We start from the raw sequence: 57,671 nt of genomic DNA, 5'->3' as shown, positions 1-57,671 counted from the left end.
CAATGCCTACATACCTGTAGATGAGAAGGGGAGCTCATTGAAGTTGATGAGTTACATCCAATCTCACATTGTTTATATGTTGCAAGTTTTCTCTTCTTTCTGAGTTTAGATAGCGTGATATCAAGGATCCCTTTTGCTTCGTTCCAAGGCGTTACCACAACGTGACAATAGCTGAGAAATTTTTCCAAACTCAGTTCGCTCTGATATGGGTGCTCTTGGTGATGCAAACACACATAATGATCATAGAACCATACTTGATTACTGATACTTTCAAAGCTTTCAATTTCATGCGCAAATCCGCATACTAAATCGAACTGACTTTCTCGTAAAGCAACCTCTGGCAGCCTTTCTTCAAGATTAAGAAATTCAATTTTTATGTTTGGATAATCATGACTGAGTTTTGCGATAAAATAGCGCATGCACCAACTGGTGTAGTCAGTAACTGCTATCCTAAATGTCTGCTCGGAATTTGGGTCGAAGGCCGAAGAGAAGGTAATTTTAAAACATTTGGCAAATCCGGCTTTAGAAAAAGACTGTGAGTGATTTGAGTGGTCAGTACTCGATTGGAATCAGCCTGCTATCGATTTCTATCGCTCTGTTGGTGCGAAACCTCAAGATGAATGGATAAAATATCGACTCAGTGGAGAGAGCCTAAAAGAGTTTGCACTAAGTTAGGATCATTGACTTGTTAGCCCAAGCGCTTTTTCATTTGCTTGGGCTATTTTGCAGCTGAGCCTCTAACCATTGAATAAAGGCGGCGTTTTTGGGCCTATTTTGCTGTCCATTTAGACAGATCAAATCATAACTTAGCTCAGCGTTAACTTGGTTAAAAGGTGTGACTAATTCTCCTTTTTCCAAACTGGACTTGATGAGAGATAACCGTCCCATACCCACCCCCATTCCATTCTTTGCCGCTATCATTGCCATGTCTGCATGGTTAAATAAGTAGGTTTTTTCCTTTGTATTGATTGAGCAGAGGCTTTCATCATTTTGATTTTTCAGCCAGAGATCCCATTCTTGGCTGTAGTCTCCTGTCTCTATGGATTCATTGCAGTGTATAAAAGTGATGTTAGAGAGCTGACTGAATACGCTATTTTCATTTGAAAAGTGGGTTTTGAAGTAATCAGGACTGCACACAGGAATAAGCTTCTCATCGAATAGCTTTTGGTGATAAAAACCAGGATGTTCTCCTGAACTGTAGTAAATCGCGATATCAACAGGTTCATGCTGAAAGTTGAGCCGGCTGGCTTTGACTCTGAGTTTAACGCTCAGGTTGGGGTACAAACGCTGAAATTCGGGTAGTCTTGGTAGTAACCAACTTTGAGCAAAGGTAGGAGCAGCACCAATATAGAGTTCACCACGTAATTCATTGAATTTAATGTCTTCTAGTTCAGAAAATATCACTTCGAACGACTGATTTAACGCCTGTAGAAGCCGTTCTCCTTCCTTAGTCAGCTCTAGACGTCGAGTCATGCGCACAAATAGGTTAAACCCAAGCTGCGCTTCTAGTGATTTAATGCGCTGGCTGACTGCTCCTTGAGTAATAAATAGTTCCTCTGCGGTTTTAGTGAAACTGAGGCATTTCCCAGCCACAGAGAAAGTGTACATATTTGATAGCATCTGCTGCTTTTGCGCCATTACTCATCCCTATGAATTAGTCTTGCTAATTCATGTTACGGGTTTTTTGGTTTGTTTTGTAGGTTTTGATGTTTTTAAATTAACAATACTTATCCACTGGCGGGAAATTTGCTGATGAAAGAACATCTCAAGATCACAATTATTGGTGCTGGCTCAAGTTATACACCAGAGCTTATTGAAGGGCTCATAAAACGGCATCATGAACTGCCCATTGGAGAGCTTTGGCTGGTGGATATTAAAGATGGTGAAAATAAGGTAAGCATTATAGGTAGCCTTACACGTCGTATGCTTGAGAAAAACAACTTGTCTCATATTGCGGTACATGTGACTTTTGATCGCAGACAAGCACTTAAAGATGCCGATTTTGTCTGTTCCCAATTCAGAGCTGGTTGCCTCGAAGGGCGGATCCGTGATGAACGTATTTCATTGAAATATGGCATGATAGGTCAAGAGACTAATGGCCTTGGGGGATTTGCTAATGCATGCAGAACTATTCCTGTTGCACTGGAAATTTGTCGGGAAATGGAAGCCTTATGCCCTGATGCATGGCTGCTTAATTTCACTAATCCTTCCGGTATGGTAACAGAAGCAATTCTAAAACATACCAAGGTTAAAGTCGTCGGTCTGTGCAATGTCCCTGTGATTATGCAAAAGGGGATTGCTAGTATTCTAGATGCCGATGAACAAGATTTTGTCCTGCAAGTTGCTGGACTCAATCACTTTATTTGGGCACGTCAAATACTTCATGAAGGACGTGACAAAATGCAGGATGTCATGGATGAAATTCTTGCTGGTAATGATCCACTGGTACCCAGCAATATTCCTCCATTTGAGTGGCCCGCAGAGTTGTTGTGCAACATGAGGATGATCCCTTGTGCTTATTTACGTTATTACTACACCAGTGAAGATATTATGAAGCAGGAGATCAAAGAAGCCAGTGATGAGGGTACGCGTGGGGAAGTGGTTAAAGCCATGGAACAGCGCTTGTTTGAGATCTATCGAAATCCTAATCTAAGTGAGAAGCCGAAAGAGCTGGAAAAACGCGGCGGGCAATATTACTCAGAAGCAGCGTGTGAACTAATGAGCTCCATTTATAATGACAAACGCACTATTATGCATATTAATACTCGCAACAATGGGGCGATTAATGGATTACCAGATGACTGCGCTGTTGAAGTGAGTTGTATGATCACCAAGGCTGGGCCAGTGCCGCTTAATGTCGCACCCTTTCCAGACGATACTTTAAGGCTTATCCAGTTGATTAAAGAATTTGAGTCACTGACGGTCGAAGCCGCTGTTAATGGCGATCGTCACGCTGCTCATCGCGCACTGATCCTAAACCCGTTGGTGACTACGGGCACAGTTTTGGAAAAAGCCTTAGATGAAACTATTGAAGCAAATCGAGACCACATGCCTCAGTTTCGCTAGATACGCATTATGAGAAAGGTCCTTTAATCAAGGACCTTTAACGCTTGTTATCACTGATTTCCGAGATATCGCTTGGCTTTTACTAAGGCACTTTGGGGTAAGAAAAAACACTATTCTTGTTTTTTGATTTTCCGGTTTGGGTTTCTACTACATCCCAGTGTTCGACAATCAGGCCATCATGATTAAAACGGAATATGTCAATATAGCCCGTACCGAAATCGCCTTTTTTATTTAAGTCTATCTGTTTTGAATGGACCAAGACCATATCGCCCATGGCAATGGTTTTGGCTATTTGCGTACTATATTTAGCGTCATTTTTATGTAGGTAATCAAGATAGTCAAGTAAGGCGTCTTTCCCGTCAGGTACCTCTGGGTTATGCTGAATGTAGGTTTCATCGGAGACATATTTTTTCACAGCAATTTTATTGGCGGGATTATCAAAGCTTTTAATGATTGAAATCGCTCTTTTCCTGTTACGCTCGATATCTTGAGTGCTATCGTAAATATTCACCTCAGGACCTTGATACATGGTGTTCTTGTTGGCTGATAAAGCAGGGACTTTTTGATAGTGGTCCCAGTGCTCGACCAATTTACCATTTTCTTCTCGCCAAATATCTACATATACGTATTGGCTTTTGTCAGAAGCTGTCCAAACTGAGTGTATTGCCACATAAGGGCCTTCAGCGATGGTACGATAGATGTCAATGTTTACGTTGGGATCAGACGTTAATTCTCCCGCAATCGCCTTCATTAACTCAACAGGGCCATCCCCATATGCTGGGGCATGTTGGATGTAAGTATCACCTATATATTTTTCAAAGTTATTGAGGTTACGGTACATCAGAACATCTTGGTAAAAACCTTCTGCGAGCTTTATCGCGTTACTCGTTTGTTTGTCAATAGTGCTAAGGTCAGCAAAGCTCGGTGCAGCGAGTAGACACATAGCGAATCCGATAGCAGCAGATTTAATAGACATAACTTTTCCTCTAAGTACTTCTTATTGAGAATCTAAATGCTATCGGGCGAAATTCATCGGACATACAGGAAGTTAACCATAGGTGATATGAACAAACTCGATGAGTTAGTCAATATTATTAATCATGCTGCATTAAGTTTTTAAACCAAGTGTGACGTTGTGACTTTTTATTTCTACAATGCCAAATTTTAACGATATTAAACGGATCAAGATCGAAAGGCAGAGGGACATAGTCAAAGTCACGAAAGATTGTTTTGGATAAGCGAGAAGGCATGCTGACAATAATATTGGTGTCTCTTATCAAAGCGGCAACGGCAGCGAAACTGTACGCACTGGTGACGATTTTTCTTTTCATCCCTCGTTCGTGAAGTAGGCTATCAATTTCAGTGTGGTGCACATGCTCATAGGCCATGATTGCATGAGGTTTGGCGCAATATTGTTCAAGAGTTTTCGGCGCTGTTTGCTTTTTTGGGTTGAAAAAGCAAACATCTTGGTCTGTCAATATTTTGGTTTGAATCAAATCGGACTCGTTACTGGTGAGCTCTGGAGTCAAAACTAAATCAACATCTCCCGCTCTTAGTAACGAAGCCCATTTTTTTTGGGTACGAGCTGGTGCAATATGTAAGTGGCTCAGAGGTGCTTGTGTCTGAAATTTTTCGAACTTTGGTTTTACAATAGTTTCTATTTCATAGTCATTGGCGGCGATCACAAAGCCTTTTTCATCACGGGAAGGTCTATAATCTTTTGGGCATGAAAATTCTTGCATTGCAAGGATAATTGCCCTTGCTTGACCTACTAGATCACTTGCTTTTGGTGTCGGTGCGATACTGCGTCCACAGGCAACAAACAGCTCATCGTCAACGATCTTACGTAATTGATTGAGCCCATGACTCACCGTCGATTGAGTTACTCCCATACTAGCCGCTGCCTTAGTGACGGATTGGTGCTCGTAAACGCAAATAAACATACGAAGCAGGCGTCCATCCAGTGAAGAGTAATCGAAATTATTCATAGGTCTTATTGAACTGATACGGTGTATTGTTTTTTTTATTTATAACATGCTTTATTTAAACGTTACAACACCCCACTGTGCTTAGGACTATTCAAACCATAACCATGCAGTATCTATGACACTCGATGAGCATGGAGATAGTCAGCATAACATCGGGTATGTGCACTATGTTACAGCGTTGATAATTTTTTAATGAATGATTTATAGAGGTAACAAATGTATTAATAGTTATCTGTCCAATTATAAAGTTTAACAACTTAGATATTTTTCAATCGGTATCTTATTCACCGTAGAACAGTTGCTCATTATCCCAGACGAAATAGGCTTGTGTATCCAATTAGTCATATATGCTCTTTTCTCCACTTTAAATGAGTGGAAATGTAAATATCTGTCATTTAATGAAATAATACAGGAATATAAAATGTTAAAAAAAACATCATTATCAATAAGCGTGGCGCTCTCCCTTTCTTCTGGTGCCGCACTCGCTCAAGCCTCCACTTTTTTTTCGGAATCAATGCAAGGCCTCATTTGGAGTGATGGTATTCATTCTGAAAATGGTATCTATTCAGGTGGCGAGTTTCCAGAATCTGCAAGACTAACGTTTGCTGAGGATGCTTTTGGTCCAACGATTAATTTTGATTTTGAAAGCTCGTGCGGCTCAGTTTCAGGTACCATACTTACATCACCCAGTTCTTATCCATCAAGTGCAAAAATCGCCATGAAACTAGATAGTGAACCTAAATATACGCGAGTATGTAGCGAAGCTGAGAAAAAATCTTTTAACACCTTTCTAAAAGCCGATCATGCTCGTTTAGTTCGACCTTTTGTTGGTGGCCCTGGGGCTCTTCATTTATCCTCAACTGATACAGGTGACAGACTTTATTTTGAAGATCAAACTTCAGATATTCAATCAGAAAATGCTTATCGTTCTGTTTACAACACGTATTGGGTGAGAGAATCAGTTCTTGGCTCTCCTGGTAGACTATCTATGAGTAACTACCTTCAAGAATTTAAGTCTCTTACACCTGAAATTCTGAGAGAATATGGTTTTTCACCTTTATCTAAAGATGCTGGATCCATGAGAATTACCCGATCTACCAATACCAAGTTTGGGCAGGTAGCAGAAATGCAACTTAGTGATGATCCCTCATCCTATAAATTTTCGAGCGATGAAGAGTTAACAGAACCTCAATTTAAATTTGATGATTTACCACAAAACAGTTATTCGCAAGGTACTATTAACTTTGGAAAATTTAGCGAGCAAAGTAGACATCCCGATGAATTTGATGGCTCATGGGCCAATGACCTGCTGAAGATGAATGTATTTCAGTATGATAATGATAGAGGAGGGATAGGTTTTTCCTATAAAGCTGTTGAGGGCGCTGATGCTTTGGATGCTCCAGCTGCAGATCACGTAACATACTGGTTTAAGCGATTTGCTAAAGAAGCAACTATTGCCGATTTAAAAAATACCAAATGGATAGGTAGAATTAATGGTGATTTTCTTGCTGTTAGTTTTTCACATTATTCATTAAATGACATCCTTATGACTATGAGTTATGTAGATCACCTACCACATAATGACACTAATGTTATAAGAGACTTGGCAGTAAAATTCAGCACTAATAACGATAGAACGGGTAGATTGGCATATGCCAGTGGTGTTGATGATGTAAATATGCTAATACGACCATCAAGATTTATAAACTCCTTTACTAACTTTAAAGCAATCGTGTTGGACTATTCATATCCTAGTAGCCGCGGTCTTCATATTGTGACAGAGAATGAAACGTTTAGCTTCTTAGAATACGATTTATACGCTGAACCGAAGCAATCACTCTTTGTTGACTAACTCATTGTAAGAGACAGCAGGCTCGATTTGGAAGGATCGAGCCTAGTTAATAAATTGTGAATATGGCGTTACATCGTAAGTTTCTCATGTGGCTGTTTCGATGGGTATTGAATGCCAAAAGTGTATTGCCGTTGATGATGCAGATATTGGTATCAAAGCTGCTGTGCTGCTGGAATGAAGGCTTGCTATTACAACATTGATGGCCAAGTACATGACGAAAAGAACGTCATTTCGATTTCACACATGCCAGAGTTGTTTAAATTTCTTTCGTAGTTCAGAAAACCCTAGAGATAAGTTAGTAATATTTTTATTTTTCACTATTTAATACGATTTTACTTACGAATTTTGACGACCAAGACAATGTAACAATTTATTGCTGAAATCGCAGAAACCGCTCTTGTCAAGTTTAAGATAAAGTGGTGGTTTATGACCTTATTGCCCAAATGACTATGGTCAATTCGTTAGTGGCACATTATCTTTTTCATATCGATTTGCATAAATATCGCAATAATCTCGTAGCCTAAACAATATATTATTTCGTCCGAAAACTCAGGGCGAACATAGGCTTAAGTCAAATTTATCAATTCTAAACAAGCCATTCATTTTACCTACATCGAGATTATTAAAAGTTATTCGAAGCTAGCACATTTATTCCAAAAAAGGGCAAAAACCTTTGGTTAGAGCATGTCTTTTCGAGCCTTTATAAAGAGACTTAAAAGTGTTTAAAGGCCTACTTAAGTGGTTGTAATCATTGATTATCTATTGTTTTATTGTTGAGCGCGCAATCATCATCAGATCCGACTCATCTTCCTTGTTAAAGGTCGAAGAATATTCTTATTTTTCGGCATTTAGATTATGAGGTAAGTGAGGCTTTTATTCATTAGAAACGTTACTATAGGAAAAATGATAATGAAGATTACCCCTTTATCAATGGTTATTGCACTTTCGTTTTCTTCAGGAGCTGCGCTGGCACAAAGCCCATCTTTTGCAGAGTCAATGGAAGGAAGAATATGGACGAGCGGTGAAGTGGTTGATGGACAATATCGTGAGACCATGCGGTTGATGTTCGATGATAAGGCCAACCCTCAGTCCGTTCGATTTATATTAGACCACACTTGTGGCTCTCTTTCAGGAACCATGAATGTCGCTGAAAACTTTGACTTCGGGACTGGTGGGCTCAGCATGGTCATTGATCGTCATAACCAGAGAATGGCTGGCTCATGCAGTGACACTGAAATGGCAAATCTGAATACGTTCAAACAGGCAGATAATGTTTTAAAAATCACCAATAATACAGATAATTTATATTTGCAATCGAAAGAAACAGGTGGAAAAGTTTCGTTGCAAGACAACACAAATAGCCTGAAATCTGCTCAGGCTCAACGCTCAGTATACGATTCGTATTGGATACACCAAGACGGAAAGAATACGGCGGTATCAGCTAAGCCTTACCTTAAACGCATTCAGGAGTCGAGTTCGGGTGATGTTGATTTCTATGGTTTTCAGCCATTGGTGGTACATAAACATGGTTTGAGAATTACCAGATCAAGTAAAACCCACTTTAGATTAGTGGCTGAGACAAAAGATAATAGTAACCCTATATCAACATGGACTCCTAATTCACAGCTACCGGATGATGAACGACCTCAAACTCGCTTCGAGTTTACTAACGTGTTTCAACATGGTTACACACAAGGCTCCATCGATTTTGGAAGCTTTGAGGAGAAAGATGATGAGCCACTTCAATGGGCGAAGACTTTAACGCGAATGACGACATTTGAATATGATAATGACGCCGGAAAGCTGACCTTTTTGCCTAAGCCAGCAGAAAATGCTGTTCTAGTCGCGCCGCCCCTTAAGTCAGATGACGGCGATTCATCTACTTCTTTTGATGATCCTGCATATTTTGTTGCATCTAACGTCTCGCAAGAACCCGTGACCTTTAAGCGTTTGGTGAAAGAAGCGACGATTACTGATCTCAAAGACACAGAGTGGACAGGTAATATTGCTGGCGAACATGTAACCGCTAATTTCAAGTACTATTCATTAAACGATATCTATATGAGGGTAAACAATTCTGGAGAGATCGGAATCGTTAAATTTACCAAAACAAATCAAGAAACAATAGGCAAGGCGAGAGTGCTTTATGCGCCCGCGAGTCAGAAGGCTTCAGCCTTGCTGAGCACAACACTTCCTGAGTTAAAGTCAGTAGTACTGGAGTATTCAGGCGACACCCGTAAACTGCATATGGTTACCGCGAGTGATATTGCTACGCTGACAGAGGACTAGCAGTTCTCGATAGTATTTTCCTCAGTAACATAATCAATACTGTGTCAACTAAGCCCAGTTCTGTGTAACTGGGTTTTTTATGATAAATGGTTACTTGATGTCTCGAGCTCTACATTGATGGATATTCTTATAAATAAAAATTCGAATAAGTAGGTGATTACTCACGTTTACTCTTAGTGAATAAATGATGATATTGCTGCTTCCAGAGAAAACAATATAATCTTTTTATTTCATGGAGATAACTCTAATGTTGTCGAATCAGGTTGACTATTTGGTGAGAAAGCTAGATCTCAAACCTCATCCAGAAGGAGGGTATTTCAGTGAATCTTATCGCTCTAATGAAATTATAAAATGCCAACCCGAGAGGTTTATGGGTGAACATGTCTATACCACCTCGATATATTATCTTTTGCAGCAAAACAATGTGTCTATGTTTCACCGACTTAAACAAGATGAGCTTTGGCATCACTACGTAGGAAGTAGTGTCGTAATACATATTTTGCACCCAGAAGAGGGGTATCAGAGACGAACTCTCGGCTGTACTTTTGAAGACGAGTTAGCTGATTATCAAGTAGTAGTTCCGCAAAACACATGGTTTGCTGCAGAGGTGAAAGATAAAACGCACTTTTCTCTGGTCGGGTGTACGACAGCACCTGGTTTTGACTTTTCCGACTGGGAGCTGGCCAATCCAGAAGAATTGACTCAGCAATATCCACAACATCGCAGTTTAATAGAAAGAATCATGATCACTCATGAATGTTCCCTTGCGTAATAGAAAAAACCCGCACAATGGGCAGACTGTACGGGTAAATAAGGGCAACAATTTTTATTTGATTTTGTTCGTTTGGAGGTTGTTGGCTAAATATCCATATTCAAACTGTTATAAAGTATTCGTGACTCTTTGGAATAACTTCATACCAGTGTAACCAACGTTAACTAAAGTAACACTTCTGTTACTTTTGGTTAAATGATAAATATGAAATTATAAATTTCATTTGTGAAAGCAATATTTGGTAGACAGCTCTCTAGGCACAGTCTAATTTCCTGGCCTTACGTCAGTTTACCTAAAACCGCGTTTACAACTTTTTTTGAATAACCGAGAACAAGGGCGATGATTGGTACTGGATTGGGTCTGGTTCGCCTTTTTCCTGCGCTTTCCAGTAATCCCAACCTACAGCCTTTGTTGCGCCTAGCTCATAATTCATGCCATCCCACTCATCTTCACGAAAGGAGTAAAATGCCCAGTGTAGGTTATTTTTGTCCAAAGCCTTGATGACATCAACCAAGTAAGTTGCGCAATTGTTGAGTTTTCTTACGCACCCAAATTCACCTGCTAACAGCCTGTTCGTCGGAATTCCATGCGCTTTTGCCCAGCTGACAGGGCTATGTAAATATTCGCTTACCTTATCTGCGTTCCACATTACTTTGGACTGATTAGCAAACGGTACTAGCCCCGGATATTGATATGGTTTTTTTCTCCTGAGGTTATACGAGCTCGTTGCTTGGTAAGGTTCGTACATATGGAAACTGTATAAAACCTTGTCATCACTGAGCGCTTTATTCCAATAGGTAAAACTGTCTGCGGCAGCGTACCAGCCTGCATCCACCATAATGGGCGTGGCGGGGTCGACCTTTCTTATTGCCTCGATAACTTTTTCGTAGAAAAGAGGTAAATCACGACTTCCTCCTTGATTTATCTTGTACCAAGTGTGCATTTCTTGATGAGATGCATGTTCTTGTAATCCAGCATTTTTCTCTGGGGCAGGCTCGTTAACGATATTGTAAGCGGCGATGTAAGGGTTATCTTTTAGCTTTGAAGCAAGATCGACCCAAAACTCTATCGCCTTATTCCAATTATTTTGGTGTTCGAATAAGCGACCATCATAGCGACGTCCATTATTTTGTGACCAACGCATGAAAGGCAATGATAAAGGTGTAATAACGACTTTGAGTCCTGCTTTCCCGGCTTTGTTTACCTCGTTTATCAATACATTGAGATCTTGCGGGACTAAGCCCTGATAATCGTCTGCATCACCGATCAGGAAATCACGGTGGTCTGATTCCCATTTGTCATACGCAAGACGAACCCAAGTCGCATTATATGCTTTAAGGTCTGGATACAATTTTTCGGTTGCCGGCATTCGATTGAACACATTGGCACCGTGTTGTGGGGTGTCCCAAAAACTTATCAAATCCGCCGCTGTAGCGGGTTGAACCGAGAGGCAGCTTAGTGATAGTGCCATAGACTTAATTACATTTTTTAACATACATAAACCATAGTGAGTGGTAGGAACAAGCCCAATATTAGAGAGTTAGTGGCAGGCTTTGTCCCCTATAGGCGCTTTGTTCTAACAATTGATGGGAGCTGTGTGTGCTTAAGTAGACTTTACTGTTTTCTGTGAGTTGGGCCAATCTTTGGTGATCAGAGACTAGCCTCCATACAACTTGTTGAGTTTCTTCTGTTAAGTGTTCAAATTGATCACGCAGCATTTCAACGGTCAGCCCTAAGCTGGTAATCGGTGTACGAAGTTCATGAGTGAGTAGCTGCAAAATAAAGCGTTTCTCTCGGTTTTGCTGTCTTTTAAAATACACGCCTCTCGCAAATATAAACAATAATATGACTGAAATACTGACGATTATAAAACGTTGTAGCAACAGGTTATTGCTTTGCTGACTGATGCAGAGGTTACTATATCTAAGCTCACAACTTGGACCTGTAAATTTGATATTTAATTCATGGGCAATAGGGCGCCATGTACTGCTTGAAATGGCTTTCCAACCTTGTTCTGCACTTAACCATAATGTGTCGTTTTCCATCCAGGCTCGATATCCATTAAACAATGTTTCCCTTCCTTCAATGGAGAGGGTTGAGAGAGGCTTATGTAAGGGATGTCTTGGGTCATAAAGGGTTAAATATTGCAGTAGATTATCACTTGGCGTGAACTTTGACTTCGTAGACAGGTAACGCTCTAAAAAGCTGCCTCCAGCAGGATGTATAGGGTCATGTGTGAAGAACCATGTGTCATCGATAGGTTGGCTGTTACAAAGAGCAAGCTCAAACTCGGTTGCCGCTAACAGATGTGTTTGAACAGGGCTGAAAGTTTGACAAGTTTTTGAAACGTCGTACAAAAACTGAATATCTTCCCAAGTGTAACGCGCAAAATTAGGATAACGGGCGTCTGCTCTGAGCAGTTTTGGCGAAAAAAGATTGAATTGCTCAGCAGTGACTATCAATGAACCAGTTTGCCAATTACGTTGATAAAAAGATTGCCACTGCTCTTGTATATTTGCAGCTAAACAAACACAAGGAAACAAAGCCGAGAACAAAATTTTCAGATGAAAAGCACGCATCCCTATACTCGATTGAGGAGAAGACACCAGATTTTATAGAATAAAAAATAAAAATTGTAACTTATGTGTCAACAATGTTTTCTGGATTCTTTTTATACCAAGGGAGCTAAGTGGTTGTGAGACACGTCATAATCGATCGTTAGGCACTAAAACAGCTACCGACATAGGTATCGGTAGCTGTGAAGAGCTTCAACACTTACACGCCAAGCAATTTATGCATGGTGATTATTACTCAGTTGATTATTGATACTGGCTCTTAATTTTATCTAACTCACCAGATTGTGAGATTTGATCAAGGCCTTTTTGTAGCTTATTGATGTACTCATCTGGTGTATCTGAACTCAGGCTGTAATAGAGCTGTCCTTCACTGAGAGTGTAAGCGACGTTAAATTTACTCGGATCAACGTTTGCAGCCTTCATTAGGTGAGTCGCTACGCTTTGTTCATAGGCCAACATGTCAATTCGACCTGCGGCAAGTTGTTTTATTAGCAGATCGGCACCCGGTGATACTTTCATTGCAGAAGCGGGAACGCCAGCTTTTTTCAAAAGCGCTTCTCCTACATCGTCTCTAACCACGCCGATTTTGTATTTGCCGAGTTCTGATGGGTCGCTCACGGTGACATTTTTATTGGAAAAAACCACCACTTTTGTCGCGATAATCGGGCCTACCCATTTAAATTTCGACTCTCTCTCTTCAGTTCGGGTTGTCGCGAAAAGTGCGACCTTTGGACCTTTCAGCGCAGCGTCATAACCCCGAGCCCAAGGCTGAAGTTTTATTTTACTGCGTGATACAGGCTCGCCTACTGCTTTAGTCGCCGCCTCTAAAACATCGATAGAAAGACCTTTTAACTCTTTGTTTTCATTGTAATTAAAAGGAGGGTAGGATTCAGTGATATAGTTAAGATCATTTAGGTTATTTGCAAAGATTGATGCAGAAAAAAACATACAAATAAACAGCAAAACTCTCATGGTTGAACCTCATTAAATGGTTAGTACACAATGCAGTATAGTTGTTTTTTACAAAACCAAGTGCGGCGCTTAGGTATCTGAGGAAGATTTAAAAGAATTGAGCGGTATTGTTTCAATGTTTACTCAGAGTGTGGTGTCCATTTGTTGCTACTTAAAAGATTAATAGCCTTATTTCGGAAAAAATATCTGTGGCCCCACCCTGATAATTTTCTCAAATCGAGCTGACTTACCCCAGACTCCGACTTGGTTGTTTGCTTGATACCTTATTTTAGAATTGGAAAAGTAGGAGAGTGATGTGTAACAGGAGCCAATTGCGCGTTGGTAGGGCCCTTATTTTAAGAAGAGTATTTTAAGTTAATTTAGTTTCTTAAAAACAATGACTTAAATATTTAACTATGATGGGGAAAATAAGGTAGGTCCTTAAATCAGCATGTGTTATTACTGTCACTGGCACAGTATCAACCACTAATTTGGGCTAATTACAAAGACTTGGTTCATAATTATAGAGTTTTTGACATAAATAGGTCTGAGAGTGAGACGTTGGAGAATTTGGCTGGTAGTTTATGCTCCAGCACTAGCATGGGCAGGTTTGTCACTTCTTGAGTCTACTTGGTGGGTAGAGAATATTGTTTCCTATCCAGGATTATTTTTGGTGATTTACTCCCTACTTACGCTGTTAATGATGTTAGGTCAAAGGTGGGCACCAAGTGCAATATGTATTGTTTTGGCTGGTGCATTTGGATTAATGTCTCCCAAGCCACACGAGAACTTGGTTGGGCAATGTACAAATTCCGTTTCTATTATTCAGTACAATCTTTACTACGAAAATCCAAGCATCAATTCTTTCATTAACTATTTATTGACTAAGCCTGCTGATTTAGTGGTGATGCAAGAAGTTGCTCCGGAAGTTGGGGAAAAATTGAAGTTATTAGATGATATTTATCCTTATTCCTATGGAGGGCAGGAAGGTGTAGGCTATCCTTCGAGTCAAATGATTCTTAGTGTGTCACCGCTAAAAAATATGTCAGTGTTCAAGACACCCGACGCTCAGAGCATTATTCGCGGTACTTGGCACCCTAATCGCCAGGTTCCCATTTCTCTCATCGTTGCTCACCCTCCTTCACCTAGAACCGAGGAGTTATGGTATCGGCGTAATGCTCTGATAAAAACCATTGAGTCCCTGCTTTCAGTATATCCAAGTGATGAAGCTATTGTGGTTGGTGATTTCAACTTGTCGGCGACAAGCTTACGGTTTGCGAGGATGTTTCCAACTTTTCAGAAAGCGCCAGTGGCGAGTTGGCCGAATTGGATTGCATCATTTCGAGCACCGACGGCTTCCATGATAGCTATTGATCACCTATGGCTGCAGTCGGTTAATGCTGGAAGAAAAATATGCAAACGATACAGCTTACCTATGCCAACTGGGTCTGATCACTTACTGGTGAAGACAGAGGTTGGCTATTGACATGCCCATCCATGGTTTGCGTGGTTTATCCTTGGTCCATCTGAGAGTTGGCTTTTGAAAAAACTCAACTGCTAAAGCCGTGTAATATTCAAAAGCCATAATAAATCGATATTTGTTACTCTGCCACACCACCTTGCGTGAGTTTACTTGGATCAAGTAAGCGCTCAAGCGTTGCTCTGTCGAGCTCGGTTTCTTGCTCCGCAACATCAATGATTGCTTGTCCATTCTTATATGCTTTTTTAGCGATCTCTGCTGCTTTTAGGTAGCCTATCACTGGATTTAATGCGGTCACAAGGATAGGGTTTTTTGCTAAAGCAACTTGTAAATTGTTCTCACGCACAGTGAAAGAAGAAATGGCTTTGTCTGCCAATGCTAAAGCGCCGTTAGCAAGTAACTGTATACTCTCTAATATATTATGTGCAATGACAGGTAGCATTACATTTAGTTGAAAATTGCCGGACTGACCAGCGATGGTAATAGTTGAGTCATTACCTATTACCTGCGCCGCAGACATTGCGACGGCTTCTGGGATAACGGGGTTTACCTTGCCGGGCATAATGGAAGATCCTGGCTGAAGGCCTTGGAGTTCTATCTCACCTAAACCCGCTAGTGGGCCAGAATTCATCCAGCGAAGATCATTGGAAATTTTCATCATCGATACTGCAGCGGTTTTAAGCTGTCCTGAAAGTGCGACTATCGCGTCCTGACTGCTGAGATTGTAAAAAAAGTTTTCACTGGATGTGAAATGTAATCGAGTGGCCTGTGATAGGTTATCGGCGAATGCAGACGCAAACCTTGGGTCAGCGTTAATTCCTGTACCAACAGCGGTACCACCTTGCGCGAGAGCCTTTACATTAACAAGGCTTTGCTCAATACCAACCTTTGCTTGCTCAAGTTGGTATTGCCAGCCCCCAAGCTCTTGATCAAAAGTGACCGGCATTGCGTCCATTAGGTGAGTTCGGCCAGTTTTTGCGAGATGACCGATTTCATTACGCTTGCTTTTTAAAACGGAAATGAGGTGATTTAACGCTGGCATAAGCTGATTTTCAACAGACAGTGTGCTGCTGAGTTGAATGGCGGTGGGGATAACATCATTACTGCTTTGTCCCATATTAACATGATCGTTTGGATTCACGTCCCCGCCAAGTGCTTTACTTGCTAGAGTTGCAATCACCTCATTAGCGTTCATGTTGGAACTGGTTCCTGAACCAGTTTGAAATACATCAATAGGAAACTGATCGTGATACTGACCATCAATGATATGTTGAGCAGCGTCTGCAATTGCATTTGCAATATCGCCCTCCATTAAGCCAAGTTGTGCGTTAGTCAGAGCCGCAGACTGTTTGATATAGGCTAGTGACTGGATAAAAGTGTTTGGCATGGTGTGATTACTGAAATGAAAATTGTCCACAGCTCGCTGTGTTTGTGCTTGATAAAGTGCATCAGCGGGTACTTTGACTTCACCCATACTGTCTTGTTCGACGCGAAATTCTGGTTGAGAAGGAGTTTGTGTCATGAGAGATCCTATAAATTTAGTCAAGCGGCATGCGAATACGCTGCAAGTTTTGTTGTAGTTGTAGAAACTTTTTATCGCCGTTTTCCAATTGATGGTAGTAACGTTTTAAACATAAAAGAGGGGTATGGATTGCATCTAGGCAAACTCGACGGAAGATTTTGCCCCTGCATGGATCTTGAATAGCATCAATCAGGTGGAAATAGACTTGGCGCAGATAAAATTCACAGAGCAAAGCATTTTCGTATTCAGTATCTCGCTCATACAAGGATGATAAAGCCATTGCTGAATGTATATACTCATGAACGATATCGGGCTCAAACCCATATGGGGTGTAGCTATCTAAAAATCTGTCTTGAGCTTTAAAGAATGCATTGTAAAGCGGTGTTTGGGAATCCATACTGACCTCGATTTTTGTAATGATAATTATTATCGTTTTCATGGTTGTAATCAACCTTGTTTGTTATATCTATACCATAAGAGTGTGACTGAGCGCATTTAACCAATACATAACTCTCTAATAAATCAGGACTTACTATACACTTTGAGAACTACTTATAGACGTTATTATTGGTATCTAGGTTTGTTTTGGGTCATTGAAAAATCGAATTTTTGTCATGATTTATGGTAAGTGGGGATTAACCGCTCTGAAATGCTATCAATGGCAATCGGTTAGATTAACTATGAATAGGTTAAACTATAAGATAGCTTAGAGCAGTGAATTGGATGTGTTAGAAGCTCGCTTTTTAAGCAAAGATTTGTATGAGTATTAGTAAATGAATGGGGTAAGGCTTTGCTTACGAATAAAAAACTGACATTTGCGACAGCTAATCTTTATAATTTTATTGAGCCACCTGGTGCGTTTTATGATTTTGAGAATATTTATACAGCGCAAGAGTGGGAAAACAAATGCCGCTGGACAATGGAGTCCATCAAAGCCTTAGATGCCGATATTATCGCCGTTCAAGAAGTGTTTAGTATAGACTGTGTCAGAGACATCTTGTTTAAGCTGGGGTTTAACCACTTTGTGAGTGTTGATGAGGCGCACGTTGAAAGTGAATACATCTATAGTCATCCAGTCGTTGCTTTGGCTTCAAAATACCCAATTACACAATATCATGCCGTGACTGTTCCACGTAGCCTGCTTGAAGGGTACGGTATTCGAGACTTGGCGTTTAGCCGCCAGCCAGTTTGTGCAGTTATTGATGTTCCGGGCATTGGAGAGGTGGCAGTATACGTTTGTCACCTAAAATCACAGCGAGAAACACAGGCAAAACCAGACGCAGAAACTCATGCTATTTTGGGGCAATGGCTGTCGAGTCAACAGCGCGGTTGGGAGGCTTTGATGATTAGAATTGCTATGGAACAGGCATATAGTAAAAAGCCTATGCCAACAGTGCTTATGGGAGATCTAAATCAGTCCATAAATAGTGAGATGGTGGGTTTACTGACTAAACCAATAGAACATGAAAGCCATCATTTAATATTGCGAGACAGTTGGGACATTATCAACCCTGACCTTTCTAGTGCTGCTCGCCCAGCCACACACTATCATTTTTCTACTGGTAAGGTACTAGATTACGTACTGCTTTCTCAAGAATTTCAGACAAGTTCACACTGTTCAATGGCCGATCTCATCCAATATCGAACTCTAGATTCACACCTTATTAGCCCTTGTTTTGAGAAAGACAATCAAGCCAGTGACCACGCATTTGTTTCAGTTACTGCACGGTTTGTGTTGTGAGGACACTTTAAAGTTATGTAGGCAGAAAAAATTGTATCCCCTGCCTTTATAGTACTCAGTTAGTGAATTCAGTCTCCAATTCTTGCTCTGCTAATGCGAGCATCTCAAACTCTTCTTCTGCGGTTGAAGCAACAAGATTGTGCCTGCTATAAAGCAAGTAATAAGCTATGCCAATGATATATAGGCCTAGTGTCATGAAAAAAGCTGGCGGGGAAAAGGCATAGACACCCGTCATTGCGACCAAAGATAAAAACAGAGTAATACTTGGTGTCACTACGCCTCCTGGGGTTTTATATGGACGTACTAGATTTGGTTGCTTGTAACGCAGGAGTATATGACTTAATGACATGAGGGCATATGATACGGTTGCTCCGACTACGGCCATCGCGAGGATAAGATCGCCTTCACCTGAAAGTGAGACGGCAAGTCCCAAAATACCCGGTAGTACCAATGCTTGTGCAGGCACTTTGTTTTTATTGGTCAAGGATAAGCCTTTGGGGAGGTAACCTGCCCTAGATAGGGCAAAGACTAAGCGGCTATAACCGTAGATAATAGAGAAGAAAGAAGCGATAAGTCCAGCAAGGCCGAGTAAGTTGACTAAGGTGGCAATAGATGAATACCCACTTATATTTAGCGCATCGACTAAAGGAACTGGACTGTCACCTATCACTTTGGCACCGACTGCACCGGCAAGTAAAAACACAACGAGTGTTGCTGTGAAAAGCAAAAACACCATGGCGCCTATGATTCCCTTGGGAACATCCTTTGCTGGATTCTTAGCCTCTTCGGCAGCAAGCGGTACTCCTTCAACTGCCAAGAATAGCCACATTGCGAATGGAAGAGCGGCCCAGACTCCGTACCACCCCATAGGTAATAATCGTGTTGCTTCATAAGTTGTTGGTGGAATGTCAAAAAGATTGTTGATGTCAAATTGTCCAATCAGAACGGCTGCGGTCAGTAAAATTGCAATAACAGCAAGTGCGCTGATAACCATCATGACTTTAAGTGCTTGGCCAATACCAGAAAGGTGAATAGCAATAAAGATAGAGTAGAAACAAGCGTAGACAATGGGACCATCTATACCAATCAGTTCGTTGACTGCGGAGCCGATAAAAATCACTATTGCTGCGGGTGCTAATGCATATTCAATTAATACGGAGAGCCCGGTTATATAGCCGCCAAGTGGCCCCATGGCTTGTCGTGCAAAACTATAGCCACCTCCTGCTGTTGGTATTGCTGCTGACATTTCAGCGAGGGACAAGACAAGTGTGAAATACATCAAAGCCATAGCCAATGCAGCGATCAAGAAGCCTACCCAGCCAGCCTGTGCAATCCCAAAGTTCCAACCGGCAAAGTCGCCGGAAATAACATATGAAACACCTAAACCTGCAAGTAAGATCCATCCTGCAGAGCCTCTTTTAAGCTGCCTCTTGGCAAGGTAATTCTGACGTTCATCAGACATGATAATTCCCTCTATCATTGTTTTTTGGGTGAAGTTAAAAAGTTGGTTGAAGAATGGTTTTCGAGTACTTGACCGTTATCAGAAACGCTTCGGTCTTTTAAATCGACACCTGATATTTGTCGTTTTAACGACTCTCTCAGCAGGTAATAGGCCTTCTGGCAGGCTTCTTCATAACCGAGACCTTCTGGCCTTATGTTTGAGATACAGTTACGGCTTGAATCTTGTTTTCCTCTTACAGGTTGCCAAGTAATATAAAGGCCCATGCTGTCGGGAGAAGTTAAACCGGGACGCTCACCAATAAGAATTAAGGTAATTTTTGCCTTAAAGCACTCTCCAACATCGTCTCCACACGCAACTCGGCCTTGGTTAACAATAGTTATTGGTGCGATAGTCCAATGGTGTTCAGTGTCTGTACAAAGAAGGGAAATTAATCGATCAATCACAGGTGCTGCATGGTTTTGTATTGCGATAGATGAGAGGCCGTCAGCGATTACAATTGATAAGTCGTAGTTAGCTTTATTCTTGTTGTGGTAGCTTTGGATTTTTTCCCATGACTCTTCATCGAGTTGGCGACCTAGGTCGGGCCGCTGCAAATACATGAATCGATTGGAAACCTTACTGCTTACAACCGTGGGTAAATCAGGTGTATGCTGCTTAATATTTTCTTTTGTGCCAAGTTGTTTCACCAAGTCTTCTATATTAAGTGCCCTATGTACGGCGTCTTTTGCTCGTGCGTGATCAAGCTGAAATGTGAGCATTTCGTGAGTTGGTATGCTAGTTCCTGCTCGGCCCAGTGCAATCCGAGCAGAAGTAAATTGGCGCAATGATTGCCAAGGGTTGTCTGTGACTTGTGGTGATACTTTACCTTTTTGGATAGGGTTATTAGCCATTGGTCTTATCCTTACTTAACGTAGGAATTGAGGCGGAAAAAGGCTTTGCTATACCTTGGGTTAAAACAAAGTTATCTATGTCATCAAAAATGTGCATCTTGATGAGCCACTGCTCGAATTCAGGGGAGGGCTTGAGGCCAAGAACTTTCCTTGCGTATAATGCATCGTGGAAAGACGTTGTTTGGTAGTTAAGCATGATGTCGTCGGAGCCGGGAATTCCCATGATAAAAGAGCAGCCTGCGACACCAAGCAATGTCAGAAGGTTATCCATATCGTTCTGATCAGCATAGGCATGGTTGGTATAGCAAACATCGCATCCCATCGGAAGGCCGAGCATCTTTGCACAAAAATGATCCTCTAGACCTGCACGTATAATTTGTTTTCCATCGAATAAGTATTCGGGGCCAATAAAGCCGACAACGGTATTCACTAAAAGCGGATCAAAATGCCTTGCAACGGCGTATGCTCTCGCTTCACAAGTTTGCTGGTCCACACCAAAGTAGGCGTTAGCGGATAAAGCTGTCCCTTGACCAGTTTCAAAATACATACAGTTACTGCCTACTGTGCCTCGATCTAGAGAAAGGGCGGCTTCATGGGCTTCTTTAAGGATACCAAGGTTAACTCCAAATGCTTGATTAGTGCCTTCAGTTCCACCAATAGACTGGAATACAAGATCAACTGGGGCTCCTTTTTCTATTGCTTCTATAGTGTTCGTCACATGGGTAAGCACACATGATTGAGTCGGTATTTGATAGTGTTGAATTACTTCATCTAGCATCCCTAGCAACCTTATGGTCTGTGGAACATTATCTGTCGCTGGATTGATGCCTATTACAGCGTCACCATTGCCATACATCAAACCATCAAAAATAGTGGCAGCTATGCCATCTAGAGAGTCTGTTGGATGGTTGGGCTGTAACCGAGTTGATAGTTTGCCGGGCAAACCTATAGTGTTGCGAAAAGCCGTTTTTACATGGCACTTTTTAGAGATAGCTATAAGATCCTGATTGCGCATTATTTTACTAACTGCAGCGACCATTTCTGGTGTTAACCCGAGACGGATTCTATAGAGTGTATCGCTATCGGCTTTTTCGCTTAGTAACCAGTTACGAAAGTCTCCCACTGTCAAATGAGAGATGGGGTCAAAAGCTTCCATGTCATGAGTATCAATAATGAGGCGTGTTACCTCATCGTCTTCATAGGGAATGACAGTTTGCTGTAGAAATGCTTTGAGTGGTAATTCTGCTAGTGTCATTTGCGCAGCAACACGCTCTGTTTCTGAGTCAGCACTCACACCCGCTAATGCATCCCCTGACCGTTCTGGAGTGGCTTTAGCCATTAAATCAGCTAAAGAACGGAATTGGTATATCTGGTCTCCTTGCTGCCAGCGATACCTTGATGTCATGATTTGCTCCTGTTTGCTCTTCGCTGCAGCCTTCATTGCATGGCGAGAGTAGCGTAATTAATCTATTAAACCTTCGAACATTTAATAACTTGTCAAAAATCCCGAGAATAAATTCATTAATATCAATAATTTATGTTTTTTATTGACCGGTGAGAATAAAAAAGTAGTGGCATAAAAAATGAGATAAGTCTCTTATTTTGCTTATCTCATTGGCATTACATTCTGTTTGTCACGAGAAGTGTATGATTGGATTGTTTTAGTGAGATTTGCGATGGCCTATCAGTTCTTCTTATTTTACGGCTAACAAATACTGGACTATCTCATTGCATCGCTTTCTGGATAGTTTGGTGCGATCGGATAGATAGTAAGACTTTCGCTGTAATAGTTGGTCTGCAATAAGTTTTATTTCGACTGGAAGGTGTTGAGTCGTTCTAAAATAGATGGTGTCTATAATTTCAGGTGTCGCATCAAAGTCCCTCAAGCAGTAGATCATTTTCTGATTGATGGTGCTGCGTTTTAAAAGCTGGTTTTGCAATTGAGTTTCAACGCTATGGTCAAAACTCAAGACTGGTATGTCAAATAAACGAGCAAGCCACTGTTTATTAATCGTCCTTTTGGGATATGAAGGTACATTTGTATTAAGCCCCTGATACCATGAGTTTAATACTTGACTGAGCATGTAGTGCTTGACCCATATTTCACATTCCTCAGGGGATAGTTGACGAACAAAACGCCAAACAAAAGCTTTGATAAGACGCGGAGCTTTTTTTGTATACCAGATTTTTTCACTAAGGTATTGAGTACTATGTCGAACGCCTAGCGGGTTACGGGGTGAGGGCTTAGATAGCCAAGACCAACGACGTTGATAGGATTTGCTAGTATTCACTATAACTTTTATAGACTTGTCTAATGGCAGCGAAAAGTGAGAATGTCGATCTAAAGAGACGGACATTGCAGTAATTGAGATAATCTGCATCTTTGTATTATTTTGACATGGAGATGGCACCAGTAAACCATGCCAAACATAGTCTTGATAAATGAAAAGTCTTGAAGTATTAAAGAAATTTACGTTCAGTAAAAATATGCCATAAATGAAATTTTTATGTATGTGCGTGTTTAATAATTGAGCCGATAGACTAAACCGTGGTGATATTTAACTTGATTATTGTTCTACACTCAGTGTGAACAAAAAAGATAGCTTCATCATAATTTATGTTTTTTCTTGAAAATAAGTCGCTATTTTGAAACAAGGCTCACTTTTTAATCGCCCCTTTTTTGGGGAAAGCTCTATATTTTGATACATGTAGCGTATTTATATGTCTCTAGCAATATTACTTGTCATATGTTCCTGATATCATAGATAAATGTGGTTGGGTTATTTTTGCCTAAAATTTGATCGGGGGGTCATATGAAAAGCAATAGTGAGCAATTGGCTATATTAAGAGATAATATTCAGTTTGGGTTACATCAAGGGAAAGAAACTAAAGCATCATTAAGTAGAAAAACGGGTATTACTCGCTCTACAATATATAAAATTTTGGATGGTAAAGTTGAACGTGTACAAGCAGCTACAGTAGAAAAAATTGCAGATTTTTTTGGAACTACTTGCTACATTATTCAGAATGAATCTCTTGAATCGCATTATATTGGCTCACCTCTAACGTCTATCGATGGAAATAAAAACCCTATCGCCGTTCCTATTTTGACAGAACATGAGTTTGTACTGAAAGGTGATCATTATATTAGTGAAATGGTGACGGATTATCCATTGACTTACCATTTCTCTCAAAGCAAGAATGTTGTAGCTATACAAATCGGTACCTCATTGTCTCATTATTATACGAGAGGAAATTTACTTATTGTTGATCGCTCAAATCGTCATGTTGAACAGTCGAATAAGCTGATTGTTCGTAATGGCTATTTATGTGCATTAGCTTCTAATGAACCATTAGAGCGCAATGATTACTTTTTTGGCAGCATTCTTGAGGAGCGCTACTGTGTTTAACAATAAATACAAGTTAATCGGTTTTAGTGAAACCCCTAGTATGACTGCAAGCATTATGATTAAAGGAACGGGTAAAGTTGTTGATATACCGCCCGCAGAACTGTTAAAAAGCGATGTTGCAGATGATCTTAATCGTAATGAATTAGTTGAGGTGTGTAAGAAAGCGTACTCAAAATCGAGTTTTGAAGGTGCCTACGAATTAGAAGATCGTCATGAAAACTACTGGATGAGTTATTCATTTTTGGTTCTTTGTCTTTGTTCGCTTTTTACTTTGTCGAACCTCACAGGTATTAAGCCGATAGAAATTTTTAACACGGGTTTAGTTGTACCTATAGCGATTTTTCTTTATCCGATATCATTCATTTTTGTTGATATTTTGAACGAATTTTATGGCTTGAGATTAGCAAGAAGGGCGATTATTAAATCGACAACGGTCAATGCTGTTATACTGGCATTTATTTATTTGTCGACGCTTGTTCCCAGCATCGAGCCCTGGAAAGTGATGAATGAACAATACTTAACATTGGTCGCTAGTATGATGTCCGTATTTGTTGCTTCACTTAGCTCATACTTTATTTCTGAAAATGTTAATGCTTACATTTTGAACAAAATTAAGCAGATAACAAATTCTCGCTGGTTAGCTATTCGAGTTATTACCAGTACAAGTATCGCTTCAGTGGTAGATAGTGCTTTGTTTATTGGTATTGCCTTTTATAATGTGATACCAAATGATGTGTTATTGGTTATGTTCTTTAGCCAAGTATCCATCAAGGTTCTTTATGCGTTAGTTAGTGTTGGGCCAATTTATTATGCCAGAAAGCTGTTTTCTCGGTTAATCAATGTCAAGGAGTCATAATCAGTGGCAATCTATAATAAGAATCTAGGTAAAAAGACAGAGTATGTTTCTCAATATAAACCAGAACTGCTCGATCCAATTCCGAGAGCAAGAGGGCGAGCCGAGATCAAAGAGCGTATACAAGCTACTCATACTGGTTTCGATTTATGGACAGCGTTTGAAATCTCTTGGCTCAATAATAAAGGGAAACCAATGGTTGCAATCGGGGAGTTCGTGATTCCCCACACCTCGGATAACTTGATTGAGTCTAAGTCTTTTAAACTGTATCTAAACAGCTATAACCAAACCCGATTCGATTCCCAAGATCTTGTTATGCAGCAAATGAAACAAGACCTTAGTGCAGCGGCTGGAGCCGAAGTACTAGTATCATTTGTTTCTGTTGATGAACCTCAACAAACGTTAGTCGATAAAAACGTACACTGTATTGATGATTTGGATATTACAGTAGACTCATTTGATTATAATGAGGACTCTTTGATGGGGTGTACAGAAGATCAATATGTTACAGAGTCTCTGTGTTCTCACCTTCTTAAGTCTAACTGCTTGGTCACTAACCAACCTGATTGGGGAAGTGTTTATATCCGTTATACAGGGTCCAAAATTGATCATGAGGCTTTGTTACGGTACTTAATATCATTCCGTGAACACAATGAATTTCATGAGCAATGTGTAGAGCGCATCTACTCAGATATTAAACGCTGTTGCAAGCCGGAAAAACTGACCGTTTTCGCAAGGTATACAAGGCGGGGTGGTCTTGATATCAATCCTTACCGGAGCGATTTTGAAAGTGAGATCTGTTCAGCAAGAAACCCAAGACAATAAACCGATTGATATAGTTTTATTGTCTTTACATGGAAGTCAATCCTATTGACTTCCACACACTACGGAGTGAAGTATCGCTGTAACCGCATGCATTACTCTGGCTCAAGTAACTCAGAAATATAAGCGAAAAATCAGGCTGGAGGACTGGCTTGAACCAGCTCTTTTTTCGTTTATGTCTGATGTTGCCTATACTTAATACAGGACAAACTGGGCAAACCTGTCGTGAGGCGGGGACGCAAAGTGACAGCACAGCTTAAGCTGTGGGCTGCATTGCATTAGCTTTAGGGGAACCTGACTATGCTTACACTACCCACTTCATTAACTAACCAATTCAAACAGTGCATCCTAACGACTCGTATCTTGAAGAAAGAGTCCGTGCCATTTCATCAATTAATTAATGGTCTAAACGGTTATTCTGGCCTTCTAGCGATGACTAACGAACATCTTTTATGCTGCTGTGACAAAGCGACACTAAATGAGTTCCGTGAAACGGGTGTCCTATTTAGCGGACATTTGTTCAAACTCAATGAGCTTGATGCTCTTACTATTACTGAAGCTCCAGTGTTTGCTAATGCCACTAAAAGCATCAAATAGGGTATTTTATGGGCGTCCTACCACTTTTAAACTTTTAGCTTCTTTGAGCTGAATTTGGGTGGTAGCGGAGGCGTAGTGAAATAGAGTATATATTCTGAATATTTTGAGGTAAATTTTGAATTGTCCACATAACCACTTGATTTTTAAGGATTAAAATCTGAAATTTGATGAAATTATGTGATGAGATTTGGCATGATTTGGACTAGTCCAACAGAGTGATCGATACGTCAATACAGAAGCAATAAGAAAAACTTCACATGTATTCATGTCACAAGACCGTATCAAACGTTTATATTGGAGGAGTCTAATTCAGCTAGGAAAAATAAATATGATAACAATAGAGCGCAATGAGTCCCTGTTTCAGAACATGGTAAGCCACACAGATAAAGATGACTCGACAGTTGGTGTGACTATATTCATGGGCGAGAAAATTTTAACCGGAGAACTCATATCCGAACGCCGATACTTTGAGCTAGTTAATGAACACCTGCATGATAGTACAGAAAATCTTGCTTTTGATTGCCAACTGGCTTTGAATTCAAGAAATTGCGGTGACAGCCAGTACTTCCATCTAAAGAATGCGATTTACATCGATTCAAACGGGCGTTCTATGCCTGCGGAGGGATGCCTTCTTCGAGGAAGAGTATCAGGTGTTCAGGCTGTATCTATTGGTTCATGGTTATTGCCCAAGGGGCAATAGGAATATTGGTGCCATTGAGTCTAAGAGTTATCACATTATTAAATTAAGCAGTCGTAATCTTTTTGGTGCTGAGAGCCATTAAAAACTATTATAAAAACCGACTATTGAGTGTGATATTCTCAATCCCAAGAAACTACCTTAATTTAGGGCTTAAACCTGTGTGATTAATGGAAGGTCGATGGTTTGAGGAATAAATTGAAATAGGCAAGTAGCCTTCAAAAAGAAGGCTACTTGAGTGTAAAAAACTGTCTATCGCAGATCAGGAATCACTTCGATTTTCTTTGTTGTTCCTTGCGCGCAATTTTCTCTTGTCTACGCTTCATTATGATTTGATCGGCATCCCCACCAACGTGCGATTCACCACGCGTATTGGCTAACTGAACTTGTTTTTCACGCTCACGGAATCGTGCTTTTTGTTCATCTGTATGTATATCCACACATTTAGGGCAGCTTACCCCTTTTTCATAGGATGGTGACGCCATATCATGCTGAGTTATGGGTAGACGACACGCATTACACATTTCGTAACTGCTTTTTTCTAACTCATGATTGACCGCAACACGGCCATCAAAAACGTAGCAATCACCTTGCCACATACTTTCCTCTGCTGGGACCTCTTCTAAGTACTTTAGAATGCCTCCTTCGAGATGATAAACCTCTTCAAACCCTTGTTCTTTCATATAGGCCGTCGATTTCTCACAGCGAATACCTCCTGTACAGAACATGGCGACTTTTTTGTGCTTTGATGGATCCATGTTGGAAGCAACATAATCGGGGAATTCACGGAAAGTCTCGGTATTAGGATTAACCGCATTTTCAAACGTACCAATTTCTATTTCGTAGTTATTACGGGTGTCGACGACAAAGACTTCTGGATCTGATATTAACTCATTCCATTCAGTAGGTTTGACATAAGTTCCGACTACATGACGAGGATCTATACCTTCTACACCTAAGGTGACAATTTCCTTTTTCAATTTGACTTTGGTGCGGTGAAAAGGCTGGTTTTGGTCGTACGATTCTTTATAGACAATGTCAGCCAGACGTGAGTCTTGCTTAAACCAAGCCAAAAGCGCATCAATACCGTCTCGATCTGAAGCTACTGTGCCATTAATCCCCTCGTTGGCAAGTAATAAGGTGCCTCTGACCTGATGCTTTTCCATCAGCAGCTTTAGCGGTTCCTGGAGGTCTTTAAAATCTTCCAAGCGCACAAACTTATACAGTGCGCATACTACGTAGTTAGTCATGGTTTTCCCCATTTAGCGAGCTGGAGCGTAAATCCAGAGCCGTTGTTTAAATCCAATGAAGTATATCGAAGTGTTTGGTAAATAAATACGTATATTTATTAAGGGAAAGAGGACTTGGGGATATAACGGCCACCTGCCATACATTCCATATGACAGGTTTATAAAAACTATGGTCTCAGATTCAATACTTTATCAATGTCTTGAGCAGAGTGCCGTTCTGGAATTTGCTCCCAGCTTTCTCCCCAAGTACGGTTCACGATACGCCCTCGTTGAACTGCAGAACGACTCCCAATCTTTTCAGCCCAGCGCTTAAGGTGTTTGTAGCTATTCACATCCAAGAATTCAGCAGCGTCGTATAGTTTGCCTATTACAAGGTTACCGTACCAAGGCCAAATTGCCATGTCGGCTATGCTGTAGCTATCGCCAGCAATAAAATCATGCTTTGCAAGCTGTTTATCCAATACGTCGAGTTGGCGTTTCGCTTCCATAGAAAAGCGATTGATGGGATATTCGAATTTTTCTGGAGCGTACGAGTAGAAGTGCCCAAAGCCACCTCCAAGATAAGGCGCAGAGCCTTGAAGCCAAAACAGCCAGTTCATTACTTGAGTTTTTGCTTCGATCTCTTTAGGCAGAAAATGATCAAACTTCTCCGCGAGATAGAGAAGAATATTTCCAGATTCGAAAACATTGATCTGGCTTTCATTTGAGCCATCAATCAGTGCGGGGATTTTTGAGTTAGGGTTAATGTCAACGAAGCCTGAGCCAAACTGATCTCCCTCACCAATTCTTATTAAATGAGCATCATACTCAGCGTCTTTTATGCCAATTGCGAGCAATTCTTCTAGCATAATCGTTACTTTTTGACCGTTTGGTGTTCCCATCGAATACAATTGCAGTTGGTGCTTACCTTTAGGTAAGGTTTGTTGATGGCGGGAACCAGAATCAGGACGGTTTATACTTGACCATTGGCCGCCATCGCTATTTTCCATTTTCCATACGGCAGGTGGTACATATTTATCAGTCATTGTCATTCCTTATGCAATATGATTATGCCAGTAATAGAAGAGGTTGGGGCTAATGGTCTGAATCCAAGCCCTCAGTGGAAATTTGTTATATCTATAAGTTATTGGTCTAAATATTTTGGGTATAAAGAATCCTATCTTAGTTCGCTTATCTATTTGACTGTAGATAAGCCATGACATCTAGGAGTGATGGAAAAATATTATGTCCGAATGATCTAACTTCATCACAAGGCTTTACTAGGTCAGGGATCTGGAATGTGATCATTTGTGCTGTGACAGCACTGCGGACACCATTGTTTGAGTCTTCAAATGCCAGACAATATTGACTTTTAACCCCTAATCGCTCAGCGGCTAGCAGGTATATTTCTGGATCTGGTTTCCCTTTCGAGACCTCACAGCCACAAGTCAAACTATTGAAGAATTTGTCTAAGCCCGACAATTTAAGCTTAATTTCAGCTACATCCCGCTGCGTGGAGGTTGCAACAGAAGTTGGGATACCATTTTCTGTTAGCCATGCCAATAGCTCCACAACCCCTTTTTTAATTGGTATGGGTTGATGTTTGACTATCGCATCATAGTTGCGTCGCCATTCGTTATGGAGTCTATCTAGATCATCTCCGTAAGCTTGGCGAAGAATTTTTTCTATACCTGCTGAATTTCTTCCGATAATAGATAGATAAATATCTTCATAAAAAGGTAGGTTGACCGTTGAGCATGCCTGTTTAAAAACATGCATACTTACTTTTTCGGTGTCGAGTAATAGTCCATCCATATCAAAGATGGCCGCTTGGAATTTCATTGATAAATCTTAATCAATTCGTTTGGTGGTTGGTATTTTTACATACTACACAATATGAGTAAATTCATCGTCGATAATGTGCATTATTTGAAACATCGAACTTTAGTGAGCTTCTTTTTTGGTAAGGGCAGAATTGGTGGCATTTACGTCATGTAGGGCTGATTAGAATGTGGCGTGTTGTTAGGCCGTACTTTTCACGTTAACAAGCTGCACGGTTTAGTATTAGGTCTGTAGATGTAAAGGTGGACAGTGTTGATTTTTGATTGGTTTGGGTACGCGTTGAATAATGTTGTTACTCAACGCACCCTTTGTATGCTCGGTTAGTAAAAAATAAACAACTCTTGTGTGTCAAACAACCTAAAAAACTCGAATCTTTTCATCTCCAACTCTCCTTAAATTAGCCAACTACGATGGATAGATTTCTGATATGAATTAAGTTTCTTAATGAGTGCTCCTTAACTAAACCTAGCCTATATTTGTGAAGCTACCATGAATTCAGGTCATTTAATCATAGATACCCATGATCATAGAGATGACCATGGGTAGTATTTTCTTTACTGATTAAGATCGAAACGGTCGGCATTCATGACTTTTGTCCAAGCCTTAACAAAGTCGTGAACAAACTTTTCTTTGTTATCATTTTGTGCATACACCTCAGCATATGCTCTTAATATTGAATTGGAGCCAAATACTAGATCGACTCTGGTTGCTGCCCATTTCTCATCACCACTGTTGCGGTCGACAATTGAATATGAATTGCGCCCAGTTGGCACCCATGAGTAGCGCATATCAGTTAAGTTAATGAAAAAGTCATTACTTAACACACCAACCTTATCAGTAAACACTCCATATTGTGTGTTTGAATGGTTTGTTCCAAGTACGCGCATCCCTCCGATTAGCACCGTCATTTCAGGAGCAGTTAATCCCAATAATTGAGCGTGATTTAACATTAGCTCTTCAGGTCCCACAGCATAGTGCTGTTTTTGCCAGTTACGAAATCCGTCAGCAATGGGTTCTAAAACACCAAAGGATTCAACATCAGTCTGTGATAGCGTTGCATCGCCACGGCCAGGTGAAAAGGGTACTGTGGTGTTTATTCCAGCCGCTTTTGCCGCTTGTTCAATCCCTACATTCCCGGCTAATACAATTGCATCGGCAACACTCATCTTAAATTCACTAGCGATAGTTTCTAGCACACCAAGTACGTTAGATAACCTCTCTGGCTCGTTGCCTTGCCATTGATTCAGAGGAGCAAGGCGTATGCGAGCGCCATTTGCTCCACCGCGCTTATCGGAATTGCGGAAAGTACGTGCACTATCCCAAGCAGTGGCCACCATATCGCCGATGCTTAGTCCGCTATTGGCAATCTTTGCTTTTACTGCAGCTACATCGTAGTTTGTACTGCCTTTTGGTACCGGGTCTTGCCAGAGCAAATCTTCAATGGGGACATCTGGACCAAAATAGCGCGACTTGGGCCCCATATCGCGGTGAGTAAGCTTAAACCAAGCCCTTGCAAAGGTCTCTGAGAAGTAGGCTTGATCCTTGTGGAAACGTTCTGAGATCTTGTGATACTCAGGGTCAATTCTCAAAGCCATATCTGCATCGGTCATGATTGGATTGACACGCATATTTGGGTCTTCCACATCAACAGGCTTATCCTCGTCGTCCATATCAGAAGGTTCCCACTGCCATGCGCCTGCTGGGCTCTTTTTTAAATCCCAGTCATATTCAAGCAGAAGACGGAAATAGCCGTTATCCCACTGAGTCGGGTGTGTTGTCCATGCGCCTTCAAGGCCACTTGTCATGGTATCTCGACCAATACCTCTAGAATTATGATTATTCCAGCCTAAGCCTTGCTCTTCTATATCTGCTCTTTCCGGCTCTGGTCCTATATTTGATTCACTACCATTACCATGCGCTTTACCCACGGTGTGGCCTCCTGCTGTAAGCGCTACAGTTTCTTCATCATTCATACCCATACGCTCGAATGTCGTTCGCATGTCTTGCGCTGTTTTAAGTGGGTCGGGCTTTCCATCAACACCTTCAGGGTTGACATAGATAAGCCCCATCATCACGGCGGCGAGTGGATTTTCCAAATCTCGCTTACCTGAGTAGCGGCTGTTTTCTGAACCGCTGGGGGCAAGCCATTCTTGCTCAGCTCCCCAATATATATCCTTTTCAGGGTGCCAGATATCTTCACGACCAAAAGCAAAGCCAAAGGTTTTGAGTCCCATCGACTCATACGCCATGTTGCCCGCCAAGATCATAAGATCTGCCCAACTTATTTTGTTACCGTATTTTTGTTTGATTGGCCAGAGCAGGCGACGAGCCTTGTCTAAGTTTGCATTATCTGGCCAAGAATTAAGAGGAGCAAAACGCAGATTACCAGTGTCGGCACCGCCTCTACCATCACCTATCCGGTATGTCCCCGCTGAGTGCCATGCCATTCGAATCATCAGGCCACCATAGTGTCCCCAATCGGCTGGCCACCAGTCTTGGCTGTCTGTCATGAGCGCTTTTAAATCATTTTTAAGGGATTGGACATCGAGTGTTTTGAGCTGCTCTCGATAATTAAAATCCTTTCCTAACGGATTCGATTTTTGATCGTGTTGGTGAAGAATATCCAGATTTAGGGTTTTTGGCCACCAGGCTACGTTCGATGCGTCGGAAGAGGTTGCACCGCCATGCATAACAGGGCATTGACCGCCGGACTTCGAGTGTTTATGTTCCATGACTTGCTCCTTTGTGTCATGTCTTCTACTAGGCCATTTGGCATGGCTCAGACATTAAAAAATTAACGTTTATTCAGTCTTTCGATAATTTCGTACCTAGCATTGAGCATAGTTGGCATGTCGGTGTATAGAAAACAGTTTATGGCTATATTATCGATAGATGGTGTCTATCTTTTGTACAGTGGGTTTGGTATGACGATTTTGCTTAAGTGAGACCCGTTAGAGCTGGCGTTGTTTGTCCTCTCTTAATCACATCCGTAAATATACTTAAAAAAATCGGGCGATATTCTCTGAAAATATTACTATTAACATTAGGGAAACATAAAATACCGTCCATTGATGGGCAGTTACCCTTGTTAGCTCGCTCAATGTTCTAAGGCGTTGGGCTTCAGGAGGAGTCTGAATGACGAAGCTTCGAGTTTTTATACTCATCTGTGCACTGATTACGGTTAAGCCTTTGGCTGCAGAGCCAGTTGAATTGGTGACTTTAGAATATCCTCCCTATATTGAAACGCGAAACGGTCAAGTATCTGGTGTTGCGGTGCTGCTTGTCAGTTATATCTTTCATCAACTAGAAACACCGGTCAATATTACCGTATTGCCGTGGGCGCGAGCATTGGCCCTAGTACAAAGAGGCAAAGCTGACGGTATTTTTACTGCCTTCAAGAATGCAGAGAGGCAAAAGTTTGCAGACTTTAGTAAAAACGTTCTGTTTGTGCAGAACATCAGCCTAATGGCTCTGCGAGGCAGCGGCTATCGCCCGGAAGATATTTTGGTTGGTGACGTTTCGGACGTAGCTCTATGCGTGGTAAATGGTGTGAGCTATGGCAAAAGGATGGATTTAAAAATTGCTCAGGGTGGTTTTAGGGCGGTTTTCCAAAGAAATAGTGCTAAAGAGTGTGCCCACCTAATTCGCACCAAACGAGCCGATATTTGGGTCAACAACGAGTTCGGAGCGCGCAGTATACTCGTTCAAGAAAGCTTAGATAAAGCTATAGAAATATTATCACCCGCCATTGAAGCCACTCCGAGTTATATCGCATTCTCTAAAAAGCGTGATCGTAAAGCGCTTTTGAGTCGTTTTGATGAGGTATTAGCTGAAATGAGACAAGACGGTCGGTATGAGACCATAATATACGGCTACTTTGAAAGTATGAGAATCAAATGTGAATCTACTTTCGAGTAAGGGTAAAACCGCTATTAGAATAGCGGTTTTCAATTAAGCCGAATGGATTAACTCGAAGGTAATGACATACAAGTTATCATCGCCAGGGTAAATGTCACGTATTAGCTGCTTTAGCTTTGGTAATGGAAGGTACTCCTGCTGCGCATGGTCTTGATTGATGTCGTCAAATCGAAGGGCTTCTACTGAGACAATCTTAACGTCGCACACTTTCTTGTTAGTTTCTAAGGTAAACACTTCAACTTGGCTATTTGGCTCATAGTTGGATTCAGACTTATCACGAATTGTAATGGTCTTTTTGCCTTCGGCAATGAGCGGAGTTAACGACTCGAAAAAGGTTATCTTGGTTGGTGCTTTCACTACTTGTCCTTACCTTGGCGTTTATTTTTGGGGACATAGTTAAGAATAGATATTGGGACGGGTTTGCGTGGCTCAAAACCCTCAATCTCGCGACGTTCAAGCAGATGCCCTAGGCGAGACTCAATCATGCACAAATTCTTGAAATTATCTTTGGAGACAAACGAAATGGCTTCTCCCTGAGCGTCTGCGCGCCCAGTTCTGCCTATGCGGTGGATATATTCATCGGCAGGAAAAGGCAGATCATAATTGACAACGCGAGTCAGTCCCTCAATATCAATTCCTCTTGCACCAACACCTGTTGCAATCATGTATTTAATTTCTCCTGCCTTGAAATCTGCCAAGAGCTGAGTTCGAATCGCTTGACTTCGACCGCTATGGAAAGCTTCTGCTTCTATCCCTCGCTTTTCGAGCTGTTGGACCAGTTTAGCAGCGCCGTGTTTCGTCTCGATGAAGATCAAGGCTTGTTCCCAATCATTGGTCTTGATTAAGTGGCTAAGAAGCGCCGACTTTTTATCTTTATCGACGGTAATTAACCACTGTTCTATGTTCTTCTTCGAGGCTTGATTGGCAGGGATAGAAATTTCAACAGGGTTATAGACAGCTGTCTTTGCTAGGTCACGTACTTTGTGAGATAGGGTCGCGGAAAACAGCAGGCTTTGAATATCCTTTGGAAGGCGGCTTAGAATCTTATTAATGTCATCGATAAAGCCCATATCGAGCATACGATCGGCCTCATCGAGGACCAGCATTTCGATTTCTTCAAAATGTATTGCACGTTGGCTATACATATCAAGCAGTCGTCCAGGTGTTGCGACTAATATATCGACGCCTGTAATCAGTGCTTGCTTTTGACTCGTGCTATCAATACCACCGTACATGGCAAGTGATGTTAGTGAGAGATTTTTACCGTAGGTTCTTACTTTATCGTCAATTTGAATCGCTAACTCTCGAGTAGGCGCCAGTATCAAACCGCGAATTCGTTTCTTCTTCTGTGTCACCCCTTTGCTCAATCTTTCAAGCATAGGCAGTACAAAACTTGCGGTTTTGCCAGTGCCTGTTTGAGCTGCGGCAATCAGGTCTTCACCTCTTAGAATTGCTGGTATTGCTCTATTTTGGATATGGGTTGGGTCACTGTAACCCAGTGTCTCTATGGCTTGGGTTATAGGTTGGCTTAAGCCGAGGTTTGCGAATGGCATTGATACACTCAAAAATGTTGTTAAGTACAGCTGGTCTGTGTCGATATAGTAGCGAGTGTATCACGATGTGTGCTTTTTAAGGCCGATTATTTGCAGGCGTATCATTGAATGTGGATATCAACCGGCACATAAGAGTATTGGTTTCTTCCATCGCTTTTACTGATATAGACTTGCTCATCAACTTTACTGAGCAGAGCTTCCTCGTTTTCTTCGGTTCTGGTAATGGCTCCTAGACTCAAGGAAATCGAAATTTCTTTTTCCTTCAAATTCAAGTGGAGAATTACCCATGGTTAATTCTTAAGGCATTTTGTACAAAAAGAGGAAAGTTGTGCCATTGGGCGGGATTGGTCGCGTAAAAGAAATGAACGCTAGAACCTATAATACGAATATCTTTTCTTAAAAGGTTGATTAGGGTAGCGTTTTGGTCTTTAGCAAAACTGATCTCCAATTCAAAGTTGCTGTCTTTTTGTACTCGGTATAGAGAATAAGTAAAAACATTAATAATGAGTATCACTAAGCCCAACGTCGCTAGTGAATATCCGTATAATCCTAAAAATCGATTGAACTTACTTTTTTCAATAGCTTGAGTGTCTTTACTCATCCAATGTTCATTCATTACATATCTACTTACCCAACTATAGAATAACTTGTGCCTATTTTGGGCTGCCGTTCCTTATATAATTGTTTGTGTACGTTATGATTAAATTGGTTGGTTGAGCAAACCCACTAGACTAAAAAGAGGATTCGCTTTTTCATGTTCGATCAAACTAAGGTACCAAGAAATATGGGTAAACACATTGCTATTGTTTTAGTCAGTCTCTGTTTTACTCTTAGTAGCCAAGCTTCAGAAATTGCTGATCTTCTATTAACTAGTGCAAAGGTACACAAGCACCCAACGGCTGACTCTATCGCAGTCAGTAGGGGAAGTATTCTTGCTATAGGTAAGCGTGAGCAGCTGAACTATTTAATAAAGGCATCTACCCAGTTGGTTGACCTTGATGACGGTTTCATTATGCCTGGTTTTATTGATAACCATAATCACGTATTTGAGGCCGCCTCGTCGATAGGGGGAGGCTGTGAACTAGATAGATATGCAAACCTCGAACAACAAGTGCCAAACTTGAAGCTTTGCAGACAATTGATGGAGGGAAAAAGCTGGTTAATTGGCTACGGTTTTTCCATTGATTTATTGTTATCGGAAGAGAATGAACGTACACCTCTTGAAGTGATTGATTCAATTTTTCCAGATGTCCCTGTCGTTATAATGGAGCAAACCTCACACTCGATGTGGGTAAATACAGTTGCGCTCGGTTTGGCAGGTATAAACGATCGAACTCCTGACCCCGTAGGTGGAAAATTTCTCAGAAATGCCAAGACAGGTAGTTTGAATGGCATATTGCTTGATAATGCGGGTGATATTGTGATGGAAGTGGCTTGGAATAGTATTGAACAACAGTTCGACAAAAGCTACCAAGGGTTAATGGCGGGTTTGTATGAAGCACGCCGCCATGGCATTACGACAATTGGAGACGGTCGTCTCTATTGGAAACGTGGCTGGTATGAAATATGGAAAGAGGCTGAGCGTCGAGGGGAGCTGACAGCACGAGTGTCGCTTCGACCATGGATTTATCCAGAACATCCAATGAAGCCGCAGTTGTTGTTTCTGAAACAGATAATCTCTACAGACCGAACAAAACTACTTTGGTCTGATCAAGTTAAAATATACAGTGATGGCATATTGATTAACGGAACAGCAAAGCTTCTCCAACCGTACCGGAAAACTTATCTTCCATCACACCCGCTCGGCATTAATTACATCGACCCTAAAGCTATGACGCAATGGCTCGAAGCTCTTGATAGGATTGGATATGGTGCTCATATTCATGCAATTGGTGATGGTGCTATTCGAGAATCACTTGATGCTATTGAAACTTTGCGCGCTCGAGGAAATCAAAACAACTACACACTGACTCATGTTGAGATGGTTAATTCCAGAGACATTAAGCGTTTCTCAGAGCTTAAAGTCACGGCAGATTTTCAAGTTGGGTCAGACTATATTGCGTACAATGACCATAAGTGGGCTGAAGCTTTCGTGGGAGCAAAACGAGCACGCGCAATGATGAATTTGAGATCTTTCTTTAACTCCGGTGTTAACGTATCTTTAAGCAGCGATTGGAATGTCCATGATATTAATCCTCTTGTTGGTATTGAAAATAGTGTGATGATGGAAAGCACTGGTTTGCCTACTGTTGAAGATGCAATAGACAGTTATACCATCAATGCAGCCAAGAGCCTTGGTATTAGTAATTTGACTGGCTCAATTGAGGTTGGAAAAGCCGCAGATTTCGTAGTCTTATCCCATGATATTACCCAAGGTGGGATAGAGAATATTGCTCAAACAGAGGTTTGGATGACGTTAGTTGCTGGTCGTATCGTTTTTGATATTGATGTGCCTGACTGAAATCACTCTACTACTCCATATAAATTATTTTACATAGTGAATAATTTGAGTAGTTTAAATAATCTTATTAATTGATCTTTTTGTCACCATATAGTACTTAACATTTTTTAAAATCCTCCGATTTTTTATAATGCAAATTAATTTTTTCATTATAAAAAATAAATGAAAAGGTAAATCATATTGATATATCTATTGCAATTATACTAATGTTAAGTTAATTTTGCGTTATATAAACTTTAAGTTATTTATTGTTACTAAATGGAATGTATTATCAAGCCAGTAATATGTGATGTATTTGTCAGTAATTCTGCATCTGGAAATCCTGCCGCTGTCGTTGAACTTGATGCATGGATAAGTGATAACGAATTATTAAACATCACTAAAACGCTTAAGCAACCTATTGCTGCTTTCGTTGTAAATGATTTCGATACTTATTATATTAGATGGTTCTCTCTGTCAGGGGAGATTAACCTTTGTGGTCATGGTAGTTTGGCCGCAGGTGCTGTCATGCTCGCTCGTTATTCAATACAGGAAATTAATTTTCAAAGTCAGCATGGAGAAGTTTCTATTGCTAAAGTAAATGATGACTACAGTATCGTTTTACCAAGTTGGCCTGCTACTTTCCCAGCGAAATATGAGGAAGCAACTGAGTCTATATCGGAATCTACAGATGTCTTTTCGACTCGCGACTTAGTGGTTGTTTTGTCTTCTATTGAATCGGTAAAGAACTTTAAACCAGACTATGAGAAAGTTGCTCGAATGAAGGATCATCATGCATTAATGGTGACAGCTCAAGATGGTGATAGTGGCTATGTACTCAGGTATTTTGCCCCCAAAATCGGTATTGATGAAGACATAGCGACAGGCTCTGCGCAATGTTCACTTGCTCCGTATTGGTTTGCTAGGCTGGGTAGAGAAAGGCTTATGGTTAATCAGTTATCTCAAGCTGGTGGCTATTTTGAAGTAGAGAAGCTATCGGAGAATAGTATTAAGCTATTAGCCAAAGTAAACTTTCAATGATTTATTACTTTTAGATTATCCATCTTTAAATAACGTTTAACTTTTATTTGTATATATCCAATCAGGTTCCATTTAACTTCATCAACCTACCTCTTAATAATATTTTATCCTAAAAATAAATCTAATATTTTGATTGATTATTTCCCTTTAAGGAATACATATTCAAATATTTTTGAATATGTATGATCAAAAATGAAATATAAATTCATTTTATTGAAAATTAATATTACCCAGTATTCTTCCCCAGTTTATTTAATATCTCTAAGTAACAATTCTGTTTTCAACTTGTTACAATTATATGTCATTCATACCATTTATAAAGTTTAAAACTCTATTTATAAAAAGTATTATCAATAGATATTTAAGGAAGATAATTGATTTAATTGTTAGGTAAGTTCTGTCTTTGTTTATATGAGCGAGGCATTGATTACCTTCAGGAGAAATACTTTGGATAATAAGACTTTGCACTCAAATAATATTAATTCTAACACTAATGATTTCTATGAAAAATCAGCAGATAAACGCGATAGAAAAGAAGTACTGCATAATTTGCCAACTGATTTTTCTCGCAAAGCTTATAGCCAAGAAATGAGAGAAGAATACTCTAGTATCTTGTCTGATGAAGTGGTCTTGGAACTTGATAGACTATCCGCCACCTTGTGTACAAACCAACGAACAATCTTACTCGCTGCATTTGCAAGCCTTGTTCACCGAAATAGTAATGACACCGAAATACTAATAGCAGCATCTGGCAGCGTTGAGGGCATAGAGCGGATTGAATCGACACAGTTCACTCCCATTTGTATTGATTTTTCAGACAATCCAAGTTTTGAACAAGTTTTAGGGCAAACTGAGCGAGATCTTAAGTCTGGTGGGTTGGAGAAAGAGTCCGTATTCTCTTTGCAGATAGGCTTTTCATATGATGCCGATAGGTCATTTTTAGCCCACCAACCACAGGAGTTGCATCTTGCTGCCAACCGTTTAGAAAACGGTCTGGATTTAATTTGGTCTTACAACAGCTCTATTTTTAGTCAAAGGTCGATGGTTTCATTAAACCAACAACTTAATGTTCTACTAAAAGCCATTACAGCGAACTCTAAACAATGTATTTCAGCGCTACCTTTGTTAAATGAAAAGGACAGACAAAAAGTCTTGACTCAGTGGAATCAAACGCAAACAGAGTTCCCAAGGGATATTTGTGTCCATTCCTTATTTGAGAGGCAGGTAGAGAGGACGCCAGACTATATTGCCATTCGTTATGACAATGAAGCTCTGACCTATGACCAACTGAATGTTCGTGCCAACCTGTTAGCCCATCATCTAATTGAATTGGGTGTGGGGCCGGAGCAATTAGTAGGAATTTGTTTACCACGCTCGATCGACATGATGGTTGCAATACTGGCGGTTAACAAAGCTGGCGGGGCATATGTGCCTCTTGACCCAAGCTATCCTAGTGAGCGACTAAGCTATATGCTTGAAAACAGTCAATCTCAAGTATTGATAACAGACAAGGAACTGAGCTCAAAGCATGATCTCTTAGTTACGCATAATGTACTTGTTGACAGTGCTGAGTTCTGGAAATGCCTCGAAAACACTCCGAAGTTTGGTCGAAACCCCGATGTAGATGGTTTGTCGGCAAGCAATCTGGTTTATGCCATCTATACATCAGGTTCGACAGGTAAGCCTAAAGGTGTCATGAATGAGCATACCGGTTTGGTTAATCGGATTTTGTGGGGAAGCAAAGCATATCCAATTTCTGCTGACGATAATGTGTTGCAGAAAACGCCCTTTGGTTTTGATGTTTCAGTGTGGGAATACTACTGGCCTTTGACCACAGGGGCGACTTTGGTCATGGCCAGACCTGACGGCCACAAAGATGTGGACTACCTCTTTGAGGTCATCAATGATGCGCAAATCACTGTGATACATTTTGTCCCTCCTATGCTGGCGAGCTTTATTGCAGATGTGCGTTTTGAGACCCAAGCCCCCAGCCTGCGTCTCGTGGCATGCAGTGGAGAGGCGTTACCCGTAGATGTGCAAAACCGCTTTCTTGCTGGACATCAAGCTCAACTTCTTAACCTTTATGGTCCAACAGAAGCTTCTATTGAAGTCAGTTATCATTTTTGTACGCCAGATTTTGAGGGGAATTCTGTCCCTATTGGTAAGCCAATCGACAATATTAAATTGCACGTATTAGATAGCGATTTTAACCCGGTACCAATCGGTGTCGTTGGTGAGCTATATATTACAGGTGTTGGGGTCACGCGAGGCTACTATAACCGGGAAGACCTAACTCAAGAAAGTTTTCTTGCCAATCCGCATCAACAAGATGACACGGATGCAATCATGTATCGAACGGGAGATTTAGCTCGTTGGTTACCCCAAGGTGAGATCGAATACTTAGGTCGTATTGATCATCAGGTTAAAATCCGCGGATTTCGTATCGAATTAGGTGAGATTGAAACCTCTATTGGTGCGATTGAATCAGTCAGCCAGAACGTCGTGGTTGCTCATGACAATCGTTTAGGAGATAAGCAATTAGTCGCTTATCTTGTTTCTGTGTCAGAAATAGATGACCAAAATCTTTGGTTTACAGCCATTGCGGAGCAATTAGAAAAAACACTGCCTCAGCATATGATCCCAACAGCATGGGTATGTTTAGATGAATTGCCGCTTACGCCAAACGGTAAGGTAGATCGTAAAGCGTTACCAGAACCGGCTATGCCTGTCCAAGAGTCATATGTTGCTCCAGAAAATGATACCGAAAAGTGGTTAGCTCACTTATGGCAACATTTACTCCAACTTCCTAAACCTGTTGGTAGAAATGCAAACTTCTTTACTCTTGGCGGTCACTCATTACTTGCGATGAAGATGTTGTTTCAAGTTCGAGTAGAAAGAAAAATCAGCATTGGTATTGCTCAGGTTTTCGCTGCTTCTAGTTTATGTGAATTTGCCGCATTAGTAGATAAAGCGGTAGGTACTCAAGCTGAGTTTATACCGCAGCGTAACGATACAGATTTTGCGCCTTTGTCTTTTTCTCAGCAACAGATGTGGGTTCTTGATCAGCTTCAAGGCAGTGCTCAATACAATATCCCCTTTATATTGAACCTAAAAGGTGACTTAAATTATGCTGCTTTGACTGATGCGATTACGCAAATCGTTAACCGGCACCAAGTGCTGCGTACTGTATATCGGCTTGATGATACTGATGTGGCTCAGCAACTTGTTCTCAATTCGATCGGGGAGTTTGAGGTAGAGAAAGTCTGCCTCAAAGGACTAGCAGACACAGATAAAAAAGCGGCTTTAGAAGATGTGCAAAATGAGTTGATTAATCGTGGCTTCTCACTTGCCGAAGATCTCATGCTTCGAGCTTGCGTGGTTGAACTTGATGACAATGATTATCAGCTTGTCATTGTGTTTCATCATATTGCAGCTGATGGTTGGTCACTCAGCGTTTTTGAACAAGAGCTACGCCATTTTTATTTGGCGGAACAATCAGATGAACTGGTCCCCTTAGATGAATTAGCGATTCAATATGCCGATTTTGCAACATGGCAACGTGCACAGCAGCAAAGTAACTTGGATGCTCAATTGTCATATTGGAAAAATAGGTTAGTCGGCCTACCAGAGATCCACAGTTTACCATTGGATTTTGCAAGACCCACAGAATCTAGTTTCGCAGGCTCACGTTATGCTGTCACTATTGACGCTAACAAACTATCTAGATTCAAGGATGTCTGTCAGCAGCAGGGTGCCACTCTGTTTATGGGGCTGCAAGCGCTTGTATCTGCATTGATCAGCCGTTACAGCCAAGAAAAGGACATAGTTCTAGGTACGGTGAGTGCCAATCGTGAGCAAGCCGAATTGTCTGCTTTGATAGGCTTTTTCGTTAACACGCTGATTTGTCGAACGGACTTATCAGATGATCCATCGTTTAATGAGCTGATAGCCCAGTGTAAAACAAGGTCTCTAGAGGCACTGAGCAATCAAAACATGCCTTTTGAGCGCCTTGTTGAAGAGTTAGCTCCCAATCGTTCTCTTAGTCATCATCCATTGTTCCAAATTATGTTAGTGCTACAGAACAATGATCTGCCTAATTACGATTTGAATGGCTTGACGGTTACACCCGTGCAACCTAGCAATGTAAAAGCTAAATTTGACTTGACCATTAATGCCATGGAGTCAGGTGACGAATTGGTTCTTGATTGGGAATACAGTTCGGCTCTATTCCTTGCCGAATCCATTCAACGTCTGGCTTCTCACTTAGTCGCTTTGATTGATGCGGTAATAGTCGACCCAGAAATTAAAGTATTAAGCTGCTCAATGCTTAGCGACAGTGAAACGCAGCTTTTGACTCAAGATTGGGCAATGGGAGCAAGGCAGGAAAGCAAAGCTTGGTGTATTCATCATTTGTTTGAACAGCAAGCTGTAGATAATCCACAGGCCGTGGCTTTGTCTTATCAAGGAAGTGAGCGCTCTAACATTATGACATATGAGCAGCTCAATACTCGTGCGAATCAGCTCGCCTATTTTTTAGCCAAGCAGGGGGTTAAGTGTGGAGACATTGTCGGTGTCTGTATCGAGCGCTCTGAGACTCTATTTGTTTCTTTACTTGCAATATTAAAAGCGGGCGGGGTGTACCTGCCACTGGATCCGAATTATCCGGTTAAGCGCTTGCAGCATATGATCTCAGACAGTCAGTTAAAGATGGTTGTGACCGAACAAAGTGTCTCAAGCTGTCTTGAAGATTCAGAGATTGACCGTTTGGTTCTTGACTCTCCTGAAACGCAGAATGTTTGGTTGCAAGAGCCAACAGAAAATCCAGACTTCTTGGGTAATGTTGATGCTAGCACGCCTGCTTATACCATCTATACATCGGGTTCGACTGGTAAGCCTAAAGGAGTACTTTTATCACACCATGGTTTGGTCAACCTTGCCCAAGCTCAGCAGTCTTTACTTGATGTTGGTAGCGATAGTCGAGTACTTCAGTTCGCATCTATCAGTTTTGATGCGGCCACATGGGAGTGGGTAATGACGCTATGCTCTGGTGCGCAACTCTTGATCTACGATGAGGAGTGCATCAAGTCTGGTCATACGTTGTCCGATGCCGTGGAAAAAGCAAACATTACTCATGCTACTTTGCCACCAGCTCTGCTTCCAGCTCTGGAAGTAGAAAAATGGCGTAGCGTTAAGACCTTGGTGGTCGCAGGGGATTCATGTGCACCGGACTTGGTTTCTGTCTGGGGAGAGAACCGTAAGTTCATTAACGCGTATGGCCCAACCGAGAGCACTATCTGTGCGACTTTAGGTCAACTAAGCCCAGATGAAGATACCATCCATATCGGCCAAGTTATTCCTGGTGCTGAAGTATTGGTGTTAGATGAATTCATGCAACCAGTGCCAATCGGTGTTGCTGGCGAGCTTTATATCGGTGGGGAAGGCCTTGCGATTGGGTACTTGCATCAACCGGCTTTAACGCAAGAAAAGTTTGTTCCGCACCCATTTGATACCAATCGTAAGCTTTACCGGAGCGGCGACTTAGTTCGTAGGAGAACAGATGGAAATATAGAGTTTATCACTCGAATAGACCATCAAGTAAAAGTGCGCGGCTTTAGGATTGAACTGGGAGAAGTAGAGAGCGCGTTGCTTGAGCTTCCTAATATTCGAGAAGCGTTTGCGTGCGTGACAGAAGAAAGTAGTGGAGAAAAACGTTTAGTCGCTTATTATTCATCTCAATCTGAACATCAAATGGACGAAACTCAGATAAGAGAGGCATTACAATCCTCACTGCCTGACTACATGCTCCCAAGTGTGTTAGTGGCTATGACAAGCCTACCTTTGACGTCCAATGGTAAAATTGATCGTAGAGCATTACCTAAACCTGTTTATCAGTCAAGCTCGAACTATCATGCGCCTGAGACTCCAACTGAGCAGCAACTGTGTGAAATCTGGCAACAGGTTCTTGGTCTAGAGTCTGTCGGTGTGCTGGATAACTTCTTTGCTATTGGTGGTGATTCCATTTTGGCAATACAAGTGGCTTCTCGGGCTCTCAAGGCTGGATTATCCCTCTCAACCAAACAAATATTCCAGCATCAAACTATTGCTAAACTTGCGCCACATGTCGAACAAGTTGACTCAACCGAGATAAAGTTTGCAGCGGTGGAGGGAGAGCAAATTTTGCTCCCAATTCAACGTTGGTTACTGTCTGGCGATCCTGTCGATCAGCACCACTTTAACCAAGCGGTCGATTTTTCGCTTTCAAAACAAGTGAGTATAGAGAAGCTTAGGGAGGTGTTATATGCGGTTTATCAGCACCATGATGTCTTCAGGTTATCTTTTACAGCTGATTCCAGCGCGGCTTATCAGCCACGAGAACAACAGCAGGTCAACCTTTGTGTATGCGATACTCAAGAGGCCTTTGATACTGCAATCAAAGCAGCGCACACTGAATTTGATTTGTCTCATTCTGACTTAGCTCGATGTGTCGTTTTGAATCAAGAAGAGCAGGACTACCAAGTTTCATGGATCATACACCATTTGATTGTCGATGGTGTTTCATGGCGTATTTTGATCTCTGATCTTGAACTTGCACTCTCCCAGCTTAAGTCCGAAAAATCGATTGATTTAGGTATTAAGTCGAACAGCTATCAGACTTGGGGTCAATGGCTTGAAACCTACTCACACAGTGAGATGCTAGCGAAAGAAGCCTCGTACTGGCATCAAGTGGTCAGTAGTGATGTGGCGCCGCTTAGAGTTGAGAATCACTTACCTCAGCAAGATTACAATTCTTGGCATGAAAGCGAAAGGGTAGCGCTGACGGTCAATGAAGAAATGACCCAAGTCCTGGTTGGTAAAGCAAATCAGTGTTACAACACTCAAGTTAATGACTTATTGCTGCTGGCATTAACTCGAACTCTCTCCGAATGGCAGCAATCGAGCCAAATTTGTGTTGAACTTGAAGGTCATGGCCGTGAAGTATTGGACGACTCTTTTGATCTCAACCAAACGGTGGGTTGGTTCACTACCACTTATCCTGCTTTACTTTCTTTAAATGGCTCTGATCTCGGCTCGCAAATAAAGTCGATCAAAGAGCAACTTAGAGCGATTCCAAACAAAGGGTTAGGCTACGGTGTTCTAAAGCATCTTTGCCAAGATGAAACCCTCAATCAATACAAGTCTATCGATGTTTTATTTAACTATTTGGGTAAGTTTGACTCGATAGACATGACGGCTAATGGCCTTATTTCTGACGTCACCTTTGCCGATGATGTTTTGTGTATAAGCCAAGGACGCAGTCGATTCGCCACCTTGAGTGTCGAAACCATAATACAAAACGAACAGTTGAATGTCTGTTTTGAATTCAATCGGAACCAGTTCGGTCAAAGCACGATACAAGGGCTTTTAGATCGCTTCAATCAACACCTTTATGACATTATCAGTCACTGTGATTCGGCTAAGAAACAATTTACCCCTAGTGATTTCCCTCTTGCTAACATTGGGGCTAATCAGCTCGAAAAGTTAGAGAAAAGCCATCAGATTGCTGACTTGTATTCGGCGACGTCAATGCAAGCAGGCATGCTGTTTCATTCTCAAATGTCACAGGGTTCGGGCTTGTATGTTACTCAAATGGTATTAGATTTAGGTCCGGTTTGTTCCACTACTTTGAAACAGGCTTGGCAAACTTTGATAAATCGCCATGATGTTCTAAGAACAGCCTTCGTTCATATGGGTTTGGATAAACCTTTGCAGCTTGTTTCTACACACGTTGAAGTGCCATGGAGAGAGGAGTCTATTGACGCTGACCAAAATGAGGCGTGTGAAAGCTTACTTCGCGGTGAAAAACAGCAGCCGCTTGATGTTGAACATGCTCCACTTATGCGACTGGTATTGGTCAATGTTGAAACAGAGTCTTATAAGTTGGTGTGGACTCATCATCATGCCTTAGTTGATGGTTGGTGTTTGCCAATTCTTCTTAAAGAACTAGCCGCATTATACGAATCCTTATCAAGTGGCATGGAAGCGGTGCTAGCAACCCCCGTGGCCTATAAGAATTATATTCATTGGCTTTCTCTTCAGGATACTCAAGCCTGTGAAAGTTATTGGCAGCATTATCTAGCTGATTTTTCAGGGCCGACGCTTATCAGCGATTCAGTGATTCAAGAACAAGAAGCAGATAAGCAGGGTGTTGGCGAAATAAAATCACAACTTAGTCAGGCATTAACCGAAAAAATCTATCAAGGGGCGCGAGATATGAATGTAACGACGAGCGCGTTATTTCAGTCTGCATGGGCCATGATGTTAAGTCGTTACTGCCGGTCTAACGATATTGTATTTGGTACCACTCGTTCTGGTCGCCCTGAATCCTTGTACGGTGTTGAGGATATGGTTGGGCTGTTTATTAATACTCTGCCGACACGGGTTCAGTTTTTGGACGGGGCAGAAACATCGATTGATTTTGTTCAACGAGTTCATCAATCTCAGCTTGATCATGACCAATATTCTCATGTGTCTTTAACTGATATCCAAGCCAATTCTGATATTGAAATGGACAGCTCGCTATTTGATTCAATCATGGTGTTTGAAAACTACCCCTTTGATACTACTGAGCTATCCTCTGAAGCAAATCACCAACTTGATATACGTGGTTTAACGGCGATTGAACAGACTAACTTCCCGTTGTCGATTGTGATTATTCCCGGAGAATCTGTAGAGCTGAAGCTTTTATTTGATCAAGCTATTTTCTCTGACGCTATTGTAGCAGGCATGTTGGGGCAACTAGAGCATATCGTCTCATCACTTATTGATCTTACTACCCAAGATGTTAGAGGTATCGCGCTGTCGGATCAGGTCAACCTATCGACTCAACCTGATCCCAAGCTACCGTCAATGACAGAACTTTTTGCTCAAAGTGTAGAGCGCCATGCTGATAAAGTTGCAGTGGTTTATGGTAATCAAGAAATGATGTATCAGGAGCTTGATCAACGCTCTGATAATCTTGCTGCGTACTTATTAAATGGAGGAGTATCTGAAGGAGATAGAGTTGGCCTTTACTTAAATCGCTCGATTGATCTGATTGTTTCCATGCTTGCCATCATCAAGGCAGGTTGTGCTTATGTGCCTCTTGACCCCGAGCAAGGTCACGCTCGACTAGCGGTGATCATGGAAGACTGTCAGGCTAAAGTTATATTGACCCATGGTGAGCTTGCTGCCGTGATTCAAACTCAAAATGAGCGACTGGTTGATTTGTCCGATCCAGCCACGATGCAAGATATTGAGTCGGCCGTTGACGATAGAAACTGGTGTTCGGATATAAATGCTCTGGCCTATATTATTTATACGTCAGGCTCGACAGGTAAGCCTAAAGGTGTGGCTGTAGAGCAGGGAAGTATCACTCATTTAGTGCATAACAACCCCTACACAAAGATTGATCCAACTCAGATCTTTGGCCAGGCTTCGAACCACTCATTTGATGCCGCAACGTATGAAATATGGGGCGCTTTGCTCAATGGAGCTAGTTTGGTTTATGTGCCAAAAGAAACGCTTTTATCACCGGATGCATTCCAACAACATATCGAGCAGACCAAGATTAATAATATGTTCGTTACCACCTCACTGTTCAATATTATGGCGGAACAAAAGCCAATGGTGTTCGCTTCTTTTGAACATTTGCTGGTTGGAGGAGAAGCGATTTCTCCGCCTCATATCAATAAAGTGATAGCGGCTGGTGGTAAACCTAAGCATTTATGGAATGGTTACGGACCAACTGAAAATACGACCTTCAGTGCATGGTATGACATGCAAGATATCAGTGATGTGTGTCCAATTGGCCAACCTTTACCACATGCTGATGCATTTGTAATGGACCCATGTTTACAGCCTCTTCCTCAAGGCGTGATTGGTGAACTGTATCTCGGCGGGCCAGGCCTAGCACGAGGATATTGGCGCAGACCTGACTTGACCGACTCGAGCTTTATTCATCTTGAAGCTTGTCGCCGAAAACTCTACAAAACTGGCGATCTTGTTTATCGCAATAGGCAAAATAAAATTGTTTACGTCAGTCGTGCTGATAATCAAGTTAAGTTACGTGGATTTAGGATTGAGCTGGGAGAAATTGCGTCCACAATTAACCACATACAAGGAGTGACTGGGTGTCACGTTATGGTTAGAAATGATCATGGCGATCGAAAGCTAGTTGCTTACTTAGTTCTCGATGATAAATCACGAGAAAACACGGAACAAAGCATTGTTGATATTCAATCTCAGCTTAAACATCAGCTTGCTCAGTACATGCTTCCTTCAGCGATTGTGGTTATGGATAGCTTGCCATTAAATGCCAACGGCAAGCTTGATACCAAATCCCTTCCTGAGCCTCAGTCATACCTAGATGATGAGCGCTTTGAACCATTGAGTAATCATGCTGAAGTGCAACTCGCTAAACTGTGGAGTGAGGTTCTAGGTCATGAAATCAGCAATCGTTATGCCAGCTTCTTTGCTTCAGGCGGGCACTCTCTGCTGGCGATGCAATTGGTAGCCAAGATAAACCAAACTTATGCTACCGATGTTAATATCACTTTAGTGTTCGATAATCCTACGCTTACCGATCAAGCTGAGGCTCTTCAGGAGATGATTGGAACAAGTCTAGCTGGGCTTCCAGCGATCACTCACAACCATGATTCTAACCAGCCTAAACTGTCTTTTGCCCAGCAAAGGCTTTGGTTTATTGACCAAATGGAACAAGGCAGCAGTCATTACAATATGCCGATGGCGATCAAGTTGAACGGTACGCTTTGTGCCGACTCGTTATGCTCGGCATTTATTGATGTGATTTCTAGGCACCACAGTTTGAGAACCTGCTTTATCAATCGGTTAGACTCACCGGAAACTAGCCTACACCATGTACCAGAAAGCTGGGTGATGCCAGTGTTTGATGTGTCCCAGTTAGATGGTGAAGATCAATTGGCAGAAGTAAGTCGCCTGCAGGGTGAGGAAGCGGTTAAACCATTTAACCTATCGTCAGATCTAATGCTGCGCACTTGTTTAATTAAAACCGCACAAGACGAACACATCTTGCTGCTTACCATGCATCATATCGCGTCAGATGGTTGGTCATTGGGAATTCTGTTTAATGAGCTAAAAGCGTTTTATCAGGATGCTTTGCAGGGTAGAAAGCAAGACTACAAAGATTTGGGCATTCAGTATCTTGATTATGCTAACTGGCAACATCAACCAGAGGTAATTCGTTCTCTTAACGAGCAAGTAGCCCACTGGAAACAACAATTATCTGGTGCGCCAGCCGTGCACAATTTGCCTCTTGACTATGCTCGTCCTACTGAGCAGAAGTATCAAGGGCAGTGGTACTCTACTCATCTTGACGAGAGTCGTAGCAATGCCTTTATCAAGCTATGTCGAGATAACGATACCACTTTATTTATGGGTCTTCACAGCGCATTTTCTGTTTTACTTTCGCGCTATAGCAATGAGACGGATATCCTTGTCGGCACACCTGTCGCCAACAGGAATCAAGCGGGTCTAGAGTCTATGATAGGCTTCTTGGTCAATACCCTAGTACTAAGGCTTGATCTCGATGACGACCCTAGCTTTGTAGAACTACTAGAGCGAAGCAAACTCATAAATGTTGAGGCATACGCAAACCAAGAAGCTCCGTTTGAGCAAGTTGTCGAGGCGTTGCAGCCAGAACGAGATTTAAGTTATCACCCCTTGTTCCAAGTCATGTTGTCAGTCAATACCGAGCAAACAAAACTGGAATTGTCAGGGTTAGAGTCTGAGACATTGCCACTGGTTGAAAGCCATTCACAATTTGACCTTATGCTGGTAGTTAATGAGAGTTGGGAAGGGCTGGAACTGGCTTGGGAATACAATACCGATTTGTTTAAACCTGAAACTATCGAGCGAATGGCTAGGCAATTTGAGCTTTTAATCAATAGCATCTTGCTCTCTCCAGATACTAGTGTATTTGGACTGTCATTGGTGGATCAATCAGGTGTAGAACTGATGACACAGTGGAATAAGACCGAGACTGAATATCCTAACCAGGAATGTATTCATCAGTTATTTGAACAGCAAGTCGCAAAGACTCCCGATCAGGTTGCGTTGGTTTTTGAAGATGAGTCGTTAACCTACAAGCAGCTCAACCAGCGTGCTAATTTGCTTGCACACCATCTAATGGACGCAGGTGTTGGACCAGAAAATTTGGTCGGTATTTGTTTGAATCGCTCACTTGAGATGGTCATCGCTATTCTAGCGGTAAGCAAGGCTGGAGGTGCGTATGTGCCTTTAGATCCAAGCTATCCTGTTGCGCGATTGAATTATATGCTCGAAAACAGTCAAGCTAGTGTGTTGATTGCATCGCACTCACTTCAACAATCACTTGAGCTTGAAGCTGGTAGATTAATTGTTGCGGATGATGCCGCTCTATGGGATGAGCTGACTCAGAACTCTCATTGGCAAGCAAACCCACAAATAGAGGAGCTATCACCCAATAACCTAGTTTATGTGATTTATACATCAGGTTCGACAGGCAAACCTAAGGGTGTGATGAATCAACATTCTGGCTTAGTGAACCGCCTGAATTGGATGCAGAATACCTATCAATTGACATTAGAGGATAAGGTTCTACAGAAAACGCCGTTTGGCTTTGATGTCTCTGTATGGGAGTACTACTGGACGCTAACCACGGGGGCAACTGTGGTTATGGCGCGCCCAGAGGGGCACAAAGATGTTGACTATCTACTTGAGATAATCAACAAGGAGCAAATTAGTGTCATGCACTTTGTACCTCCCATGCTTGCCAGCTTTATTGCCGATGGCCGCTACGCTAATCAGACTCCAAGCCTGCGTTTAGTCGTGTGCAGTGGTGAGGCTTTATCGGTGGATGTACAAAATCGATTCTTAGCTAATCATCATGCTCAGCTTGAGAATTTGTATGGCCCAACAGAGGCTGCAATTGATGTTAGTGTTTGGCGTTGCTTACCTGACTTTACTGGACGCTCAGTGCCTATCGGTAAGCCGATAGACAATATTAAGCTCCATATCTTGGATCAACAGCTCAATCCGGTTCCAGTCGGTGTTGTTGGAGAGCTGTTTATTGCGGGCGTTGGTGTCGCGCGCGGGTATTACAATCGTGATGACCTTACCCAAGAGCGTTTTATCGCTAACCCTCACGCAGAGTCTGACAATGACGCACGTCTTTATCGTACGGGTGACCTTGCACGTTGGCTACCAGAGGGTGACATAGAATACCTTGGTCGTATTGACCATCAGGTGAAAATACGTGGATTTAGAATTGAGCTTGGCGAGATAGAGACTGCCATAGGGCAACAACCTGAGGTTGAACAATGTGTCGTGGTTGCCAAGGAGAGTATGTTAGGTGACAAATTCCTAGCCGCTTACCTTGTTATTACTAACGAAGATAAAGACTCTGATGCGGTTGTTGCTGATATTAAACAGAGGGTTTCTAGTCATTTACCCGAGCATATGTTGCCAGCAGCTTGGATGATGCTGGATGTGATGCCACTGACTCCGAATGGAAAGGTTGATCGTAACGCTTTACCTGAGCCTCAGATGGTTATAGAGCAAGAATACATAGCGCCAGAAACAGCGACTGAGATAAAGCTTGCTGGTGTATGGCAAGAGGTTCTTCATAGTGAGCATCAGGTTGGACAGAACGCAAACTTCTTTACTTCAGGAGGCCACTCATTATTGGCGATCAAACTGCTTGCAGAAATCCGCGCAAACTTTAACGTATCGTTAAGCGTCCGTAGCATCTTTACTCATCCTGTTCTGTCTCAATTGGCAACTTTGCTTGATTCAAGTGAAAAGGATGACGTGGATGGTTGCATTACGTCTTCAGAGAGACCAGAACGTATCCCTCTTTCATACTCTCAGCAACGACTTTGGTTCCTAGAGCAACTTGAAGAGCGAAAAGATACCTACAATATGCCGATGGCACTTGAGCTAGACGGAGAGCTAGACTCTCAAGCTTTGCAATCTGCGTTTAATGATTTGGTTGCTCGCCATGAGAGCTTACGTACTCGTATCGTCAATATCCAGGGAGAAGTTGAACAGCGTATTACACAATCGCCATTAGTCGTACCTTTTAAATCAATGGACCTTTCGCATCTTAGTTTTGTGGAACAAGAACTTGAATTGGGTGTGGTTAGGCAAAAAGAAGCAACAACGCCGTTTGATTTAAGCCGAGATCTGATGATAAGGGCAGGCTTACTTAAGCTCACGACTCAAAACCAACAGGTTCGTTCGGTATTACTTGTTACCTTGCATCATATCGCTGGTGACGGAGTTTCATTGGATATTCTGTTACGAGAGCTGGATGTCTTATACCGCCGTCACATTGGCGAAAGCCAAGAAAAACCTGAAGCTCTGCCAATTCAGTATGCCGATTATGCATTATGGCAGCTTAACTTTTTACAAGGTCAGCAGTTAGATAATGAATTATCATACTGGCGACAACGGTTAGAAGGGTTACCTGACGTTCACGGTATGCCTCTTGATAAGCCTCGGCCGAACACTCAGTCTTATCAGGGAGCCTTGTATCAACAGATGTTACCAAGTCACCTTAGCGCGTCTTTACAAACCTACCTCAAGATGCAAGAAAGTAGCTTGTTCATGGCTATGCAAGCTGCCTTTAGCTTACTTTTAAATCGCTATAGTGGTGAGACAGATATTATTCTCGGCACGCCAGTCGCAAACAGGGAACAGAGGGAAGTAGAGTCCCTGATCGGTTTCTTTGTTAATACTTTAGTATTGAGAACAGAAATAGATACTACACAGACATTTAACGCATTATTAGCCAGTTGTCGCGATAAAACATTTGATGCACTCTCTCATCAACAGTTGCCATTTGAGCGGTTGGTTGAAGCAATGCAGCCCAATCGCGATCTGAGCCACCATCCATTGTTCCAAATTATGTTGGTGGTGGATACTATGGGCTCGGAGGCGAAATCTTTGGGTGGATTGACGCTTTCACCCCTAGAGGCAGAAACAACGACATCGAAATTCGACCTTACGCTAAACGTTGTGGAAAGTGTCGATGCCACCGGATGTCCTCAAATTGATCTGGGCTGGGAATACAGCACTGATTTATTTGAACCGGAGACGATTGAGAGGTTATCGGAAAACTTTATTCAGCTGGTCGGAGATATTATCTCCAAGCCAAATCAAGCGATGGAAACTCTGTCTCTTGTAAGCCCTAAAGAGCATCATCGGTTACTTGAGAAAGGTCAAGCGAAGAAAACTTGGTCAATCACTGAATGTTTGTTCCAAGAAATAGAACGCCAAGTTGAACATAGCCCTCAAGCGACGGCTTTAGTCTTTTGTGGTCAGTCGATAACCTATGATGAGATGAACAAACGTGCCAATAAGCTTGCACATTATCTCATTAAGCAGGGGGTTGGACCTGATGTGTTGGTTGGTATGTGTCTATCTCGTTCTGCTGAGATGATCATTACCATACTTGCCATTCACAAAGCGGGTGGCGCTTACGTTCCGCTTGATGTCAGTTATCCGGTCGAACGTCTTAGCTACATGATGGAAGACAGCCGATGTAAGCTTGTGATCAGTGAAACTGAGCACAAAGAGAAATTGCTTGGCTCACAAGTACCCACCATGCTGCTAGATACGGAAGAAGTTCAAGATATGTTATCGGCATACAGCGAACAAAATCTGGCAACGCATGAAATTAAAGTGACACCGTCACACCTTGCTTATGTGATTTATACATCAGGCTCAACAGGTAAACCTAAGGGTGTGATGATTGAACATCAAGCACTCAGCAGCCATACCAAGAGCATCTGCCTTGAATATGGAATTACCGATCAAGACCATATTCTACAGTTTTCCAATATTGGCTTTGATGCGTCTGTTGAGCAAATTTTTGAAGCTCTGGTGAGTGGTGCCACTCTGTATATTCGTCCGGAAACCTTATGGACTTCTGCTGAGTTCGTTGATTGGCTCCGAGAAAACCCAATCACGATTACGGAATTTCCTCCACTCTATGCTAAAGCTCTTTTAGAACCTGTATTAGAAGACGAGGCTTTCTGGAGCGAAACATCTCTATCGAGATTGGTCGTGAGTGGGGATGTTCTTAATGCAGACTTTGCCAGAGCTTGGCAAACTGGGCCTGCACAAAAAGTCTGTCAGCTTATCAATAACTATGGGCCTACAGAAACCACGATTTCTTCGACTCTGCATTGGTTAGGCGATGAGGACATTAGTACCAGTGTACCGATTGGCTTTGCCATCATGGACACGGATGTATACGTCGTCGATGATACCATGAATCTCGTACCTGAAGGTGTTCCTGGCGAGTTATTGATTGGCGGGATGACAGTGGCGCGTGGCTACTTGAATCGTGAAGAACTGACAGCAGAAAAGTTCATTGCTGACCCGTTTAGCACGCAAGAGGGGGCACGAGTATACCGTACAGGGGATAAGGTTCGTAGGCTTACAAATGGTGAGTTGGAATTTTTTGGTAGGTTCGATACTCAGGTTAAACTGCGTGGTTTTAGAATTGAGTTGGGAGAAATTGAAACCGCGCTGCGTGAAGACAATAGAGTATTAGATGCAGCGGTTATCGTCAGGGAAGATACACATGGCGATAAACAGTTGGTCGCTTACCTAGTAGCAGGCACTGATGACGAATCATTGTTGGTCAATGAGTTAAAGCATGCTCTGCAGCTTACTTTGCCTGGCTTTATGATTCCAAGTGCTTGGGCTATTTTGCAGACTATGCCAGTCAATGCAAACGGCAAATTAGATCGCAAAGCATTACCAGAACCCAATTACACAACCCAAGCCGAATACATAGCGCCACGATCATCAGTCGAAACACAATTGGTGCAAATTTGGCAAAATGTATTGGGTGTTTCATCACCAATTAGTGTTGAAGCAAACTTCTTTAGCCTTGGTGGACATTCACTTCTTGCGGTGCGATTGATCGCTAAAATCAGCGCACACTTTAGCCGTGAATTGACAGTAAAGCAGGTATTTCTTGCACCGACACTTGCAGAAATGGCAGCTGTGATTGAGTCTTTATCTTTCGCAGGCAAGAATTCAATTCCCCAAATCGACCGAGATCAACCTATACCGCTGTCATTTGCGCAAAAACGTATGTGGTTTATGCAGCAGCTGGAAAGTGGGCATACCTATAATATGGCAGGAGTATATGCATTACAGGGCTTAGTCGACCCTGAACTGATGCGTCAGTCACTCCAGCACCTAATTGAACGTCATGAAGCACTTCGTACTTGTGTTCGAAGCTATCATGAGCAGCTTTGCCAACATATTTTACCGCTACCGATAGACTTCATTCTGCCTATAACAGACTTATCAATGCTGCCTGCAACTGAGCAGAATCCCAAGCTCAAGACGATGGTGAAGCTAGAGTCTGAACGAGTATTTGATCTGGAAAATGCTCTTATGCTGCGTGCTCAATTAGTGAAACTATCTGAGGATAACTGGACGTTGATGATAACTCAGCATCACATTGCCTCTGATGGTTGGTCTTCAGAACTTCTCATGAGAGAACTTACTGCAATCTATGATGCTTTATCTCGCAATGAGTCACCACAGCTCGCACCTCTCACCATACAGTATGTCGACTATACCGTTTGGCAACACAGTCAGTTGCAGGGTGAAGAGCTGGAAAGACAAACCAGCTATTGGCGCGCCCAATTGCAAGATTTGCCTGACGTTCACTCAGTACCTCTTGATAGAAAGAGACCGATTGAGCAGAGTTATCAAGGCGATTTATACAGTCATAAATTATCTCTTGAGGTAAGTCGTCAGTTTAAGCAACTATGTCAAAATAGCGGTGCCAGTATCTTTATGGGAGTGCAAGCCGCATTCAGTTTATTGTTAAGCCGCTATAGTGGTGAAACGGACATAGTAATCGGTACCCCAGTGGCGAACCGAGAACGACTTGAGTTACAAAATGTGGTTGGCTTATTTGTTAACAGCTTAGTCATACGTACCGATTTGTCTGGTGATCCGAGCTTCAGTGAAGTCATTGAGCGTTCAAGAGAAACGGCTCTCGCGGCATATGAACATCAATCATTACCGTTTGAGCAACTCGTTGATTTGCTTAACCCAAGTCGAGATATGGGACACCATCCTTTATTTCAGATATTACTCAATGTTGATACTCAGGGGCTCAGCTCACGTGAGGTATTTGGTGGCTTAACCCTCACAGAAAACCAAACGACTAGCCATACAGCCAAGTTTGACATCAGCCTAAATGTGTTAGTCGACGAAGATGGAGGCTTCAACTGTCATTGGGAATACAGCACAGATCTGTTTAACCGTGCCAGCATTGAGAACTTGGCAAACAGCTTTACGCTCTTGCTTGAAGCTATGACTGAAAATCCAGAGCGCTGTGCGTTCTCGGTACCATTGGTTGACTCAAAGACACGTGAGACAGAGCTTTACGCGCACAACCAGACCAAGCAAGACTACCCCAAAGATAAATCTGTTGCAGATTTGTTTGAAGCTCAAGCCGTGCTTACACCAGACGCACCTGCAGCCACCTTTAATGGTGAAACATTAAGCTATCGAGAATTGAATAAGCGAGCCAATGCGTTAGCGCATGAGCTTCAATCTCGGGGTGTTGGCAGCGATGATTTGGTGGGCGTTCACCAAGAGCGCTC

Annotated in this window: 36 protein-coding genes and 1 riboswitch (1 of these 37 running past the window's edge); of the genes, 16 read left to right on the top strand and 20 right to left on the bottom strand. The window is 41.8% G+C overall.

What is annotated here, in order from left to right:
• A protein-coding gene (locus tag DPF90_RS09255) for a hypothetical protein (protein WP_114786055.1) crosses the window boundary here: on the top strand, window positions 1–20 show its end. The gene continues 277 nt to the left of window position 1, outside the view; only the last 20 of its 297 coding nucleotides appear in the window; its start codon lies beyond the left edge, outside the window; the stop codon is at window positions 18–20.
• A gap of 685 nt (window positions 21–705) precedes the next feature.
• On the opposite strand, the gene DPF90_RS09240 is transcribed toward DPF90_RS09255, so the two are convergent.
• Complete coding sequence (locus DPF90_RS09240) at window positions 706–1,638, bottom strand: LysR substrate-binding domain-containing protein (protein WP_114786053.1); 933 nt, start codon at window positions 1,636–1,638, stop codon at window positions 706–708.
• A gap of 114 nt (window positions 1,639–1,752) precedes the next feature.
• Between DPF90_RS09240 and DPF90_RS09235 the strand changes: the two genes are divergently transcribed.
• Window positions 1,753–3,066, top strand: a complete 1,314-nt coding sequence (locus DPF90_RS09235; RefSeq protein WP_114786052.1) for a 6-phospho-beta-glucosidase — start codon at window positions 1,753–1,755, stop codon at window positions 3,064–3,066.
• Between the two features lie 82 nt (window positions 3,067–3,148).
• Here DPF90_RS09235 and DPF90_RS09230 read toward each other — a convergent pair whose 3' ends face one another.
• Both DPF90_RS09230 and DPF90_RS09225 read right to left on the bottom strand, forming a co-directional pair.
• Complete coding sequence (locus DPF90_RS09230) at window positions 3,149–4,042, bottom strand: nuclear transport factor 2 family protein (protein WP_114786051.1); 894 nt, start codon at window positions 4,040–4,042, stop codon at window positions 3,149–3,151.
• Window positions 4,043–4,160: 118 nt separating this feature from the next.
• Entirely contained in the window at window positions 4,161–5,054 is an 894-nt protein-coding gene (locus DPF90_RS09225; protein WP_240314490.1) for a LysR family transcriptional regulator, read from the bottom strand.
• A gap of 421 nt (window positions 5,055–5,475) precedes the next feature.
• Between DPF90_RS09225 and DPF90_RS09220 the strand changes: the two genes are divergently transcribed.
• From DPF90_RS09220 to DPF90_RS09210, 3 genes are all read left to right on the top strand, one after another.
• Entirely contained in the window at window positions 5,476–6,906 is a 1,431-nt protein-coding gene (locus tag DPF90_RS09220) for a hypothetical protein (RefSeq protein ID WP_114786049.1), read from the top strand.
• 909 nt (window positions 6,907–7,815) lie between these two features.
• Window positions 7,816–9,195 (top strand): hypothetical protein, encoded by a 1,380-nt coding sequence (locus DPF90_RS09215; protein WP_114786048.1) that lies wholly within the window; start codon window positions 7,816–7,818, stop codon window positions 9,193–9,195.
• 247 nt (window positions 9,196–9,442) lie between these two features.
• Window positions 9,443–9,967 carry a cupin domain-containing protein gene (locus DPF90_RS09210; protein ID WP_114786047.1) on the top strand — a complete coding sequence of 175 codons (525 nt, stop codon included), beginning with the start codon at window positions 9,443–9,445 and terminating at the stop codon, window positions 9,965–9,967.
• Window positions 9,968–10,271: 304 nt separating this feature from the next.
• Here the strand turns inward: DPF90_RS09210 and DPF90_RS09205 are convergent, their stop codons facing one another.
• The 3 genes from DPF90_RS09205 to DPF90_RS09195 all read right to left on the bottom strand — a co-directional run bounded on the left by DPF90_RS09205 (window position 10,272) and on the right by DPF90_RS09195 (window position 13,515).
• The gene (locus DPF90_RS09205) at window positions 10,272–11,462 is read right to left on the bottom strand and encodes a glycoside hydrolase family 5 protein (RefSeq protein WP_114786046.1); all 1,191 of its coding nucleotides are present in this window, start codon (window positions 11,460–11,462) and stop codon (window positions 10,272–10,274) included.
• 37 nt (window positions 11,463–11,499) lie between these two features.
• On the bottom strand, window positions 11,500–12,546 hold the full coding sequence (locus DPF90_RS09200; RefSeq protein ID WP_114786045.1) for a DUF3404 domain-containing protein: 1,047 nt from the start codon (window positions 12,544–12,546) through the stop codon (window positions 11,500–11,502).
• 240 nt (window positions 12,547–12,786) lie between these two features.
• A complete protein-coding gene (locus DPF90_RS09195; RefSeq protein ID WP_114786044.1) occupies window positions 12,787–13,515 on the bottom strand; it encodes a substrate-binding periplasmic protein in 729 nt (242 codons plus the stop codon).
• A 532-nt stretch (window positions 13,516–14,047) separates the two neighbouring features.
• Between DPF90_RS09195 and DPF90_RS09190 the strand changes: the two genes are divergently transcribed.
• Window positions 14,048–14,980 (top strand): endonuclease/exonuclease/phosphatase family protein, encoded by a 933-nt coding sequence (locus DPF90_RS09190; RefSeq protein WP_114786043.1) that lies wholly within the window; start codon window positions 14,048–14,050, stop codon window positions 14,978–14,980.
• Between the two features lie 115 nt (window positions 14,981–15,095).
• Here DPF90_RS09190 and DPF90_RS09185 read toward each other — a convergent pair whose 3' ends face one another.
• Both DPF90_RS09185 and DPF90_RS09180 read right to left on the bottom strand, forming a co-directional pair.
• Window positions 15,096–16,496 (bottom strand): class II fumarate hydratase, encoded by a 1,401-nt coding sequence (locus DPF90_RS09185; protein ID WP_114786042.1) that lies wholly within the window; start codon window positions 16,494–16,496, stop codon window positions 15,096–15,098.
• A gap of 16 nt (window positions 16,497–16,512) precedes the next feature.
• Complete coding sequence (locus tag DPF90_RS09180) at window positions 16,513–16,893, bottom strand: hypothetical protein (protein ID WP_114786164.1); 381 nt, start codon at window positions 16,891–16,893, stop codon at window positions 16,513–16,515.
• A gap of 393 nt (window positions 16,894–17,286) precedes the next feature.
• Here DPF90_RS09180 and DPF90_RS09175 point away from each other — a divergent pair, with 393 nt between their 5' ends.
• Complete coding sequence (locus tag DPF90_RS09175; protein WP_114786041.1) at window positions 17,287–18,237, top strand: endonuclease/exonuclease/phosphatase family protein; 951 nt, start codon at window positions 17,287–17,289, stop codon at window positions 18,235–18,237.
• A 55-nt stretch (window positions 18,238–18,292) separates the two neighbouring features.
• On the opposite strand, the gene eat is transcribed toward DPF90_RS09175, so the two are convergent.
• From eat to DPF90_RS09155, 4 genes are all read right to left on the bottom strand, one after another.
• Window positions 18,293–19,699 (bottom strand): ethanolamine permease, encoded by a 1,407-nt coding sequence (gene eat, locus DPF90_RS09170; protein WP_114786040.1) that lies wholly within the window; start codon window positions 19,697–19,699, stop codon window positions 18,293–18,295.
• 14 nt (window positions 19,700–19,713) lie between these two features.
• Window positions 19,714–20,589, bottom strand: coding sequence for an ethanolamine ammonia-lyase subunit EutC (eutC, locus tag DPF90_RS09165; protein ID WP_114786039.1), 876 nt, complete (start codon window positions 20,587–20,589; stop codon window positions 19,714–19,716).
• Entirely contained in the window at window positions 20,582–21,994 is a 1,413-nt protein-coding gene (locus DPF90_RS09160; protein WP_114786038.1) for an ethanolamine ammonia-lyase subunit EutB, read from the bottom strand. The genes eutC and DPF90_RS09160 overlap by 8 nt, the downstream gene beginning before the upstream one ends.
• A gap of 289 nt (window positions 21,995–22,283) precedes the next feature.
• Entirely contained in the window at window positions 22,284–22,880 is a 597-nt protein-coding gene (locus DPF90_RS09155) for a hypothetical protein (protein WP_162814010.1), read from the bottom strand.
• A 522-nt stretch (window positions 22,881–23,402) separates the two neighbouring features.
• Between DPF90_RS09155 and DPF90_RS09150 the strand changes: the two genes are divergently transcribed.
• The 5 genes from DPF90_RS09150 to DPF90_RS09135 all read left to right on the top strand — a co-directional run bounded on the left by DPF90_RS09150 (window position 23,403) and on the right by DPF90_RS09135 (window position 26,971).
• The gene (locus DPF90_RS09150; protein WP_114786036.1) at window positions 23,403–23,999 is read left to right on the top strand and encodes a helix-turn-helix domain-containing protein; all 597 of its coding nucleotides are present in this window, start codon (window positions 23,403–23,405) and stop codon (window positions 23,997–23,999) included.
• Window positions 23,992–24,855 carry a queuosine precursor transporter gene (locus tag DPF90_RS20350; protein ID WP_205395183.1) on the top strand — a complete coding sequence of 288 codons (864 nt, stop codon included), beginning with the start codon at window positions 23,992–23,994 and terminating at the stop codon, window positions 24,853–24,855. The genes DPF90_RS09150 and DPF90_RS20350 overlap by 8 nt, the downstream gene beginning before the upstream one ends.
• 3 nt (window positions 24,856–24,858) lie before the next feature.
• Window positions 24,859–25,677 (top strand): NADPH-dependent 7-cyano-7-deazaguanine reductase QueF, encoded by an 819-nt coding sequence (queF, locus tag DPF90_RS20345; protein ID WP_205395182.1) that lies wholly within the window; start codon window positions 24,859–24,861, stop codon window positions 25,675–25,677.
• A gap of 200 nt (window positions 25,678–25,877) precedes the next feature.
• Window positions 25,878–25,955: riboswitch (cyclic di-GMP riboswitch) on the top strand.
• 19 nt (window positions 25,956–25,974) lie between these two features.
• Window positions 25,975–26,271 (top strand): hypothetical protein, encoded by a 297-nt coding sequence (locus tag DPF90_RS09140; RefSeq protein ID WP_114786035.1) that lies wholly within the window; start codon window positions 25,975–25,977, stop codon window positions 26,269–26,271.
• A 328-nt stretch (window positions 26,272–26,599) separates the two neighbouring features.
• Complete coding sequence (locus DPF90_RS09135; RefSeq protein ID WP_114786034.1) at window positions 26,600–26,971, top strand: hypothetical protein; 372 nt, start codon at window positions 26,600–26,602, stop codon at window positions 26,969–26,971.
• A 266-nt stretch (window positions 26,972–27,237) separates the two neighbouring features.
• Here the strand turns inward: DPF90_RS09135 and trhO are convergent, their stop codons facing one another.
• From trhO to katG, 4 genes are all read right to left on the bottom strand, one after another.
• Window positions 27,238–28,218, bottom strand: coding sequence for an oxygen-dependent tRNA uridine(34) hydroxylase TrhO (gene trhO / locus DPF90_RS09130; RefSeq protein ID WP_114786033.1), 981 nt, complete (start codon window positions 28,216–28,218; stop codon window positions 27,238–27,240).
• A 167-nt stretch (window positions 28,219–28,385) separates the two neighbouring features.
• Window positions 28,386–29,243, bottom strand: a complete 858-nt coding sequence (gene yghU / locus DPF90_RS09125) for a glutathione-dependent disulfide-bond oxidoreductase (protein ID WP_114786032.1) — start codon at window positions 29,241–29,243, stop codon at window positions 28,386–28,388.
• Window positions 29,244–29,388: 145 nt separating this feature from the next.
• Entirely contained in the window at window positions 29,389–30,039 is a 651-nt protein-coding gene (locus tag DPF90_RS09120) for an HAD family hydrolase (RefSeq protein WP_114786031.1), read from the bottom strand.
• 554 nt (window positions 30,040–30,593) lie between these two features.
• Complete coding sequence (gene katG / locus DPF90_RS09115; protein ID WP_114786030.1) at window positions 30,594–32,771, bottom strand: catalase/peroxidase HPI; 2,178 nt, start codon at window positions 32,769–32,771, stop codon at window positions 30,594–30,596.
• A gap of 403 nt (window positions 32,772–33,174) precedes the next feature.
• On the opposite strand from katG, the gene DPF90_RS09110 reads away from it, so the two are divergent.
• The gene (locus DPF90_RS09110; RefSeq protein WP_114786029.1) at window positions 33,175–33,957 is read left to right on the top strand and encodes a substrate-binding periplasmic protein; all 783 of its coding nucleotides are present in this window, start codon (window positions 33,175–33,177) and stop codon (window positions 33,955–33,957) included.
• A 33-nt stretch (window positions 33,958–33,990) separates the two neighbouring features.
• Here the strand turns inward: DPF90_RS09110 and yqfB are convergent, their stop codons facing one another.
• The 4 genes from yqfB to DPF90_RS09095 all read right to left on the bottom strand — a co-directional run bounded on the left by yqfB (window position 33,991) and on the right by DPF90_RS09095 (window position 36,126).
• Window positions 33,991–34,314 (bottom strand): N(4)-acetylcytidine aminohydrolase, encoded by a 324-nt coding sequence (gene yqfB / locus DPF90_RS09105; protein WP_114786028.1) that lies wholly within the window; start codon window positions 34,312–34,314, stop codon window positions 33,991–33,993.
• Entirely contained in the window at window positions 34,314–35,510 is a 1,197-nt protein-coding gene (locus tag DPF90_RS09100) for a DEAD/DEAH box helicase (RefSeq protein ID WP_114786027.1), read from the bottom strand. The genes yqfB and DPF90_RS09100 overlap by 1 nt, the downstream gene beginning before the upstream one ends.
• A 101-nt stretch (window positions 35,511–35,611) precedes the next feature.
• A complete protein-coding gene (locus tag DPF90_RS20250) occupies window positions 35,612–35,782 on the bottom strand; it encodes a hypothetical protein (protein ID WP_162814009.1) in 171 nt (56 codons plus the stop codon).
• Window positions 35,783–35,790: 8 nt separating this feature from the next.
• Window positions 35,791–36,126 (bottom strand): hypothetical protein, encoded by a 336-nt coding sequence (locus tag DPF90_RS09095; protein WP_162814008.1) that lies wholly within the window; start codon window positions 36,124–36,126, stop codon window positions 35,791–35,793.
• Between the two features lie 138 nt (window positions 36,127–36,264).
• Between DPF90_RS09095 and DPF90_RS09090 the strand changes: the two genes are divergently transcribed.
• From DPF90_RS09090 to DPF90_RS09080, 3 genes are all read left to right on the top strand, one after another.
• A complete protein-coding gene (locus DPF90_RS09090; protein ID WP_420855738.1) occupies window positions 36,265–37,971 on the top strand; it encodes an amidohydrolase in 1,707 nt (568 codons plus the stop codon).
• A gap of 258 nt (window positions 37,972–38,229) precedes the next feature.
• The gene (locus DPF90_RS09085) at window positions 38,230–38,991 is read left to right on the top strand and encodes a PhzF family phenazine biosynthesis protein (RefSeq protein ID WP_114786025.1); all 762 of its coding nucleotides are present in this window, start codon (window positions 38,230–38,232) and stop codon (window positions 38,989–38,991) included.
• 447 nt (window positions 38,992–39,438) lie between these two features.
• A partial coding sequence (locus DPF90_RS09080) for a non-ribosomal peptide synthase/polyketide synthase (protein ID WP_114786024.1) occupies window positions 39,439–57,671 on the top strand: 18,233 nt, incomplete at its 3' end.

Origin of the sequence: Vibrio tetraodonis (assembly GCF_003350295.1) — a bacterium.
GTDB classification, from domain to species: domain Bacteria; phylum Pseudomonadota; class Gammaproteobacteria; order Enterobacterales; family Vibrionaceae; genus Vibrio; species Vibrio tetraodonis.
Note: the sequence above shows the minus strand (reverse complement) of the source record. Positions and strands in the feature narration are given on the sequence as shown.

What these genes read in the sequence shown, in the direction of transcription:
- DPF90_RS09230 (WP_114786051.1), bottom strand. Translation starts at nt 4,042, where the DNA reads ATGTCTATTAAATCTGCTGCTATCGGATTCGCTATGTGTCTACTCGCT.
- DPF90_RS09085 (WP_114786025.1), top strand. Translation starts at nt 38,230, where the DNA reads ATGGAATGTATTATCAAGCCAGTAATATGTGATGTATTTGTCAGTAAT.
- DPF90_RS09160 (WP_114786038.1), bottom strand. Translation starts at nt 21,994, where the DNA reads ATGACATCAAGGTATCGCTGGCAGCAAGGAGACCAGATATACCAATTC.
- DPF90_RS09235 (WP_114786052.1), top strand. Translation starts at nt 1,753, where the DNA reads ATGAAAGAACATCTCAAGATCACAATTATTGGTGCTGGCTCAAGTTAT.
- DPF90_RS09195 (WP_114786044.1), bottom strand. Translation starts at nt 13,515, where the DNA reads ATGAGAGTTTTGCTGTTTATTTGTATGTTTTTTTCTGCATCAATCTTT.
- DPF90_RS09180 (WP_114786164.1), bottom strand. Translation starts at nt 16,893, where the DNA reads ATGGATTCCCAAACACCGCTTTACAATGCATTCTTTAAAGCTCAAGAC.
- DPF90_RS09205 (WP_114786046.1), bottom strand. Translation starts at nt 11,462, where the DNA reads ATGTTAAAAAATGTAATTAAGTCTATGGCACTATCACTAAGCTGCCTC.
- DPF90_RS09110 (WP_114786029.1), top strand. Translation starts at nt 33,175, where the DNA reads ATGACGAAGCTTCGAGTTTTTATACTCATCTGTGCACTGATTACGGTT.
- DPF90_RS09150 (WP_114786036.1), top strand. Translation starts at nt 23,403, where the DNA reads ATGAAAAGCAATAGTGAGCAATTGGCTATATTAAGAGATAATATTCAG.
- DPF90_RS09140 (WP_114786035.1), top strand. Translation starts at nt 25,975, where the DNA reads ATGCTTACACTACCCACTTCATTAACTAACCAATTCAAACAGTGCATC.
- DPF90_RS09120 (WP_114786031.1), bottom strand. Translation starts at nt 30,039, where the DNA reads ATGAAATTCCAAGCGGCCATCTTTGATATGGATGGACTATTACTCGAC.
- trhO (WP_114786033.1), bottom strand. Translation starts at nt 28,218, where the DNA reads ATGACTAACTACGTAGTATGCGCACTGTATAAGTTTGTGCGCTTGGAA.
- katG (WP_114786030.1), bottom strand. Translation starts at nt 32,771, where the DNA reads ATGGAACATAAACACTCGAAGTCCGGCGGTCAATGCCCTGTTATGCAT.
- DPF90_RS09240 (WP_114786053.1), bottom strand. Translation starts at nt 1,638, where the DNA reads ATGGCGCAAAAGCAGCAGATGCTATCAAATATGTACACTTTCTCTGTG.
- DPF90_RS09215 (WP_114786048.1), top strand. Translation starts at nt 7,816, where the DNA reads ATGAAGATTACCCCTTTATCAATGGTTATTGCACTTTCGTTTTCTTCA.
- DPF90_RS09100 (WP_114786027.1), bottom strand. Translation starts at nt 35,510, where the DNA reads ATGCCATTCGCAAACCTCGGCTTAAGCCAACCTATAACCCAAGCCATA.
- DPF90_RS09090 (WP_420855738.1), top strand. Translation starts at nt 36,265, where the DNA reads ATGTTCGATCAAACTAAGGTACCAAGAAATATGGGTAAACACATTGCT.
- DPF90_RS09135 (WP_114786034.1), top strand. Translation starts at nt 26,600, where the DNA reads ATGATAACAATAGAGCGCAATGAGTCCCTGTTTCAGAACATGGTAAGC.
- eutC (WP_114786039.1), bottom strand. Translation starts at nt 20,589, where the DNA reads ATGGCTAATAACCCTATCCAAAAAGGTAAAGTATCACCACAAGTCACA.
- DPF90_RS09210 (WP_114786047.1), top strand. Translation starts at nt 9,443, where the DNA reads ATGTTGTCGAATCAGGTTGACTATTTGGTGAGAAAGCTAGATCTCAAA.
- DPF90_RS09095 (WP_162814008.1), bottom strand. Translation starts at nt 36,126, where the DNA reads ATGAATGAACATTGGATGAGTAAAGACACTCAAGCTATTGAAAAAAGT.
- DPF90_RS09185 (WP_114786042.1), bottom strand. Translation starts at nt 16,496, where the DNA reads ATGACACAAACTCCTTCTCAACCAGAATTTCGCGTCGAACAAGACAGT.
- DPF90_RS09220 (WP_114786049.1), top strand. Translation starts at nt 5,476, where the DNA reads ATGTTAAAAAAAACATCATTATCAATAAGCGTGGCGCTCTCCCTTTCT.
- DPF90_RS09225 (WP_240314490.1), bottom strand. Translation starts at nt 5,054, where the DNA reads ATGAATAATTTCGATTACTCTTCACTGGATGGACGCCTGCTTCGTATG.
- yghU (WP_114786032.1), bottom strand. Translation starts at nt 29,243, where the DNA reads ATGACTGATAAATATGTACCACCTGCCGTATGGAAAATGGAAAATAGC.
- eat (WP_114786040.1), bottom strand. Translation starts at nt 19,699, where the DNA reads ATGTCTGATGAACGTCAGAATTACCTTGCCAAGAGGCAGCTTAAAAGA.
- DPF90_RS09200 (WP_114786045.1), bottom strand. Translation starts at nt 12,546, where the DNA reads ATGCGTGCTTTTCATCTGAAAATTTTGTTCTCGGCTTTGTTTCCTTGT.